This is a genomic window from Pandoraea sp. 64-18 (assembly GCF_001899225.1).
GTDB classification, from domain to species: Bacteria; Pseudomonadota; Gammaproteobacteria; order Burkholderiales; family Burkholderiaceae; genus Pandoraea; species Pandoraea cepalis.
This window is the reverse complement of the sequence record NZ_MKVU01000007.1, coordinates 309,683-361,687: the sequence shown is the minus strand read 5'-3', so window position 1 is coordinate 361,687 and position 52,005 is coordinate 309,683. Positions and strand designations below refer to the sequence as shown.

Here is a 52,005-nt window from a genome sequence, read left to right as displayed (position 1 = left end):
TCAGGCTCCCCCTAAAAACCCCTTGCTAACTCGTGTAGCAAGGGGTTTTTGCTTTTCCCCGGCGATAACGCCCAGCCCAGCTTGTCGCGACTGACATCTGTCTGGCTATTGGGACGGAATTCGGTCAGGGTTCCATACTGCAAACTTAAATGCGGGCGTGACGGCGACGGGGCCGAGGGTGCCCCGCAGACGGCGCATTAAGGCGGCCGTTGCCGACCGCCCGCGCTACTGAGCGTCGAACGGCAGCCGATATTGCGCAGGGTCTTCGGGGCGTGGTCGACGGCGACGCAACAGCGCCGCGCTGGGCTTGTCGGGTGCGGGGGCCGGTGGATCTAGCGAGCTGAGGCGAAACGCCGGGCGGCTTAGCGGCAGAACGGCCAGGAGTGCCGCCTTGCCGCGTACCGACGTCGGGATGTCGTCTTCCACTTCGGCCGACTGAGCGCCAGTGACGTCGTATACGACGGTATCGCTCGCCTGATGCAAGGCGGCAAGGCGTCGGCCCAGTAGTCGGTAAATGTCAGGATCAAAGCCGGTCACGGCAGGCAAGGTGTCGACGAAGGCGTCCAACGCGTCACGCGACGTCACAGTGCCCAGATACTGCCAGCGGTCGATCACGTGGTAGTCGACCTCCGAGGTATCGGCGCTGCGTTCTTCAACCGCGATAGGGCCTTCGTACGGCCACGTTTCCAACCGTAGCGTGGCGAGCGCTTGGCGAACGCGCTCGGTGTGCGCGGCGAGCGGCATATCGCCGACGCATACACCATCACAACGCTTGACCTGGTATCCGAAGCACGGCCGGCCGGCGCCCACAGTTTCCAACCCGAGCTGCGCGCAGCACAGACGATGTTCGTCCGCCAGCGTGCGCAGCGCGCTCTGCGCACGCTGGCGCGACGAGAAGGTGCCGTACAAGGCCTCGGCGCCGGCAAAATCGACCGCCTTCGCGCTGACGAGCTCGGGCATGTCGGCATCCGGCGTGAGTTGCCAGCTATAGAGTTGCGAAGCACGGCGCAGTTGACGGTTATGTACCGGCTGCAACTGCTTGACCAGTTGCGACTCCAGCAGCAATGCGCCAAGCTCGCCCGCCGTGCGGCGCGCTTCCACACGCCGGATTTCCTGCGAGATACGCAGATCCTTGGCAACCTGATGATCGCTGGAGAAATGCGAACGCACGCGTGCGCGGATGTCGACGCTCTTGCCTACATACAGCAGCGTGTCGCCTTCGCCATAGAAGAGGTAGACGCCAGGGCGGTTCGGCAGGGCATCGATGGCGTCGTCCGGCAACTGCGGCGGCTGGCTCGAACGTTTGGTTACGCGTTGCACCGCCTGCTCGATCAGATCGGGCGTGTAAATCGTGTGAAGCTTTTGCCAGAACTGCCAGAGCAGATCGGCGTCGGCGAGCGCGCGGTGACGGCCCAGCGGGGCGAGGCCGAAGCGGGCGATCAGCGCATCCAGACCATGCCGCGCCGCCGAGGGAAACAGCAGACGCGATAGACGCACCGTGCACAAAACATCGGCTTGGAACGCGATGCCGGCACGCCGGAATTCGTTTTTGAGAAAGCCATAATCGAAGCGCGCATTGTGGGCAACAAACAACTTGCCTTGCAGACGTTCCGCCAATCCGTGCGCCAGCGACTCGAACGACGGCTGACCGCGCACCATCTCATTGGTGATTCCGGTCAGCTGCTGGATGAACGGGGGGATCGGTTCGGCCGGGTCGAGCAGGGTGCTCCACTGTTCCACGCCATGCGGGCCGACTTCGACCACGCCGATCTCGGTGATGCGGTCGCCGAGCGCATTGCCACCCGTCGTCTCCAGATCGACGAAGACCATCGGTGCCGGCAGCGAGCGGGCGAGCGCGTCGGGATCCATCACATCGCGGATCGCGGCGTCTTCGGCGTGCTCGATTGCGATGTCCCGCATGTCATCGGTCGCGTTGCGCTTGCGCACTTCGGCCGCGCTCAGGCCGGGCATGCCGGCGCATTGGCGTGCGACGCGATCGGGCGGACGGATCGGTCGGACGGGAACGGCGCCGCGTCGTCGCCAGGCAGGTCGTCACCGGCGAATGCTGCGGCGATGGCACGGAATACCGCCGGTGCCGGGGCGTCGGGCCAGTGCAGATCGACGAGTGCATCGAGCTGCGGTAACGCGCCGTCGCGACGCAGCGCCTCGTCGCCGGGCAGGCGCAGCAGCCGCGCCAGCGCCCATGCTTCATGCCGTGCATGCAGGCCAATATCCGCCTCTGCCTCGTCGGCAATGGCGAGGAGCGTGCGCCAGTCAAGCGTCAATGCCGCTGCCGCTTCGCTCGAATTATTCGCTTCGTTCGATTCCTCAGGGGCTGTGGCAACGGCGGCAGTGCGTGCCGATATGGCTTTCGCGGTCCCCGCACGCTGTTGCGCGTAGCGCGCGGCAATCGCTCTCACGATGCCAGCAAGGTCGCGTTCGGCAGCGCTCAGTGCCAGTTGATCCCAGTCGATGGTTTCCATAAGACATTCCTCGATTGGAGGACATGATACTGTATAAAATCACAGTGCGCGAGTGACGTGACCCGACCGACCCGACGGGGTCGCCGCCGTCGTCGCCGCATGTAATACTTTGCGCCATGCCCACCCTGCGGGAACCCGACCTCGATGTTGACCCTGTATACCTTTGGCCCGTCGTTCGGGCTGCCCGACGCCAGCCCGTTTGTCGTCAAGGCGGAGATGCTGCTCAAGCTCGCCGGACTGCCCTATCGGACGGATCGCAGTGGATTTCGGCATGCCCCCAAGGGCAAGCTCCCCTATATCGATGACGAAGGTGAGATCGTCGCGGACTCCACGTTGATCCGGCTGCACATCGAGCGTAAGTACGGGTTCGATTTCGATGCCGGTCTCACGCCCGAGCGACGGGGCGCCGCGTGGATGTTCGAGAAGGCGCTGGAAGATCATTTCTATTGGCACGTCGTGCAGGCGCGCTGGTGCGACGACGACAACTTCGCCAAGGGGCCGGCCTCGTTCTTCAAGGCGATTCCCTGGCCGGTGCGCCCACTTGCGCAAGCGTTCATCCGTCGCAAGATTCGCGGCACGCTGCACGCGCAGGGCACCGGGCGCTATACGCCTCAGGAGCAAACGCAACTGCTCAAACGCGGCGCACAGGCGGCGGCCGAATTGCTCGGCGACAAACCCTATTTTTTCGGTGATGCGCCGTGCGGCGCCGATGCCACGGCTTTCGGTTTCATCGGTAGCGCCGCGTCGCCGCATTTCCGCATGGCGCTGCGCGACGAAATCGCAAGCCATCCGAATCTGATGGCCTATGTCGCGCGCATGCGGCGCGAGTTCTTTCGCGACGCGGGCGAAGGCTCGAGCGTTTGAGGCGTAACGTCCGATAGGCAGATCGGCAAATCCGCGATTTCACGACGTCACATCGCCGCGAATTGACATCGACTCTGGAGGCCGACGCCGGGCTGGATCAGCCCGCCTCGGAGGCCGTTTCGTCGCTCGGCAGCACGTCGGAGAGCACCAGATTGCGCCCGGAAATCTTCGCGGCGTACAGCGCGCGGTCGGCGCGCATGCAGAGCGCCTCGAGACTTTCATTCTCGTGCCACGTCGCCACGCCGCCACTGAGCGTGTATTGACACACGCCGAACGGACCGGCCACCAGATGTCGGCTCGCCTGACTGCGCAGGCGCTCGGCAATGCGGATTGCACCGGGTGTGTCCGTGCCCGGCAGCAGCACGGCAAATTCTTCTCCGCCCAGTCGCCCGAAGACATCGCCTTCGCGCAGGATATCGCGCACGAGCTTCACGAATTCGCGAAGCACCGTGTCGCCGCCCGCATGGCCGTGGGTATCGTTGATCTGCTTGAAATGATCGAGATCGATGACCACGATCGAGAGAGGCCAACCGCGGGCCACCGCCCGTGCCATCTCCTGACGCGCGAGGAGGTCGAAGTGTTTGCGCGAGAGCGCGCCGGTCAGATAGTCGCGGTTCGCGGCCTCTTCGGCGGTGGCGAGCATGGCGTCGTGAATCATCATGACCGCGCCCATCGTCATGGCGGGCATGACAATCGTGCCGATGGTGAGCATCACGGCGTTGAACATCGTGGGCGCGAACACATCAGGGCCGGGGGCCGGCGTCCAGCCGAAGACCACGCCGCGCACGGCATGCCCGATGGCGAACGCCGCAGCGAGGCCCGTGGTCAGCCAATAGTTGTAAGGATGCCGGCGCGGGGGAATATGTCGGGCAATGAGCACGGCCGTGGCCAGTAGCCACGCCGCGTGAAATGCCGAGACGATGACCACGCGTGCCTGTGGGTCGTCGGTGCCGTAACGCCAGAACACGATGGCGGCAGCGAGCACGCCGAGCGATGCGCCCAATGCCGGCCAATGCGGCGAGCGGCCGAGAAAGCGAGCACAGCCCGCGAAGTAAAGCAGCAGACCGCCCGCGAGGGTGACGTTGGCGACAGCAATCGACAGGAAGTCGGGGACGACGCTGCGCAGCGCAAACAGCGGCAGGGCAATGAGCACCGCAACGTTGGCGAAGCACCACTCGCGAACGCCCGCCACGCGTGAGCGCAGAAGAGACCCCATGATCAGCAACATCATGAAGCTGAGCAGTGAGGTGATCGCGAGCAAAGACGTCGTCAACATGGCGATGACCAGCGGGGGGAAGCGGACATGTGTTGTGCATTGTAATGTACGCCGCTACGCGCGTTACATGCCCAGCACGCCAGTAGAATAGTCGGATCCGTCTTTTTTGTATCAAGGAGTTTGCGTCAATGCCGACGACCCGATCCTATCCGTCAAATCGCGCCCCCCGCTTTCGCCGGCTTCCCATGTTGGCGTTGACCGTCGTGGCCGTTGCCGGTCTTGCCGCGCGCCCGGCGCAGGCGCAGCAAGAGCCGCTGCAGCGCCGCGCAGCCCAGCCGCCACTTTTCTCCAGCCCAGCCAGCAGAGCAAGCGCACCGGCGGCCGATGTCAATCGCGACGTGCGTCCCGCGCTCGAGGCCGCCAATCTTTGGCTGGGACTCACGGACATCAACCGTGGAAAGCAGAGTTGGGAGCAGGCTGCCCCGGTGTTCCAGCGCGCGATCACGGCCGGCGACTGGGCGCAGCGCCTGCAAGCCGCGCGCGAGCCGCTGGGCCGGGTGAAGTCGCGCAAAACCGCGGATGCGGTGTTTACGCGCACCCTGCCCGGGCAGCCGGACGGCGAGTATGTGGTGATTCAGTACAACACAGTCTTTGAGCACAAGGCCGAGGCCCATGAGATGGTGACGATGGTCTTCGGCATCGACAGCCGTTGGCGGGTCGCGGGCTATCTGGTGCGCTGAGGCTGCGCTGGCGGGGCCGGCGGCGGCTGGCCGACGATATCGGCAGATTTACGTCGGTCAGCCCCCCACACGGTGAGCCCTCCCTTAGACGGCGGTGGTGTCGCAGCGCTTTTGCGACGGCGCGGGTCAGAGGTGCTTGTAGTAGAACGTCGTGGCACAGAAGGCCCCGTCGGGCATCAGTGCGAATTTCGGCACGTCGCCCGCGCGTTGCCAGCCGCAGCGCAGATATAGCCGTTCGGCATCGCCGCCAGTCACGGTATCGAGTACGAGCACCTGACGCCCCTCGGCGCTGGCGACCTCGTCAACGGCAGCCATCAATTGCCGAGCCACCCCCAGCCGCCTGGCCGAACGATGAACCAGCATCTTGGCGACGTCCGCTCGATGCGGCTGGTTTTCCGGCAAATCGAGCAACAACTGCACAGTACCGACGATTTCACCATTTTGAGCCGCGTCGGGTTCATGCCGACGGGCGACGAGCAACGCACGCTCGCCACGCGCGACGCCTTCAGCCACGTTGCGCCAGAATGCGGTGGCGCGCTCACGTGTAAGCGGTAGCATGAAGCTCACCGATGCACCGCCCTCCACGCAGTCGATGAGTATGTCGGCAAGCACATCGATCGCCGCCAAGGCTTGGGCCCCGTCGAGTCGTTGCACGGCGACGGGCGAGGCGACTGAAGATAAATCAAGCGACATCACTGTACTCTCCTTGCAGCAACGAACGGTAACGTGACGAGCCCGACCAGATAGCGTGCAGTGGCCGACGTGGGGTTGTGGAAGCCGATCGGTTGATCGAGCCGCATGGCCAGACAATCGCCTGTGTCGAGCCGCCACGCGACGTTGCCCAGCGTGACTTCGATGGCGCCATCGATGACCCAGATCTGCTGCCAGACCTCATTCTCGCGCGCTCCGGTATCGTAGGCGACGCGCTCACCCGCGAGAAACTGCACTTCGACAAGCTGCAACGGCGACGGCTGCGCCGGCGAAAGGTTGCGTCGCACGTAGCCCGAGTCCGGATCCGTCCAGACCGGCTGGTCGGCACGGCGTGCGAGCGGCGACGGCGGCGTGTCTTCCCGTGCCCGGTCGTCGAACAACGACGCGAGCGTTACGTCGAGCGCGGTGGCAAGCTTATCGAGCACGTTGGCCGTCGGACTGGTCTGCGCCCGCTCGATGAGCGAGATGCTCGAGCGGCTCACGCCGCTGCGTTCCGCCAGCGTATCCAGCGAATAGCCGCGCTCGCTGCGCAGATCGCGCACACGGCGGGCGATACGTTCGTTAATGTCCATGGTTTCCAGTGTACTGGAAATTAATATCCAGTAAAATGGACGTCATTGTTCACGCCGTCATCCACGGCTTCTTGTTTGCGGGACCCCTCACATGACTTCCTCGCTCATCGTGCGCGACGCCACCGACGCCGACCTCCCGGCTATTCGCGACATCTATAACGACGCTGTCGAGCACACGACCGCTATCTGGAACGAGGTGCTCGTCGACGTGGACAACCGGCGCGAGTGGCTGGCGGCACGCGTGGCGCGCGGGTATCCCGTGATCGTCGCCGAGCGCGACGGCAAGGTCGCGGGATACGCATCGTTTGGCGACTGGCGCGCGTTCGACGGCTATCGTCACACGGTCGAGCACTCCATTTACGTGGACAAGAACGCGCGTGGCGGCGGCGTCGGCGAGACGCTCATGCGCGCGCTGATCGAACGCGCGCGCGCCATCGGCATTCACGTGATGATCGCGAGTATCGAAGCGCAGAACGCACCGTCGATTCGGCTGCACGAAAAGCTCGGCTTCCTTACGGTCGGCACGTTCAGCGAAGTCGGCACGAAGTTCGGTCGCTGGCTCGATCTCACGTGCATGGAATTGCGTATCGACGCCACGCGTTGAAACACGCGCCGCCGGCCTCGTTCGATGCCGCCATGTCTGAAATGATATAGCGGCATTTCTCATTGGGCATAGGCAACATCACCCTCTTCGAATAACGACTGCCCGCGCCCGCTGCACGGCGTGCATTGGGCGACAGCACATGCGCATGCTCTCGCGGTGCGCCATGGCCAACCTTGTCATTCCTGGACTCGGCGTGTAGCCTTGCTACGTCCGGTGTCACTCATGAAGCGTCTTCTCACCGAATTTCACGAGCGCATCACGGCAGGTGAATGTCACGCATCGTGACCATGCCTCGTGGGTCGAGTCGGCAAGTGTCCGATGTCTCGCCCCGGTTCTCGTCGCGGTGCCGTTTTGTGCGCATTGGTGTCCGCGCGAGCTTGGTGATCGTGATACATCCCCCCAAAACAAGACGGACGGAACGCTTATGCCGCGCCTGCCAAGAAAGCCCGCTCCTCCCGCGGTTGTGTCGAGCGACGACGCTCGTCACGATGCCGCCGCCGAATCTCCCGCGTCTTCCCGAAGCTCCCAGCGTCCCGATGGCGCCCCCGGAGTCGCGGTGACGCGTCGCGGGTTTCTCAAGGCGTCGGTGATTGCGGGTATCTCCGTGTATATCGCTCCGCTGGGCAGCCGGGCGTTCGCCGCGCTGTTCGAAGACAAGAACCTCACGCCGGTCGCGTGGGACGCCGTCAAGGGACAAGCGAAGTTCCGTATCGACGGCACGGCCAAGGTGACGGGTGAAAAGATCTTCGCGCGCGACGTGCGCTCGCGCGACATGCCGGGCTGGCCCGTGCAGCAAGCCCATGCCTTCGTGCTGCGCGCGACGCATGCCGACCGCGCATATCTAGGCTTCGACCTCTCGCGTCTGACCGATGGTCTGCAACCCGATCGTGTTGTGACGGCCGACGATCTGGCGCGCGACGGGATCGCGTTCCCCGGATTCTATGGCGACGACATGTTGCTGCCGGCCGGCAAGACGCCGGCTTATCTCGGCCACGCCGTCGCGATCCTGATCTATCGCGACTTCACGCGCTTTCGCTTCGCCAAGGACAAGCTCAAGTTCCATGACGAGATCATTCGCTACGGCGGCGTGACGGGCCCGCTCGAGCGCGATCCGTGGGGCAGCTTCCGCTTCGTGCGCGTGGGCGGCAAGACGGCGTATGACGATGACGTCTACTCGAGTCTGAAGGACGCGCCGATCTTCCCGAGCATGATGCGCAAGCATCTGCCCGTGTGGCCGGATGGCAACGACCACGGCAAGCTCGACGAGCAAGGCATGGCGTACGCGGCCAAGATCGGCGAATCGCTCTCGCACCCGCCGGAGAACTGGCTTGTGATGTCGCGCGAGTACCGCACGCAGTCGATCGACACGGCAGCGCTCGAACCCGATAACGCCAACGGCTGGTACGACGCCGCCACGCAGACGCTGCACATGGTGGTGCCCACCCAATCGCCGTCGGAAGTCGCGGAGAACGCGGCAGCGATGGCGGCCAAGGGCCACTTCCCGGTCAAGCGCCTGATCGTCTATCCGTGCTACACGGTGGGCTACGGATCGAAGGATCACTACAACATGCCGTTCTACGGTCTGGCCGCCGCGATGTACGGCGACGGTCTGCCCGTGCGCCTGGCCAACGACCGCTACGAGCAGTTCCAAACCTCGCTCAAGCGTCACGCGTTCACGCTGCGTTATCGTCTCGGCGTCGACAAGGAGAGCGGACTGCTCCAGGCGTTCGCGGCCGACATGGAATGCAACGGCGGCGGGCGGATGAATTTCTCGCCATCGGTGGCGATGGTCGGGGCGACGGCAGCGCAGTCGATCTACTACATCCCGCAAAGCGATCTGGCGAGCGTGGCAATTGCGTCGCGGGCCATCGATGCCGGTTCGGCGCGCGGTTACGGCACGCTGCAGTCGATGGCCGCCACGGAAATGATGATCGACGAGATGGCGGCGCAGCTTGGCGTCGATGCCATCGAGTTCCGTCTCAAGAACGCGCTGCGCTCGGGCATGAAGAACACGCAAGGGGCGATTCCGGCGGGCGCGGTGCGAGTGGATGAGGTGCTCGCTCGCGCGAAACGGCATCCGTTGTGGACGCAGCGCGAAAAGAAAAAAGCGGAGTTCGAGGCGGCGCATCCGGGACGCCGTTACGGGGTCGGATTCGCCTGCGTGCAAAAGGACTTCGGCACCGGTGCCGAGACCTCGTTCGCGCGTGTCGAGATCGACGAGACGGGCAAGATCGCGTTACACCACACGGCCGTGGAGATCGGTACGGGCACGTCGACGTCGCAGGCGGTTGCCGTGGCGAAATGGCTTGGCATGCCGGCCACGGAGGTGCATGTCGCGATCACCGACTGGCCGGAGTTGCCGGTCGTGACGAGCGGCGATCCGTATCTGATGTCGCAGGCCGATCAGGACAGGCTCGCCGCCAATCCGCGTTGGTCGCCGGGATACGCCTCGCCGTCGAGCGCGACGAACTCTGCCTACTACTTCACGCACAGTACGCGAGAAGCGGCGCGGTTGCTCTTCATGCAGGGATTGTGGCCGGCGGCGCTGTCGATCTGGCGTCGCGGCCTCGGCGGCGGACAGGCCGCACCGCTCGTGGTGCGCGCGGAAGACGCACGCTGGGTCGACGGCAAACTCACGGCCGCCGGGCTCGAAGCGCTGCCGTTACCCATGCTCGCGAAGGCGGCGCACGAACTGGGCCTGGTGACCGGAGCGACGGTGCATGTCTTCAATCGTTGGCAGTGGGCCGAAGCGGACTGGGATCTGGGCAACGGCGCGATGCAGCGACTGCCCGTCGATGGCATTGCGTTGCGCTTCGGACAGGGCGGGGCCACGCCGTCGACCGCCACTGCGTCGTCGTCGGCCACCGGCTATCGCAGCCTCGATCGCAAGCGCGTGTACTACCCGCCGGTGCAGCGTAACAACGCAGCGGTGACTTACTACAGTGCCGTCGGCACGCTCGTGGCGCTGTCGGTGCACGAGGCAACCGGCAAGGTCGAACTGCTCACCCATCATTCCATTGTCGAATGCGGCAACCAGATCTCGCCGCAACTCGTCTCGGGCCAATTGCAGGGCGGTCTCGCGATGGGGATCGGCCATGCGCTGCACGAGTATCTGCCGCTTTATGAAGACGGCCCGGGCAATGGCACATGGAACTTCAATCGGTATCACCTGCCGCGTGCGGTCGACGTCGCCGTGTGGACGCAAACCGGAGAGGTGTTACCACCGATCTCCGAAACCGACGTTCCGAAAGGCATTGCGGAAGTGGTGATGATTCCCGTGGTTGGCGCGATTGTGAACGGCCTCGCGCATGCGATCGGCCATCGATTTACGACGTTGCCGGTGACACCGGAGAAGATCCAGGAGGTACTGGCATGACAAACGCTTCGAGCACACCGCAGGCCGCGTCGGACGCCACGGCGTCGACGGGCGGGGGACAACCCATGAGCGCGGCGAGTGCGGCAGCGGCACCGCTTACGGCGAATGCGGCGGCAGGCACGGCAGCCCCGGCAAACGGCAAAGCACCGTGGGAGACGTTGCCCGTCACCGTGAAGGTGAACGGTGTGTCGCATGGCCCGATGGACGTGCCGGCCGGTTTGATGATGATCGACTGGCTGCACGAGACCCTGGGCCTGACCGGCTCGCGTCTGGGCTGCGGGCAGGGCATCTGCCACGCCTGCGTGGTGATCGTCGATCACGCCGACGGCAGCAGCGAAACCGTACGCACGTGCATCACCGGGACAAACTATTTCGACGGCAAGACGGTGCGCACGGTGGAAGGCCACGCGGTGCGCGATGCCGACGGCAAGCTCACGCTCGCACCGATCCAGCAGGCGTTTCTCGATCACTTCAGTTTCCAGTGCGGCTACTGCACACCGGGCTTTGTGAATGCTGCAACGGTGTTGATCGAACGTCTGAAGCGCCACCCGGTCGCGCGTGCCGATCTCGAAGCGGCGATCACCGAAGGACTCAACGACCATATCTGTCGGTGCACGGGGTATGTGCGCTATTACACGGCCGTGCGCGATGTCGTGCTCAAGACGCCCGGTTGTATCAGGGATGCGAAATGAGGGGGGACGCCATGCGCCTGAATCGCGCCTCCCGCTGGAGCGCGCGCGCGGCTTGTCTTGTCGCGCTGCTGCTCGTCGCCGCCTGCAACGACTCGACGGTGCCCAAACCACCCAAGCCCGCCCAGCCGCCAATGCCCAAGACGACGGCGGCGCCCGCGCTCGTGACGAGCGGGATGGCTGCGGATGCACCGAGTCCCTCGGCATCGACGGCCAGCGGTGGGGCGGCGGCATCGCCTTCGCCGTCGCCGGTGGCGAAGGCATCGCCCGACCTGATCGCTCGCGGCCAATATCTGGCGCGAGCGGCCGATTGCGCCGCCTGCCACACGAGCGCGAACGGCGCGCCGTTTGCGGGCGGCGTGCCGCTCAAATCGCCCTATGGCACGTTCTACGGCACCAACATCACCCCGGACAGGACAAACGGCATCGGCGGCTGGACCGCCGACGACTTCTACCGCGCGCTGCATGACGGAATGGCCCCGGACAAGGCCCTGTATCCGGCCATGCCGTACACGTCCTATCGGCAGATGACCCGCGCCGACAGCGACGCCATCTACGCCTACCTGATGTCGGTGAAGCCGGCGGCCGTGCCCAATCGAAAGCACGATCTCTCGTTCCCCTACAACGTGCGCCCGGGCATGCGCGTGTGGGACTGGATGTTCCTGAAGGACACATTGCCCGATGCCTCGAAGGGACAGTCCGCCGACTGGCTGCGTGGACGCTATCTCGCGAACGCCTTGGGACACTGTGCCGAATGCCACACGCCGCGCGGCACGTTCGGCCAGCTCGACAGCGCGAAGCCGCTCGGTGGGGCGGCGCTCGCCCGGATTGCCGCGCCCGATCTGACGCCCGACGCCCTGGCAGCACGCGGCTGGACGGTGAAGGATCTGCAGTCGTTCTTCGGCACGGGAATCGCCCCGCAAGGGTCGGCATTCGGCGAGATGTATCCGGTGGTGCATCTGAGCACGCAATACCTCACGCCCGACGATCTGCGCTCGGTTTCGACGTATCTGCTGGGCGACGCGCCTCCCGCGCCGGCCCCACTCCCGGAGCGTCCTGACGCGAGCCAGTTGAAGGCGGGACGCAACCTCTATCTCGCCGTGTGTGCGGGCTGCCATGCGGCGGACGGCACCGGCAAGCCGCATGTGGCGGTGGCGATGCTGGGCAATTCGACGGTGCGTCAGAAGGATCCACGCAATCTGATCGTCGCGATTCTCGACGGCATTGAGCCGCAGCGGTTCCCGGGGCTGGAGGCGATGCAGGACATGCCGGGCTTCGCCCGCCAGTTCACCGACGCGCAGATTGCCGAGCTGAGCAATTACCTGCGTGTGGCCTACGGTGCTCAGCCGGGCGACGTGAATTCCGAGATCGTCAGACAGCTGCGCCAGAAGTGATCCGACGCACTGTCACGCGCAACGGCTTGGCGCATAATGTCGCGCCATGTCCCGCACACAACGTCTCTTCTCATTGATGCAGCTGCTGCGCCGCCACCGCTACCCGGTGGCGGGCGCGGCGCTGGCCGACTCGCTCGGCGTGAGCCTGCGCACGCTCTACCGCGACATCGCCATGCTTCAGGCGCAGGGCGCGCACATCGAGGGCGCGCCAGGGCTGGGCTACGTGCTGAAGCCGGGCTTTCTGCTCCCGCCGCTGATGTTCTCCGAGGAGGAGATCGAGGCCATCGTGCTGGGCTCGCGGTGGGTCGCCAAGCGCACCGACGGCGCCTTGGCCGAAGCCGGCGCGAACGCGCTGGCCAAGATCGCGGCGGTGTTGCCGCCGGACCTGCGCTCGTCGCTCGAGGCCTCGACCCTGCTCATTGCGCCGGGCGAACCGTTACCGCCGACGATCGTCGACATGACGGTCATTCGCGAAGCGATTCGCGCCGAGCGAAAACTCCAACTGTCCTATCGCGACGAAGCGGGTCGCCTGTCCGAGCGTGTCATCTGGCCGTTTGCGCTCGGCTTCTTCGACCATATGCGCATGATCGTCGCGTGGTGCGAGCTGCGCGACGACTTCCGCCATTTTCGCGCCGATCGGATCGAGGCGCTGGCGGTGAGCGCGACGCGCTACCCGCGCGGGCGGCGCGCGCTGCTCAAGGCGTGGCGCGAAACGACGGGCAATCGGTGAGCTCCGCCGGTCTTCGCGATGCTTCGCAGGTGCCGATCGACTGCTGACAAAAATTGACAGTATCGGTTCGTACGATGTGATGCATGACAGTGCATGACGGCACCGCGGATGCGGGGACCGGCCGGGCAAAACGTCATCCATCCCTATCGACAGGAGCGAGTCATGCTGCATCCGAACTTGGTCATTTTGTATGTTTCGAGTCCCCCCGAAAGCGCGGCGTTCTATGCCGAATTGTTCGATCTCGAGCCGGTTGAAGCATCGCCCGGATTCGCGATGTTCGTGTTCCCTTCGGGGATGAAGTTGGGACTGTGGGCGCGCTATGGCGTGGCACCGACGGCCATCGCGCCGCCCGGCGGCAGCGAAATCGTGCTGCCGGTGGCGTCGAACGCCCACGTGGACGCCACGTGGGAGGACTGGAGCGCGCGAGGCATCACGATCCTGCAGGCGCCGACGACGATGGACTTTGGTCGCACGTTCGTGGCGTCCGATCCCGATGGTCACCGGGTGCGCGTGTACAAGCTCGCCGACACGCCGCGATAAGCCGAGCGTGCGGCGGGGGTAGGGGCGAGGGGGGGCGCCAGCGTCGCGGGCCGCCCGCGCCCATCGCCCATCGCCGCGGCGACGCCTTACATCGCGGTGGCGGACTTCACGAGCACGGGCGTGTCGCGATACTGTGCAGGGAACAGACGCTTGAGGTCTTTCACCTTCGGCAGGTCGTTGATGACGATGTACGGATACGTCGGGTGCTCGGTCAGGAAATCCTGATGATAGGTCTCGGCCGGATAGAAGCCCGAGTACTTTTCCAGGCGGGTGACGATGGGCTTGCTGTAGACATGCGAGGCGTTGAGCTGCGCGATATACGCGTCAGCGACACGGCGTTGCGCATCGCTCATCGGGAACACGGCCGAGCGATATTGCGTGCCGGTATCCGGTCCCTGGCGATTGAGTTCGGTCGGATTGTGTGCGACGGAGAAATAGATCTGCAGCAGCGTTCCGTAGGACACTTGCTGCGGGTCGAACGTCACTTCCACCGATTCGGCGTGGCCCGTCGCACCGCTGCTGACGGTTTCGTAATCGGCCGTCTTCGCGGTGCCGCCCGCGTAGCCGGACACGGCTTTCGTCACGCCCTTCACATGCTGGAATACCCCTTGCACCCCCCAGAAGCACCCGCCGGCGAACACGGCCGTCTCGGTGTGAGCCCCCGTGGCGGGCTCGTCGAGCTTGGGGGCGGCGATGACGACGGCCGCCTCGGCACCGCCGAAGGCGTACGCGCCAACTTGCCAAACGAGTACCCCGACGGCGGCGGTGCCAAGCAGCAGGCGTCGCACTCGCGAAGCGGGCGTCGTGCGGCGGGGCGATTGGTCTGGCATCTCGTCGCGGGCCTGCGACGGGTGAATCGGATCGAACGGGTTCATCTGAAAACTCCCGGCGTCGGAGGACGCCTCGATGGCAGCGGTCTTGCGAAGTCGCTGCCGGGTCATTGGGTTTGAGGACGGGGCGCGGCGCTGTCTACCGAACGCCTTCGACCTCAGCCGAAGGTGAACGCGTAGGCCGACACGCCCGGATCGAGAAACTCGATGCTGAACGTACGGTCGCGCACGTCGCCTGACTGGCGCACCAACTGGTACAGGCGCTGGGAGGCGACGGTGCCGGTACCGTCGGCGCCCACGTCGGTGCCATGCGCGTCGCCCGGCGGCTTGCCGTCGACCGTTACGCGAAAGCGCACCGGTTCGCCGCCGGCCTTCGGGCCGAGCACGAGATGCAGGTCACGCGCGTGGAAGCGATAGACGATACGCGCCCCGGCCTGCATGGCGGTGGCCTGTTCCGGCCCCACGCGCCAGTCGCCGGCCAGTGCCCATTGGTTGAGAGACGGCGTTGATGGCGCGCGGTAGTCGCTGGCCTGATCGCGCACGGCCCCGCCGGGGGAGGCGAAGTGCTCCGCGCGTGTGTAGCCAACATAGGTCTCCGGCGAGCGCACGTCGCCCATGTCGGCCGCTTGCTGAATGCCACCGGCCTGCACGTCGGCAATGCCGCTCGCGACCTGCTTCGCTCCGGCCTCGCGCAACAGCTGCTGGATCACGCGTTCCGACTCGGCGTAATTGCCTTCGCCGAAGTGGTGGTAGCGCACGCGCCCCTGGGCGTCGACGAAATAGTGTGCCGGCCAGTATTGATTGTGGAAGCCGCGCCAGATGGCGAAGTCGTTGTCGATGGCCACCGGGTAGTCAACGCCCAGATCGTGAACGGCCTTTTTCACGTTGCCGATGTCGCGCTCGAACGCGAATTCGGGCGCGTGCACGCCGATGACGACGAGCCCCTGGTCGCGATACTTCTGCGCCCAGGCTTTGACGTATGGCAACGTGCGCAGGCAGTTGATGCAGGAATACGTCCAGAAGTCGACGAGCACGACCTTGCCACGAAGGGCCTGCGCCGTGAGTGGCGGCGAATTCAGCCATTGCACGGCGCCGTCCAGCGAGGGCAACTGGCCTTCGACCGGCAACGGTGCCGGGGCATCGGCGGTGCCGCGCATCGTCGTATCGCGCACGGGCATCATGGTCGGGCCGGCGGTGTGGCTATCGACGCTCGCGTCGACCTGAGCGGCGGCGCGGCGTGTACCAAGCGCGTCGACGAGCCGCTGCTCGATACCCCCTGTCGACGCCGTCGAGAGTTGAGCCAGCGCGCCGGTGTCGAGCCCGAGGGCGATGGCGGCGACACCCGCGAGCATCAGCCCGCCGAGCCCGCGACGAATCCATTCGCCCGCGCCGAGCGAGCGTTTCATGGTGGCGAAGACGCGTCCGCCGACCAGGAGGGCCAGCCCAAGCGACGTGGCGGCGCCGGCCGCATAGGCGGCGAGGAGCAACGTGGTGCCGACGCTGGCGCCTTGCAGCGCCGCGCCAGTGAGCACCAGCCCGAGGATCGGACCGGCGCAGGGCGCCCAGAGCAGGCCGGTGGCGATGCCAAGCAGGAACGACGCGCCGGGACGGGCCCCCGTGTTCGCATTGCCCGTGGCGGCGCTGCGCCCTTGCGCGGACTGCGACAGACGATCACCCAACGACACGAGCGGATGCGTGAGCCGTTCGGCGAGTTTCGGGAAGAGGAGCGTCGCACCGAACAGGGCAACGAGGGCGAGCGCCAGCCAGCGGCCATACTGGTTCGCCTGCACGACCCAGCTTCCGCCAACGGCGGCGAGCGTTGCCACCAGCGCGAACATCAGCACCATGCCCGCAAGCATTGGCAACACGCTGCGCGAGAACGATTGGCCAGCCCGCGAGAAAACAAACGGCAGTACCGGCAGGATGCACGGACTGACGATCGTCAGAATCCCGCCGAGGTAGGCGAGGATGAGCAAAGTCATGAAGCGCTCCTTGAGCCGCACCCGGTGGCGGGGTGAAGCGGAGGTGGGTAACTTGACGACGGCAGACGCATGGCGCTCAGGCGGGTTGCGGCTGGAACGTCATCGCAAGGCCGTTCATGCAATAGCGCAGGCCGGTCGGCTTCGGGCCGTCGTCGAACACATGGCCGAGGTGGCCGCCGCAACGTCGGCAATGGACTTCGGTGCGAACCATGCCGAAGGTCGAGTCGGTGTGCGTGCCCACGGCATGGTCCAGAGGCTTCCAGAAGCTCGGCCAACCCGTGTGACTGTCGAATTTCGTGCGCGACGAGAAAAGCGGCAGCGCACAGCCGGCGCAGGCGAACGTTCCGGCGCGGTGTTCGTCATTGAGCGGGCTGGAATAGGGACGCTCGGTGCCCGCCTGACGCAAGATCTCGTACTGGGCGGGCGTCAGACGCTTGCGCCATTCGGCATCGCTGTAGGCGACCTCGAAGTGCTCGGGATCCGTGGCGCGACGGGCATCGTCGGCGTGCGCGGGGCGCATGAGACGCGGCACCAGCCCGGCGGCGACGGCGGCGGCTGCCGCAGTGGCGCTCAGCAGGAACGCGCGGCGCGACGGCGCCGGGGCAGCCTTCGCGGCGTGCGTGCGCGACGGCTTGCGCGGTGGGTTATCGGACAAACGCATGACATCCTCCGGTCAGTAGGGCGATCCGGCGCGGGGCTGGCCCGCCGCCGCGTGTTCAGGGGAGCGCGACGGCCGTGGTTCGGCGCAGCAGACACAGCAGGCGTTCGCGCCGGATCGATAATTGAAGGGTAGTGCGCCGGCGATGGCAAAGTCCTCACGTAAAATTAAACAATTCGTGATACCTCGCGGTGCGGGAACTGCGCACAATGGGGCCTTCAAGACCCACTTTTCCGGGAGCCGTGCCTGCGATGGAATCGCCGCGCCGTGTTCTGCTCGTCGAAGACGACGTGCATATCGCCGACCTGCTTGCGCTGCATCTGCGCGACGAGCGGTTCGAGGTCGTGCATTGCGCCGACGGCGACGAAGGTCTTCGGCGATTGTCCGAGGGGGGCTGGGACGCGCTGGTCCTCGACCTGATGCTGCCCGGCGTCGACGGACTGGAAATCTGCCGTCGCGCGCGGGCGATGACCCGCTATACGCCGATTATCATCATCAGTGCGCGCGCGAGCGAAGTGCATCGTATTCTCGGGCTGGAATTGGGCGCCGACGACTATCTGGCCAAGCCGTTTTCAGTGCTGGAGCTGGTGGCGCGGGTCAAGGCGCTCATGCGGCGGGTCGATGCGCTGGCGCGCAACGCGCGCATGGACGCCGGCAGCCTGGCGATGGCGGGGTTGTTCATCGACCCGATTGCGCGGGAGGCATCGCTTGGCGGCAAGCGGCTCGATCTCACGCCGCGCGAATTCGATCTGCTGTACTTCTTCGCTCGCCAGCCCGGCAAGGTGTTCTCGCGCATGGACCTGCTCAACGCGGTGTGGGGCTATCAGCACGAGGGTTACGAGCACACCGTCAACACACACATCAATCGCCTGCGTGCCAAGATCGAGGCGGATCCGGCGCAGCCCGCGCGTATCCTCACGGTCTGGGGACGCGGCTACAAGTTCGCCAATGACGGTGGGCCCGACACCACGGGTGCCGAGGCGGGAGGCGCATGATGCGTCGCTGGAATCTCACCCTCACGCAGCGCCTGTCGCTGGTATTCGCGGGACTGCTGCTGGTGTGCTGCGGCACGTCGGCGTGGATGCAGGTGCGCGCCAATCGCATGCACGAAGCCGAAGTGATTCAGGGGCTCTCGCGCGGACTGGCGGAGCATATCGCCGCGAATGCCCAGCTCATGGACGCGAACGGCATGAAGCCCGACGCCGTGAGGCGTCTGTTCGGGCAACTCATGGTGGTGAATCCGAGCGTCGAAGTGTATCTGCTCGACATGCAGGGGCGTATTACCGGTCACGCGGCGCCTGAAGGCCATCTGCGGCGCACGCAGGTCGATCTGGCGCCCGTGCATCGGCTGATCGATGGCGAGGCGTTGCCGATCTATGGCGACGATCCCCGTAACGCCGATGTCCGCAAGGTATTCAGCGCCGCGCCGCTGCGGGTGGACGGTCGCGAGGTCGGCTACGTCTACGTCGTGCTGGTCGGCGAGGCGCACGACCGCTTCGCGGCGCGCGGGGCGACGAGCGCGGCGCTCGATATCGCGCTATGGTCGATCGGCCTGGTGGCGGCGCTGTGCCTGATTGCCGGTCTGGCGGCGTTCGCGCTGATTACGCGTCCGTTGCGCCGCTTGACGGATTCGGTGCGCGAGTTCGATATCGACGCGGCCCCGGTGCCGCTGCCCGCCGTCTCCGCGGATGAACTGGCGTCGCAGCAGGCGCGGCCGAACGACGAGATCGTGGTGCTCGAACGTGCCTTCCGACAGATGGTCGAGCGACTGGGCACGCAGTGGCGCACGCTCACGCGCCAGGATCAGGAGCGGCGCGAACTCATCGCCAACATCTCGCACGATCTGCGCACGCCGCTCTCGTCGCTGCACGGCTATCTCGAGACGCTCTCGCTCAAGGACGCCACGCTCACGCCCGCCGAGCGGCGGCGCTATCTGGGCATCGCCCTCGATCAGAGCCGCAAGGTCGGCGCGCTGGCGCAGTCGCTGTTCGAACTGGCTCGCCTGGAACATGGCTTCGTGCAGCCCGAGGCCGAGCCGTTCTCCGTGACGGATCTGATCCAGGACGTCTTTCAGAAATTCGAACTGAGTGCGGAGTCGCGCGGGGTCGCATTGCGCGCGCAACTCGCACCGCAAATTCCCGTGGCGCGGGCCGACCTCGGCCTGATCGAGCGCGTGTTCACGAACCTGCTCGACAACGCGCTGCGCTACACGCCGTCGGGCGGTGAGATCACGGTGGCGGTGGCGCCGGTGGGCGCCGACATCGAAGTGTTGGTGAGCGACACCGGTCCCGGCATTCCCGAGACCGCGCGCGAAGGCCTGTTCGAGCGGCCATTCACGGTCGGCGGCGCCCGCCGCGAGGGCGGGCTGGGTTTGCGCATCGTGCATCGCATTCTGCAACTGCACGGACGGCGCATCACGTTGGTCGACACGCCCGGGCAGGCCGGGCGGGGGGCGACGTTCCGCTTTACTTTGCCGACGTGAGTTGGTTGGGCGCCGGGGCAGCCGGCGCCGCGTCGAAGTAGGTCAGCTTGCGCACGAAGACATTGGCGAACGGGTCGACCTTCTCGCCATGCGCGGCGGGCGAGGTGATCACGACGCGCACGATATTGCCTTGCGCGTCGTACTTGTAGTGGTACTCCGACACATGACGCTCGCCCGTGGCGGCGTCGGTGCGGGTCACGCGCGTGAGTTCGTGACGCGGTGAGTATTGCGCGACCTCGTTGTCCCACGCCAGCGCGAGCCATTGACCGTCGATGAGGGCGGCGGCGCCGTTGTCGCGAACGATGCGCTCGCCATCCGGCTTGCGCTCCACGCTGGCGAACGTCCGGTAGGAGACCCGCTTCGGCGCTGGACGCACCTTGCCGTCGGCCGTGACGACCTGACGTGCTGCGTTGGGCGCCGACCATTGACGCGAGAGCGCGAAACACTCGTCGTCGAACCGTCGCGCCTGCAGGCTGCCCGCACGGTGAGGATGCGCGCCGTTGGCGGCGGCGATGAGGCTGCGGGTCCATTCCCACTGCCCGTTGTTCTCCTGGCGCACTTGCTCCTTCCACGCGGCGCGACGTCCCGGGCCGTGCACAATCCAGGCGTCGGCGTTCTGCCACTCGACGGGGGCGCCATCAATGCTCTCCAACCGGCCGCTGGCGTCATACGAATAGTGGCCGCGGTCGGTGTTCGCGAGCAGGTGACCTTGTGCGTCGAAATCCATCACGAAGCGATTGCCGTTGTCGAGCGGCCCGACCTTGCCAGTGGCGCGATCGTAGCTGGCGATGAAGCGGGTTTCTTCGATCCGGCGAACGCCGGCGGGAATGCCGCCGAAGTTGCGCATCAAGTCATCCTCCTCGCGTAGCGAGGTCTGCACGCACCACGGCAGCGGAGCGGCCACCTGCGGCGCGTCGGCGGCGGGCGGCGGACTCGTTGGGGCGGGGGGCGACGTGCTGGCGGTTGGCGGGGTCTCCGGTGTGGCCTGCGGCCGGGGACCCGCGCAGCCGGCCAGGGCGGCGGCCAGTGCTGCCAGGGCAAGCGCTGCCCGGACAGGACGGGCGGAAGGGGCTGAAGGGATGAGGCGGATGGATGAAACTGACATCATCGGAAGGGTTTGCCGAAGGTATTTTGTCCCGATTGTACCGGCTCCGGGCGACGCACCCGCCGGCATCGCTCGGAACAGTACCTGACGTCGTCCCACACCCTCGCCCATTTCTTGCGCCAGGTGAAGGGCCGGCCGCACGCTTGACACACCTTGCTGGGCAGAAACGCCTTGCCATGCTGGGTCATTTGGCGGGATCGACACGATCATGAGACACCCAGACAAGCGACGCCGTATCGACACCCAGCGCTTGCGCACGCGCCACAATGCGCTTCATCTCGCTCGCGTCGAGATGCTTCTCCCTTGCGAGAATCCAGCAGTAACCGGTATTCGGCCCCACCACCAGCGCCCAGCGATAGTCGGGGTCGATGGCGGCCACGTGGTAACCGCCGTAGAACGGCCCGAAGAACGATACCTTCAGCGATGCGACAGACGGCGACCCGGTAAACAGCGCCTTGCCGGTCACCGCTTGCCACCGACCGTTCGACGTATCGAAGCCTCGGTTGAGCACGCGAATACTGCCATCTGACTGCGGCGTGTAGGTGGCGGACACGTCCGTCATGCCGCGCTCGAACGCATGGTCGAGGCGAGCCAGTTCGTACCAGCGGCCCTGATAGCGACTCACATCGAAGGGCGACACGGGGGAGACCCCAGGCGGCGGACGCGTGTTGGCGCACCCGGAGAGCAGGAGGAACGCGAACGAGAACGAGAGCGCGCTCAGCCACTGCAGCGCGACGGATCGTTTGGCGGGAACAGCGTTGGTCATGGAAGTCCCTGTGTCGGTGAATGGAAAGCCTGTGTTTGCGTCCGTCGTCCATCAAGCACGTTGGCATCGACTATCGGTATGCGCAAGCGTGACCGCCGGCGCGAATTTTCAGGACTCGAGCACATCCCGGAGCTTGGCGAGGCCTCGACGAATCCAGCTTTTGGCAGTGCCCTCCGGTACACCCAGCGTTCGTGCAAGTTCCGTGTAGGTGAAACCGCCGAAGTAGGCGATCGTAATGGCCTGCCGCTGTTGCGCAGAGAGGGTGGTCATTGCCATCGAGAGTCGTTGCTTTTCGCGATCGCTTTCGGTCAGTTCCGGCGGCGGGGCGGAATCCGCAGCGATGGACGACATGAGGGTCTCGTCCAGCGGAATCGGTTGTCGTTTGCGTAGATAGCTGATGGCTCGGTTCCGGGCGATGGTCGATATCCACGGAAGCACGTCACCGCGTTGCGCATCGAACACCAGACGACGCTGCCACAACGCCATATAGACGTCCTGAAGAATATCTTCGGCTTCGGCGCGGTGATGAATCACGCGGAGGATGACGCCGAACAGCACGGACGAGGTATGCCGGTACAGCTGCGCGAACGCATCCTCGTCGCCGAGCTGGGCAAGCCTCAGCAGACCCGTCAGGTCGGTGCAATCGCCGAGGGAAGGACGAGCCGACACGCGGGCGGCACCCGCGCAGTCACCGGCCGCGCTCGAGCACGCACTCGCGCTCGCGGGCGCGTGCTTCGACGCGCCACCCGCGACGCCCGAGCCCGTTGGACAAGCGTATTGACTGACGTCGATGGTTGTCATCGCGGCGTCTCCAGGGAGGATGCTGCGGGATCGATGCCTTTGCCTTTACTGCGAGCGGTCTGGCATCAATGCCAGAAACTCGCGGCGCAACGCGGGATCTTCGAGGAAACGTCCCCGCATGACACTGCTTACCATGCGCGCCCCGTCGTCTTTGGTCCCCCGCCAATGCATGCAGAAGTGGTCCGCCTCCAACACCACGGCGAGTCCGTCGGGGGCGATTTTTTCTTCGAGCAAGTCGGCGATCTGCTTGACGGCTTCTTCCTGAATCTGTGGTCGTGCCATGACCCAGTTGAGCAATCGGGCGTATTTGGACAGACCGGGCAGGTTCGAATTCGCCGCAGGCAAAACGCCAATCCACGCGCGACCCATGATCGGGCAGAGATGATGCGAGCATGCGCTCCGCACGCGAAGTGGCCCGATCAGCGTGAGTTCGTTCAGTTGCCCGATGTTCGGGAATTCCGTGACTGCGGGCGGCGGTTCGTAACGGCCCGAGAACACTTCGCGGACGAACATCTTCGCCACGCGCTTCGCGGTTTCACGCGTGTTGTGATCGTTGTCGACGTCGATGACGAGCGCGCGAAGCGCGTTCTCGATATGCGTCGCGACTTCGCCCTGCAATGTGTCGACGTCGCCTTCGCGCAGGTAGGGGGCGATGTTGTCGTTGGCGTGAAACCGGACACCGGCGTTGCGCAAGCGCTGCCGGACGACTTGCGACAACGGGATGCCCTCTGCGGCACCCTTCGTGATGGCCGGTTGCGAATCGATAATCGCGCCCATGAGGTTCTCCGGAAAAGGAATGCGCCGATGCGTCTCGCCGTTCAGCGGTCTCCGGGCGTGGTCGCCGGAATGGGCCAGCCTTCGTGCTCAGCCACGGCGGCGAGGGCGGCTTCGAACATGGCAACGGCCTTGTTGGCCGCGTCGCCGAGGTGTCGATGGAGCAGCGCGTCGGCCGGTGAGCGCGACTCGCATTCATCGCTATAACGCTCGAACGCGGCAATCTGCAGCACCAGTTCGGCGAGATGCTTGGGACACTCGCAAGCGATGGTCGTGGAGCGGGAGACCACGCTCGTCAGCGTGTCGTTGTCGAACCGGCGTGGCGTCCTGCGCCAGATCCGCTCACGGCCTGCGTTGCCGGAATCTCGGTGGTGCAACGACTGCAGGTACTCGGAGAGGAGTTCGTTCGCGTGCAGCGGGGCGTTGGGGGCGCGTTTGAGGTTGATGCCCTCCAATCGCGCGAGTTCGGCCGCCCGCGTCGTGCCGAAGGTGTATACGACGAGGACGTCATCGCATAGCAGCCGCTGCGCGGCCGAGACGATCGCCAGGACCACGTCTTCGTGAAGCGCCTCGACACGGATGACGGCGCAGGTCTCGGCGGAATCATCGCCGTTAGCGCAAGGGATATCCTGAATGGTTTCGAGCCGGACGGCATTGACGACCTTCGGCATCTCAAGCGACACGCTTTCGCCAAATCCGACGATGAACAGGTTCGTGTCTCGCATGGGGGCGTCTGACACCGCAGGGTTGCGGTCTGCGCTGGCCAAGTGCCTCAACTGATCGCCATCCAAGTGGGCAATCGAGCTGATGGCGTGTCCCCGGTTCACCAGCGCCTTGATCGTTCTCAGGCGGTGGACATCAACATCGGAATACAGGCGCTGGCCCGAGGCGCTGGTGGGGGGCGACACCACACCATAGCGCTGCTCCCAGATGCGCAACGTCGCCGCAGGCATGTCCGCGAGTTTCGCCGCCTCGCCGCTTCGATACCGTCGAACTGTATCCACCCTATCCTCCACCGTCGGGACGCTGTTATTGAAAGACCGTCACGTAGTTCAAAATTAACTCATGAAACCTATTGAGTCAATAAAATTGACTCAATATGAGAATTCTATGATTTATAGAGTCAATAATTGGACTCGTATCGATGAAATTCTGCAGCGTTTTGACACGTGATCGGGGGTGACTGTCGGCCTGCCATGGCCCGGCGCGCCGCGAGGCGGCGAGATCCGTGCGGCATGCGACCGCTCAACGGGAGTCCATAAGCGCTCGTCGCTGCACCATTGTTGGGATTGACGCACCACGATCTGCATCGGCAGTGCTGCTGGCGGTTCAGGGTGGGCTACACGGAAGGCATGCCACGGACATGGCAAACCGCCCGCCGCATAAGACTCCGTAAGCGGTTCCTGGGGATTTCATGACCCGATGGCACGGTTCATGCTTTGTTGTTCAAACTTGTATTCAAGATTGAACTCATGAACGATTCCACAAATATTCGCGCCGCGCTGTCGGTTCGCCTGCTGGCCGATCGATATGCTCACGGTAGCCTCACACCGACGCGTTGCGTCGACGAAACGCTGCAACGAATCGAGGCGATCGATCGCCCTGAGATCTGGACGCGGCGCGTGAGTGCGGATGCGCTGCATGCGCGCGCCGCACAACTCGAAGCGCTACATCGCGCCGAGGGTTCGGCGGTGTTCGAGCGGATGCCGTTGTACGGGGTGCCGTTCGCGGTCAAAGATAACATCGACGTGGCGGGCATGCCGACCACTGCGGCATGTGTTGAGTTTGCCTATACACCGCAAGCCACGGCATTTGCAGTGCAGCGCCTGCTCAACGCCGGCGCGATCCTCATTGGCAAAACCAATCTCGATCAGTTTGCAACGGGGCTGGTCGGCGTGCGCTCGCCCTATGGCGCGGTGCGGCAGGTCACGTTCCCCGATTACGTTTCAGGCGGCTCCAGTTCTGGGTCGGCGGTCGCGGTGGCGGCCGGTTGCGTCGCATTTTCGCTCGGCACTGATACTGCCGGCTCAGGCCGCGTGCCGGCCGGCTTCAACGAACTTGTTGGACTGAAGCCCTCGCTCGGGCTCGTCAGCAAGCGCGGCGTCGTTCCAGCATGCAAAAGTCTCGACTGCGTGTCGATCTTCGCGAACGACGTTGCCGATGCCTGGGAAGTCATGACGCAACTTGCGCACTTCGACGCGCTCGATAGCTTCTCGCGCCGCGTACCTGCGTTGGGATTGGCGCACCACGGGGCATTGCGTATCGGCACGCCCGCGTATGCCGAGTTTTACGGCGACACGCAGGCCGAGGAGGCGTTTCGCGCAACGCTTGATACGTTGCTTTCCCGTCTGCCTTATGAGTCGGTCGGTATAGATATGGAACCGCTCACGCAAGTCTCGGCGCTGCTTTACGACGGCCCGTGGGTCGCCGAACGGCGGGCGGCGATCGGCGCGTTCTTCGATACGCAGCGCGCGGCTATCGACCCTGTCGTGGCGGCGGTGATCGGCAAGGCAGACGGCTTCAGCGCTGTCGATGCCTTCAACGCGCAATACCGGCTTGCCGAGTTGAAGCGGCAAGCACAGGCGATCTTTGATGACATCGACGTGCTGATCGTGCCGACGACGCCGACACATCCCACCATTGCGGCGGTGCAGGCCAATCCGATCGAGCTCAACAGCCAACTGGGCTATTACACGAATTTCGTCAACCTGCTCGATCTATGTGCGCTGTCGGTGCCGTGCCTGAGGCGCGGCGATGGCCTGCCCGCAGGGGTGACGCTGATCGCGCCGGCGGGCGCCGATCACCGGCTTGCCGTGCTGGGCGCCAAGATTCAGTCGCTTTTCTTCGGGCAACACCGTCCAGACGGCATCGAATTCCGGCCGCTGCCGACCGATGAGCCGTCGGTCACGCTGGCGGTCGTCGGCGCGCATCTGCGCGGGCAACCGTTGAACTGGCAACTGCTCGAAGCCGGCGCGCGCCTGATCGAGGCCACGCACACGACGCCCGACTACCAGCTCTTCGCGCTCGCGGACACAACGCCGCGCAAGCCCGCGCTCGTTCAGATGCCGGCTGCGGCGGCGAACACGCGCGCCATCGCGATCGAACTGTGGCAAGTGCCGCTGCGCCATTTCGGACGGTTCGTCGCGCAAGTGCCTGCGCCACTCGGGATTGGCACGGTGCAGGTCGCCGATGGCCGCCGCGTGAAGGGTTTCATCTGTGAGTCATCGGCGCTCACGTCGGGCGCGGGCGCTCGCGACATTACCGAATTCGGCGGCTGGCTCGCCTATCTCGACAGCCTTGCCGCACAAGCGCAGTAACTATTTCAACCCCACGCAAACGGATTACGTCATGAACCATCGTCGTCACTTCCTCAAGCAGGCTGGCCTGCTCTCGCTCGGCAGCGTGCTGCCCTTCGAATCGGTATTCGCTGCGAACCCACTGACCGTCGGTGTGATTTATGTCGGCGCGCGTGGCGACTACGGCTACAACCAGGCACAGGCGACCGCTGCCGCCGTGATCAAGACGCTGCCGAACGTCAAGGTGGTCGAAGAAGAAAACGTTCCCGAAACCGTCGCAGTGCAGAAGTCCATGGAGGCGATGATCGAGCAGGACGGGGCAACGCTGATCTTCGCGACGTCGTTCGGTTACTTCGACCCGCATGTGCTGAAAATGGCGGCGAAATATCCGCGCGTTCACTTTGCGCATTGCGGCGGACTGTGGAAGCCGGGAAATCCGTCGAACATCACGAGCTACTTCGGCTATATCGACGAGTGCGAGTACCTGGACGGCGTCGTGGCGGGGCATATGAGCAAGAGCAAGAAGCTCGGCTTCGTCGCGGCCAAACCTATTCCGCAGGTGCTGCGCAATATCAATGCATTCACGCTTGGCGCGCAATCGGTCGACCCGTCGATCACGACGCACGTGATTTTTACCGGCGACTGGTCCATGCCGGTCAAGGAAGCGGAGGCGGCCAACAGTCTGGTCGATCAGGGGTGCGACGTCCTGACCTGCCATGTCGATGGTCCGAAGGTGGTGATCGAGACGGCGGAGAAGCGCGGCGCAATGAGCTGCGGTTATCACGCAAGCCAGGCGGCGCTGGCGCCAAAGGGCTATCTGAGCGGCGCGGAATGGGCCTGGGCGACGCCATACAAGGCCCTGGTCGCCGGTGCACAAAGCGGCAAACCGCAACCGAACGTGTTGCGCGGTGGCCTCAAGGAAGGCTTCGTCAAGACCTCGCCGTATGGTCCGAAGGTCAGCGCCGATGCGAAGCGGAACGCGGACTCGGTGAAAGCGAAAATGATGGCCGGCGGATTCGTGATCTTCAGAGGGCCGATCAAGGACAACAAAGGTAGCGTGGTGGTCGCAAACGGCACGCAACATCCGCAGACCGATTACACGCTCGAGAGTATGAACTACCTGGTCGCGGGTGTGGTGGGGCAGATCTGATGCACGCGGGGTTCGACCATTTATCGAGGTGTGGTCATGCGTCCTAATGCGAGTTCTGCCCGGCTGATGCTAGGGGTGCTCCCGGTCTTGCCCACGCTATTCGCGCTGGCGAGCACGCTGTCGCTGTTCTGGCTGTTCCTGCTGGTGCAGGGCGCACCGGCGCTCGACGCGATCGGGCTGATTTTTCAAGGCGCGTTCGGTTCGTCGTTTGCATGGCAAAGCACGTTGCTGCGCGCATCGCCGCTGATGTTGACGGCGCTGTGCGTTGCGCTGCCGGCGCAGGTCGGGCTGATCGTGATCGGCGGCGAGGGCGCGCTCGCGCTCGGTGGGTTGGCCGCCGCCGTGGTGCCGCAATGCCTGCCTGCGGGGACGCCGTGGCTCGTCGCCGCGCCGTTGATGGCGCTTGCAGGCATGCTCGCGGGGGGCGTTTGGATCGGTGCGGTCGGCGCGCTGCAGCAATGGCGAGGCGTCAACGAGACCATCGGCAGCCTGCTGATGTCGTACATCGCGATCGCACTCTTCAAGTTTCTCGTCGAAGGGCCGTTGCGTGATCCGGCAAGTCTGAACAAGCCGTCGACGCTGCCGGTGCCCGACGCGCTGATGATCGGCTCACTGCCGGGCCTGGAAGTGCATTGGGGCCTGTTGTGGGGCGTGCTGGCATGTGTCGTGGCGTGGGTGTTCGTCAGGCACAGCACGAAGGGTTTTGCGATGCGTGTGGTTGGCGGCAACCTCCGGGCGGCGCGTCTGGTCGGGCTACCCGTCGGCATGCTTGCGCTTGGTGCCTGTGTCCTTGGCGGCGCTGGCGCCGGTTTGGCGGGGATGTTCGAAGTGGCCGCGGTGCAAGGCAGCGCGAACGCCTCGTTGCTGGCGGGCTATGGTTATAGCGGCATTCTCGTCGCTTTTGCCGCCCGCCAGAATCCCCTGGCGATCATTGCGTGCGCGGTGGTCATCGGTGGTATCGAGGCGAGTGGCAGCCTCTTGCAGCGGCGGCTCGGTTTGCCCGATGCGACGACACTGGTATTGCAAGGTTTGCTGTTCGCGAATCTGCTCGCGTGGGAGGCGATCGGCGGGCGCATGGCGGCATGGCGCGTGACGTTGCAATCGCTCGCCGTGTCCGACGCGTCGGCACAACTGGAGAAGACCCATGCCTGACATGCATTCCCCCGTCGTGGTGTTGTTGCTGTCGCTGTTTGCGGGGGCGATTCGTGTGAGTACACCGTATCTTTTCGTGAGCCTCGGCGAGTGTTTGACCGAGAAGGGCGGACGCGTGAACCTCGGCCTGGAGGGCATTCTCGTGTGCGGCGCGATGAGCGGCTATGCGGCGTCCTGGTGGGCCGGGTCGGCGTGGATCGGTGTGCTCGCCGCCGGTCTCGTGGGCCTGCTCCTCGGTTGCTTGCACGGACTGATTTGCTCGTTGCCACGTGTGTCCGATATCGCATTCGGGATCGCCTTGATGTTGCTCGGCACAGGCGTTGCCTTCTTTCTTGGCAAGCCGTTTATCGAGCCGCAGGCGCCGATGCTCGCGTCGATCGATCTGGGCAAGTGGGCTGTCTCGCCGCAACTCCACAACGCGCTGCACATCAATCCGTTGTTCGTGATTGGTCTGGCGCTCGCGTGCGTCCTGCAATGGGGCTTGCGCAGCACGCGCTGGGGCATGGCGCTGCGTCTCGTCGGCGATCACGCCGAGAGCGCGCGTGCGATGGGCTATCCGCTGACACGCATTCGTGTCGCCGCGACAGCGGCGGGCGGCTTTTTGGCCGGTGTCGGCGGCGCGTATTTGTCACTCGTCTATCCGGGTAGTTGGAACGAAGGACTCTCGAGCGGGCAGGGCCTCATGGCGGTCGCGCTCGTGATCTTCGCGCGCTGGCAGCCGTTGCGCTGTCTTTACGCAGCGCTTCTGTTCGGGGCCGCCGGTGCGCTGGGTCCCGCGCTGCAGGCGATCGGCGTGACGAGCGGCTATTACCTATACAACGCCGCGCCTTACGCGCTGACGCTACTGATCATGATTGTCAACTGCCGTCCAGACCGCACGCTTGCCGGGGCGCCGGGCGAACTCAGCCTGACGCGCTGATACCGAATAAAGGAGTGTGAACCATGAACCGATTCATCGACGCGAGGCCCTATCCGTGGCCGTACAACGGCGATCTGCGACCGGAAAATACGGCGCTGGTCATCATCGACATGCAGACGGATTTTTGCGGCTACGGCGGCTATGTCGACAAGATGGGCTACGACCTGTCGCTCACTCGTGCGCCGATCGAGCCGATCAAGGCCGTACTCGCGCGGATGCGCGAGCAGGGCTTCACGATCATTCACACCCGCGAGGGCCATCGCCCAGACCTGTCGGACCTGCCTGCCAACAAGCGCTGGCGCAGCCGCCGTGTGGGAATGAACGGCGTGGGCATCGGTGACGTCGGCCCGTGCGGAAAAATTCTGGTGCGCGGCGAGCTGGGCTGGCAGATCATCGAAGAACTCGCACCCTTGCCGGGTGAGATCGTCATCGATAAGCCGGGCAAAGGCTCATTTTGCGCAACCGATCTCGAGCTGATCCTTCGGACACGGGGCATCGAGAATCTCGTGCTGACGGGCATCACGACCGACGTCTGCGTCCATACGACGATGCGTGAAGCGAACGACCGCGGCTTCGAATGTACGGTGCTCGCCGATTGCTGCGGTGCCACGGATGCGCGCAATCACGATGCCGCGCTGCACATGATCACGATGCAAGGCGGCGTGTTCGGTGCGGTATCGGATTCGCGCGCGCTGCTCGCCGCGCTCGGGCGCTGATCATGGCTGAGGTCGCTCAATCGAAGTCCCGATCGCATGCGCTTGGCATCGAAGTCGTGGGGGCATCCAAGTCGTTCGGCGCGTTCCGGGCGCTCGACCGGGTGTCGATCAAGGTCGCGCCGGGCACGATTCACGCGCTGCTGGGCGAGAACGGGGCGGGCAAGAGTACCTTGGTGAAGGGCCTTGTCGGATACGGCTTGCTCGACGAAGGACAGATCGTGGCGAACGGCCGTGAAGTGCGCATCGCGTCGCCGCGAGATGCGCAGACGCTCGGCATCGGCATGGTTTATCAGCATTTCACGCTCGCGTCGGGCCTGTCGGTCGAAGAGAACCTGCTGCTGGCGCGCGGCGGGCTGCCGTGGAAGATCGACTGGCGCGCTGAGCGCGCGGCGCTTACGGCCTTCATGGCGCAAATGCCCTTCCGCCTGCCGCTCGATGCGCCGGTGGCGGGACTCGCTGCGGGCGAGAAGCAGAAGCTCGAGATTCTCAAGCAGCTCTATCTGCGCCAGCGCTTCCTGATTCTCGACGAACCGACTTCGGTGCTAACGCCGCAGGAAGCGGATGAGGTTCTTGGCCTGATGCGCGACCTCGCGGCGCATGGGGAGCTTACCGTGCTGATGATCACGCACAAGTTCCGCGAGGTGATGGCGTATGCCGACGACGTGACGGTCTTGCGCAAGGGGCGCCAGGTCGGCACGGCGGCGGTGCGCGATACCGACCGCGATCAGCTTGCGCGTTGGATGATGGGAACTGCGTCCGCGGTCAAGACCGATCTATCGGCCGACGCGGCGCCGGCGCGGGCGGAGGTTGTGGTGCAGCGCGCGGCACGCCGGCCGCTTGACGCGCAGGCAGCCGTGCGGCTCGAACTGCGCGGCGTCTCGATCGAAGACGATCGCGGCCACATGGCGGTGCGCCACGCCACGCTCGCCGTGCGCGCGGGTGAAATTCTCGGCCTCGCCGGGGTATCGGGCAACGGCCAGAAGGAACTGGTGGAGGCACTGGTTGGGCAGCGGCGTCTAGCGGCGGGGCAGATGTGGATTGCTGGCGTGCCGTATCGGGCGACGCGCGGCGAGATGAGTGCACGCCGGGTGTTCGCGATTCCTGAGGAGCCATTGAAGAACGCGTGCGTGGCGGGCATGAGCATCGCCGAGAATCTGGCCTTTCGCGACTTCGATCGCGCGCCGCTTTGCCATGGAGGCTGGCGGCTCGACCGTCGTGCAATGCACGCTCGCGCGGCGCGTTTGATACGTGAATTCAACGTGCGACCGCCGATGCCGGAGCGTGCGATTGGCACGCTCTCCGGTGGCAACGTGCAGCGTGCAGTGCTTGCGCGCGAATTGGGCCAGACAGTGGACGTGCTGATCGTTGCGAACCCCGTGTTCGGTCTCGACTTCGCGTCGGTTGCCGATATCCATGCGCGGCTGATCGCGGCGCGCGATGCGGGCGCGGCGGTGCTACTCGTCAGCGAGGATCTCGATGAACTCCTCGAGCTGGCCGACCGGATTGCCGTGATGGCGGAGGGCCGGCCGGTGTTCGAAACGCCAGCGGAGGGTGCAGAGCGCGCTGTGCTTGGTCGTCACATGGCGGGCCATGCCGACGACGCGGCATCCGGTGCGCATCGACGCGACGCCGGGCGCGTGCCTGTTTGAACGACAACCGTGTTGGCGCAGCGGTCATGCGTGCCGACCCATTGAAGGATTGAAGCATGGCAATCGAAGTGAACGCGTTACCGGGGCCGTTCGTGTTCGAGCCGTCGCGCACGGCACTGGTCATCATCGACATGCAGCGCGACTTCATCGAGCCTGGCGGCTTTGGGGATTCGCTGGGCAATGACGTGTCGCTGCTGGCGGAAATCGTGCCGGTCGTCGCCGAACTGCTGGCGCTCGCTCGGGCGTCGGGCTGGTGCGTGGTGCATACGCGCGAGTCGCATGCGCCGGATCTCTCCGATTGCCCGCCTGCGAAGCGGATGCGGGGCGTGCCGCGGATGCGCATCGGCGATCCGGGGCCGATGGGCCGCATTCTGATTCGCGGCGAGCCGGGCAATGCAATTGTGGACGCGCTTGCGCCGGTCGATGGCGAACTGTTGATCGACAAGCCGGGTAAAGGCGCGTTTCATGCCACGACACTCGCTGACGAATTGCAGCGACGCGGCATCACGCATCTGGTGTTCGCTGGCGTGACGACGGAAGTTTGCGTGCAGACCACCATGCGCGAAGCCAATGACCGGGGCTACGAATGCCTGTTGATCGAAGACGCAACGGCGAGTTACTTTCCTGCCTTCAAGCAGGTGAGTCTCGAGATGATTCGTTCGCAGGGCGGCATTGTCGGGTGGACCGCGCCACTTGCAGCGTTGAAAATGGGCCTATGAGCATGGACGTCAACCAACCGAACATCGTCGCGGAAGTCGCCGCGGCCTTTGCCGATTATGAAAGGGCGCTGGTCGAAAATGACGTTGAGGCTATGAATGGGCTGTTCTGGCATGCACCGCAAACGGTGCGTTACGGGATCGCGGAAGTGCAGCACGGTGGCGACGCGATCCGCGTGTGGCGCACTGTCTGTGAACCGGTGCCGGTGTCGCGGCGCCTGCATCGCACGATCGTGACGACCTTCGGGACCGACTACGCCACGGTCGGTACCGAGTTCACAAGCGACGCTACGCCGCTGCTAGGTCGACAGATGCAAACGTGGGTGCGGCTGGGTTCGTCGACCGATGCAGGCTGCGGCTGGAAGATCGTTGCCGCGCATGTGAGTCTTATCCCGACCCCGTGAAAGCCTGATAATGGATGGAACAACTCAGCTAGGAGATGCGGCGAGATGCCTGAATTAGAGACAAGCGACAAGAAGCCGGAAGGCGCCATGCCGGCGGCGAACTCACCCAATGCGCTTGCCGAACAGGTGTACCAGCAACTGAAGGACGATATCTTCAGCTTCCGGCTCTTTCCTGGCGATCGGTTCTCCGAGAGCGACATCGCGCAGCATTATGGGGTGTCTCGCACGCCAATGCGGGACGGGCTGTTCCGACTCCAGCGCGAGGGGTATCTCGAAGTGGGTTTCCGGCGCGGCTGGAAGGTCTCGCAGATCAACTTCGAACAACTGGATCAAATCTACGATCTGCGCATTGTGCTGGAATTGGCGTCGATCGAGCGGTTGGGCGCGGGCAATGTGTCACATGCGGCGATCGATGCGCTCAAGGCAGTATGGTGCATCGCGCCCGAGCAGCAGGAGAGCGACCCCGTCACGATGTTCACGATGGACGAGGATTTTCATCGACAACTGGTGGCCTCGACGGGCAATGGCGAGATGGTTCGCGTGCACAACGAGGTGACGGAGCGCATTCGCATCGTGCGCCGGCTGGATTTTCTGAAATCGCATCGCACCAGCGCAACCTACAACGAGCACGGCAAGATACTGCAACTCGTTGAACGTAACAGGCTGTCCGAGGCGGCCATTCTTCTGCGCGCGCACATTACGCAAAGCAAGCTCGAAGTCCGCAAGATCACCTTGTCGATGCTCGCCGCCGCTCGGGATCAGAGACTGCCGTTCGTTTCGTAGCGATTCGCGGGAGAGAGTGCCGTGGAGACACCCAGTTGGCGACCGGCTCAGGGGCGCGCGCGCCCCGTGAGCATACGGATCAATCAGAACGTCGTGCGAATGCCGGCGCCATAGGTTTCGCCGGTCGACTCGCCGCTGATGTGATCGTTCATGAAGGCCGCATAGATGTCGGTGTGCTTGGAGAGGGGATAGTCGTAGCCGAACGACCAGGTCTGACGTGTCTGGTCCAGGCCGCCGCCGTCGCGAGAGTAAGCGTACGATGCCAGGATCGAGCCCGGACCGGCAGGGACGCTGATGCCGCCTTGCACGGTGTTGACGTGCCAACTGGCTTCCTGCCGGTCGTTGTACGTGTACATGTACTGACCGAAGACCTTGACGTATTTCAGATCGTAGGACAGGCCAAGCTGGCCGACGCTCTGACTTGTGAATGGGACCGGGTTGAATGGGTTCGAGCTGCCGAGATCGCCGGGGGCGCTGTTGAAATTCACGTACTGGTAGACGCCGGTTGCGGCAAACGGGCCGTGGAAATACAGAAACTGTGCGCTCCATTTCTTGGCGCCGTTTTGGCTGGCTGAGTTACCCAGCGCATACATCACGTTGCCGCTCATACCGTTGAAGTCCGGTGTCGAATACTGGACCGCGTTGTTCCAGCCCGAGTCGCCGGTGACGCCCTGATCGGTCAGGTAGCTTGGCCCAGTACCGAGACCGAGGTATACGTGGGCAATCATCGGCGAGAACACATACGAGCCGACGAACGGATTGAACAGGATCGTGGAGATGAAGAGCGGGGGCGTCAGACGGCCGGCCGTCACAGTACCGTAAGGAGATTCGACCCCGACATAGGCGTTGCGCGCAAAGAAGGTGTCGCCCTGAAAGCGGCCGTACTGACCGCTCTCGGCACGCAAGAAGCTCTCCAGCTTGAAGACAGCCTTGTAACCGCCGCCCATGTCTTCCGTACCCTTCATGCCCCAGTACGAGGTATCCATTCCGCCGCCGGACACCTGCCAGGAACGCTGGCTGCTCGGGAATTGCTGCGCACCGAGCCATTCGTCGACTTCACCATACAGTTGCACATTCGACTGTGCGAATGCCGACGACGCTGCGGCCAGCAGACCTGCGGCGATGCTCGCCTTGAGGACGATTTTCGGCGCTGGGCCAATCGCTGCTTGTTTCAGTTTCTCTCTCTTCTGCATCTGTGTTCCTGTCTCTACCAAAGGGCATAGGATGGGTTGGCGCCACGCAAGTGGCCTCATCAGGACCGGTGAGAATCCCAGGAGGTTTGCGCTGGGAAATTCATGCGTCCAATCTTGAATACAAGATCGATTTGGTAGAAGCACAGTTCGTGCCACCGTTGAGGCCGCCGTTCGGCGGGCGCTTGTAACGGCTCATGCAAAGCGGGTGGTGCGTGTTCGAAGGGAGCTTGGCGGTGGCGCAACGACGACGCACAGGCGTGTTGGGGGCACCATTAGTGGGGCAAATTTCCCCGCAGCGGGGCAATGATGAGCGGTTATGGACGCGATCTGCGTCGGATGGGGCATCGTCTTATACACAAGTCTGTCCTCCGCAACCGTAGGCCGGAACAAACGGTCGTCGAGCAATGAGATGGCCCGGGGGCTTGTAAACTTTCGGCGCGTCGCGTTTACTCTCGCTTGTTGCGTGAACGCCTTGGCCCTGGAAGCACCGTGCTGGACGGAAACCGAATTTGCTGACCTCGACCTTGGCGACGCGCGCCTGAACAAGCGAGCGAGGACATTGATGGAGCGATTGGCAGCCAAGCCGACGGCTGGCGTGGCACAGGCGTGTCTGGGCTGGGGCGAGACGATGGCGGCGTACCGCTTCTTCGACAACGGCGAGGTCGAGTGGAGTGCGATTCTGGAGCCGCACTGGCGGCAGACCGAACAACGAATGGCCGCTCGGTCGGTCGTGTTGTGCCTGCAAGACACCACGGAAGTGGATTTCAACGGCCGGCAGGCCGGGTGCCTTGGCCACTGTCTTACGAGATGCAGCGCGGGATGTATTTGCATCCGACCAATGCGGTGACGCCTGAGCGGGTGCCGCTGGGTGTACTCGACGCGTGGATGTGGGCGCGTGAGCCCAAGGACGCGCAGGGCAAGCGCGGCGGCCTCAAGGAAAGCCTGCGCTGGATCGAGGGTTACGAGCGGGTGGCGGAAACGGCATCGAGCCTGCCGCACACGCGACTTGTGTACGTCGCTGATTCGCTCGGCGCACGACCGCGCGCTGCCCGAGGGAGCGAGGCTGTGGGCGGCGGCGACAGAAGGTGCACCGCTCGGCGAGATTGCCTTCACGATGGGCTCGCGTCACGGCTTGAAGGCGCGCCAAGTGCGCCAGCACATATGGTTGCGGCGCATCGAACTGCCAGCAGGCGTTGGCCAAAGCGTAGCGGCCACGTGCCTGGTGGCGCGTGAGTTTGATGCACCAGGCGGCGTCAAGCCGATCGAATGGCGCTTGCTGACCAACCGCGAAGCCACGACGCGGCAGGAAGCGATTGAACTGATCGACTGGCATCGGGCGCGCTGGGAAATCGAGATCTTGTTCAACGTGCTGAAGAACGGTTGCCGTGTCGAGGCGCTGCAGTTGGGTGCAATCGAACGGCAAGAACGCGCGCTGGCGCTGTTTCTGGTCGTGGCTTGGCGAATCGTCCATCTGATGCCTATGGGCCGCAGTTGCCCCGATCTGGATGCCGAACTGTTCTTCGATGTCGATGAAATTTGCGGCGCCTATTTGCTGACCGACGTCAAGCAGCCGGCCAAGCCCAAACTCAATGAGGTGTTGGGCTTGATCGCGCGCTTGGGCGGATTTTTCGGCCGCAAGGGTGATGGCGAACCCGGCGCGAAAGCTATTTGGCTTGGACTCAAAGAGGTTCATGTCGCTGCCAAGACATTGCAGAAGTTACGTGCCGGCGGTCACGCTGGAAATTGTGTATAAGCCGATGGACCAAACCATGACAGCGTCGATGCAACGTGGATGGAACCAGGCGCCGGCTAACGGGCGGCTTTCGTCCGCCTGATTTTCGGTTCGGTGCTCGGCTTTGCCCGACTTTCCCGGGGCGCGCCGCGAGATCCATGGGATTCCTCTTCGCCGGACCCTGCGAGGGGGGGGAGGCATTGCGCGGTTTCACGAAACAGTGACCGAAGCCACGTGATAGCCGGATCGCGCTCTTGGAACTTGTGCCATTGAAGGTTTTCGGTGAAGGCTGGAATGCCGACCGGGCATTCCAGCACGCGAAGCGGGAAACGTTGTGCCATTTGATGCGCCAGTCGGGAGGGGAGCGTGGCGATCCGAGACGTTCCCACGAGCAATGCCGGGACGAGTGTGAAGGTTGGCGCGATCACCGTCTGGCGCCGTGTCCGCTTGCTCGTGGAGAGTAAGCGGGCGTCAAAGGTAATGCGACGACCGCCCCCCCATTCCACACCAACATGAGCGGCGTCGAAGTACTCGTCTTCCGTCAGCCGGTCACCCGCCATTCGGTACTCGGCGCACACGAGACACGAAAACGTGTCGTCGAACAGAGGCTCCGCCGGATGGCCGGCAACCTTGGCGAACTCTGGTGCGATCAGCAGTTCTGCCTCGCCGTTCTCCAGATGCTCGGGCGTCTGCGGACTGATCGCGCGCAAATCGAACTGCATCAGGGGCGCCAGCGTTGTCGCCCGCTTGACCACTTCCGACAGGAACACACTGATCACGTAGTCGGACGCCTCTATCGTGAAGCGACGTGTCGATGTCGCAGGATCGAACGTGGGACGTGCGCGCGTGATCGTCTGGATTTGGAGCAGGACGTCCCTCACGGGTTTTGCCAACTCCTCGGCTAGCGGTGTGAGTACCTGCGTTTTTCCCACCGGCACGAGCAACTCGTCCTCGAAATACTCGCGCAGGCGGGACAGCGAACAACTGGTCGCGGGCTGGCTCAAGAACAAACGCTCGGCGGCTTTGCCGACGCTGCGAGTGGATAGAAGGGCATCGAGTACCACGAGTTGGTTGAGATCGAGCTTATTGAATCGCATGACCTTTTTGATATTTACGGTGTGGATGCACCGTATTTAAACAATAAATTATATAAATGTCATGCGATACCTATAATCGGCTCAACAGGCAGCCATAGCCTGGAAACCAACAAGCATCACGGAGACATGAACCTATGCAGGCGTATCGTAAGGCGGGCTCGCGGCTTGCCCAGTGGGGGCTGGTCGGCACCTTGACACTGATGACCATGCTGGCCCAGATCGACAAGAACATCCTGGTACTCATGGTCGCGCCGATCCAGCGTGATTTCGGTGTGAGCGACGTGCAAATCAGCTTTTTGATTGGGGCGGCATTTGCTGTGGCCAATATCGTGGTGGGATTGCCGGCGGGCTGGCTGGCCGATCGATTCGACCGTCGTCTGATCATTGCCGCCGGGGTGTTGGTGTGGTCACTGGCAGTCGCGGCCAACGCTGCAGCGACCACCTTTGCCGTCCTGGTGGCCGCGCGCGTCATTGTGGGTGGGGCCGAGGCGTTGATTCCCCCGTCCTCGTATTCACTGATTCGCGACGGTGTGGACGAAAGTCGCCGCGCCCGGGCGCTCTCCGTCTATACGATGGCATTGATGCTTGGCACCGGATTGTCGCTGGTCCTTGGCGGTCCGTTGATGAGCGCCATCCACTCGTCCGGTATGAACACCATCCCGTTCCTTGGGAACGTGACGGCCTGGCAGATGACGCTGTTCCTGATTGGGTTGGTCGGCGTGCCGATGAGCGTGATGATTTTCCTGAGCAAGGATCCGGGGCGTCAACGCGACGGCGCGACGAACCTGCCGCGGCGCACGCACCACCTCGCCACGTATCTCTGGGCGAATCGTGCCATCTTCGGACCGCTGTTCCTCTTTGTCGTGGCGAACGCCATCATCACGTTCGGCCTTGCGGCGTGGCTGCCAACCGTGATCGTTCGACGCTTTCATCTCGGCATGAGGGAGATTGGGCTGATTCAGGGGGCCGTGCTGCTGACCATGGGGCCGCTCGGGCTCTGGTTGGCAGGAATGGCGATGGAGCGCAGAGCGGCGGCGCTGACCAGCGTGGCTCGGGTGGGCATGGTGACGAGTATTGCCGTTGCGGTACTCACGGTGGCGCTGGTGCTGACGGGAACGCTGCAGACGTTCTGGATCGTCGATGCGCTGGTTGTTCTTTTCTCCTGGACCTTCATGTCCGTCACCTCGACGATCGTGGCGCGCGTCGTGCCCACGCAGTCGATCGGCATCGTCATGGCGATCGTGCTCGTGTTGAATGGGTTGCTGGGTCAGGGCCTTTCGCCCACGCTTATCGCCCTCGTCGGGCGACTCCTGTTCGCCGGTAGTGCCGATGCCTTGCCCAATGCAATGGCAGTTGTATTCGCCGTGGCAGGAGGGATCGCACTGGTGGCGTCTGCAGCGCTGTATCGGAGTGTGTCGCGTACCGAAAGCGTCATGTCGGACGTTGCGCCGCAAGTGGGTGCGCCTTGATTCGGTCTTGATCTTGCTTAACAACGCACCCGCGTGCGACTGCGCATTGCGACATGCGTGAGGTGGGAAACACAAAACAATAGCCAGGAGACGCTTCAATGAAGCTCGTAAAAATAAAATTTATTAGTACTGCGATATTATTATCGGCAAGCGCATCCATTCATGCTCAATCGAGCGTGACGCTCTCTGGGCTGCTTGGTATGGGTGTTTCGTACACCAGTAACGCCAGCCGAATCGGTGGCGGAGCACTGTGGCAAGCCACCAATACCCACGCCGTGCCGTTCTTTGCGATCTCGGGTAAGGAAGTGATCGACAGCGACACCTCCGCGGTATTCCGCCTGAGCCGCTACGCTTTTCTCAATAACGGAACCGACGCGCCATTCGAGAGCTTCGTCGGGTTGAGTTCCGCGAGCAAAGGTACGTTGACCATGGGTTCGATGTACGACTTGCTGGCCGACCTGGTGCCCTTCACCTCCGAGCGGTTTACGTCACTTCTCGCGACGCATCCGGGAAACCTTGACAGAACGGTCGGCAACGCCCTGAACAACTCGTTCAAATACAAGTCACCCCTCTATGGCGGATTTCAGTTCGGTCTGATGTACGGGATTGGGCAGGCGGGCTCGACCACCAACACGGGCCGCGTCGTCGGTGCCGAAGTGGCTTACACGGCGGGGCCGTGGCAATCCGTTGCCGTTTGGGAGTCCGTCAATGGCGTTCCGTATGCGCCGGGGCTCAAATTGGGTGTGTCGCACCTGTACGGTCTGGATTTCACGAAGACGCCTGCGGTATCGGTATTCCAGAACCAGAACACCAGCACGGTGGGCGTCGCGTACGTGAACGACGGCTGGCGCGTGATGGGTAACTACAGCTACACGCGACTATCGGCTGCTGGCGCATCGGCCACGGCGCAATCGATTGATGTAGGCGCCTACAAATACGTGACGCCGCAGACGCGAATTGGCGGTGGCTACTCGTACACAAAACTCGAGTCTTACAAGTGGAATCAGTTTCACGGGCATATCGACTATGCCCTTTCGAAACGCACCAGTCTTTATCTTCTCGGCGTGTTTCAGTTCGCAGGGTCAGGCCAGTTTGCTGTGCTTCGAAATCAACCGCCGGCGTCGGCATCGCACCAGGCGGTACTTGAGGCCGGTGTCACACACTTCTTTTAACCGGCAACGTGAACTTGTCGGCCGGTTCAGTCTCGGGTTCTGATGGAGAAAATGCAATGCAGTGGGATGTGATTGTTGTCGGCGGTGGCCCGTCGGGTTTGACGATGGCTGCCGAGTTGGCTGGCGCCGGCGTAAAGACGCTTGTCATTGAGCGACGCACCGAAGGTGTGCAGTCGCGCGCAGGCACGATTTTGCCGCGGGTTCTGGAGCTGTTCGATACCCGAGGCATCGCTGATCGACTGATCCGAAAGACGAGTGAAATTGCGGACTATCCGTATCGACCATCGCACATTTGGGCGGGATTCCATCCGATCGAATGGAAGTACCTCGAGACGCGTTTCGGCTTCACGCTGGGTTTGCCGCAGAACAAGACCGAGGAAGTCCTGTGGGAGTGGGCCGCTGAATCGGGAGCGGTGATCCGGCGAGGCGAGGAAGTCCGTGACGTGCGCGAGTTGCATGACGGCGTGGAGCTTGCGCTATCCGATTCCACCGGAAATCTCTCGACGCTGCGCGCCCAGTACGTTGTCGGCGCGGATGGCGGGCGTAGCGTCGTGCGTTCCAAGCTGGGTCTTCCGTTCGACGGGCATTCGGGGACGTTTCGCGGCATTGTTGTCGACGCTGAGCTTGAGGCGCCGTGGCCGGGGGGACGTATCAATGTGGACAACGAGATGGGGTGGGTGCGCGGCTACGGATTTGGCGAAGGCATTACGCGATTCAATATCGTGCATCGTGATCGCCGGCACGCACCGAAGGACGAGCCGGTAACGCTCGATGAGGTGTTGCAGTGCATTCGTGACGTGCATGGCACCGATTACGGCATCAAGGGGTACCGCTGGGCTTCGCGTTTCGATGACCAGATGCGCGCGGTGCCAACCCTTCGGCAGGGGCGTGTGTTTCTGGTAGGGGAATCCGCCCGTATTCACTATCCGGCCAGTGGCGTAGGCATGAACTTCTGCTTGCAGGACGCGTTCAACCTTGGCTGGAAGCTGGCCAACGTCATCAACGGCGTGGCGGACGCCAAGACGCTCGACACCTACGATGCGGAACGCCTTCCGGTCATGCGCCGGCTGCTCGAGAGCGTAAAGGCGCAGTGCGCGTTGCAATTCAACTTCGGCCCCGAGGCCGTCGCGCTCAAGCGGCGGATGCAGGAGCACCTGATTCCGCTGCCGGAGGTGCAACGCAAATTGGTGCTCGAACTCAATGGTCTGGAGATGGCCTATCCGTGCGATCCAGGCAGCCATCCGTTGACCGGGCAGCGTTGCCCAGATATCGATCTGGTCTTGCTTGACGGCCGATCGGTGGCGATCACGCAGGCGTTGCGCGAGCGGAAATTCTTGCTGATCGATCTGGACGGCTTTGCACGTCAGTTCGAATCGATCGACGTTACCGGTCGGCCGGTGAGTATGCTCAGGGCTCGTGTCGCACGCATTCCTGCGGCGCTCGAAGGCGTCAAGGGATTGCTGGTGCGTCCCGATGGCTATGTCGCGTGGGCAAGCGAGACGTTGGCTCGCGAAGAAGACGTCGACGTGCAACTTGGCAAATGGCTGAAGCGGTGACCCCATGAGCGAACATCGACGATTACTGACGGGCGGCTGGGTGCTGAGCATGGACCCGGCGATCGGCGATCTGCGCGTGGGTGACGTGCTGATCGAGGGGGAGCGCATTCTGGCGGTGGCGCCACGCATTGACGCAGCGGATGCCGAACGCGTCGACGCAAGCGGCATGATCGTCCTGCCGGGGTTTGTCGATACCCACCGCCATACCTGGCAGAGCTGCGTGCGGCATCGCTACGCGGATATCGATCCGCAAATCTACTTCGCCGAAATGCTGGGTGCGAAGGGGGCCGCGTTTCGGCCGGAAGACGTTCACGTTGCCACGATGCTTGGTGCAGTGTCCGCGCTTGACGGTGGCATCACCACGATGCTCGATTGGTCTCATGTCCAGAACAGCCCAGACCACGCGGATGCCGCGATCCTTGGGCTGCGCGAGGCCAACATTCGGGGCGTGTTTGCACATGGCTGGCCGCTAGTGGACGGTGCGTCGTGGATGTTCGACAGTCAGCGGGGGCATCCGGAAGATATTCGCCGGTTGCGAACGCGGTATTTTTCGTCGGACGATCAACTGCTCACGCTTGCCATGGCGGCACGGGGCCCAGAGATGACGCGGCGCGATGTCTGGCTGGAAGATCTGCGCCTTGCGCGCGACCTAGGAATTCGATCGAGCATTCACATGGGGGCGTATGCGCGAAACGCCTCGGTACGTGCGATCGCGCAGATGCATGACGCCGGCGTGTTGGGCGACGACTTGACGTTCGTGCACTGCTGTTTTTCCGGCGCCGACGAGATCGCGATGATGGCGGATGCCGGCGTAAGCGCTTCGCTCGGCGTGCACTGCGAGTTGAACGCACAAGGCATTGGCGATATCCCGTTTGATCGCTTGCTTGCGGTGGGCATCCGGCCTAGCTTGAGCGGCGATACCGAGACCAAATGCTCGGGCGATATGTTCACGCAGATGCGTCATGCCTTCGCGTACTACCGTTCGTGGATGGGCGGGCAACACTCGCGGGTTCAGAACGCGCCCGCAACGCTCTCGATGCGCGAGGTGCTGGAGTTTGCCACGGTGGCAGGGGCGCGCGCCAACGGGCTGGATCACAAAGTCGGCTCGCTGACGCCTGGTAAACAGGCCGACATCATCATGATTCGTGGAGAGGACCTCAATCTCACCCCGGTGTCGGACGCCGTGGGCGCTGTCGTGCTTGCCGCGCATCCGGGCAATGTGGACTCGGTATTCGTCGCCGGGCGCGCAGTGAAGCGACAGGGTCGAATGATCGGTGTCGACCTGAACGTTTTGCGACAGCGTGCTGTTGCGTCCCAGCAATACATTCTTGAATTGAAATGAGTGACGCTAAATTGCCTCTGCCGTTGGACCGCGAGCTGGCGGATCTCGTGTCAGCGATGCGCGCAGCGCAAACGCTCCCGCCATTTTCCGGAACGCCGCAGCAAGCCCGTGAACGTATGCGCCGCGGCATTATGGCAGCGCGTGAACGAAATCCATTGCCGAAGGTCGGCGCGATGGAAGATACGATCGCCGAGTCTGCGGGGGCGCATGTCCCAGTACGCGTCTACCGTCCCTTGGATACGAGCGCGGTGATGCCTACGGTGGTGTTTTTTCATGGCGGCGGATTTGTTCTCGGCAGTGTTGAGCTGATGGATGACATCGCGCGCAAGCTCTGCCGCGACATGCGGGCGGTGGTGGTGTCGGTTGACTATCGACTGGCCCCGGAGCACCCGTTTCCCGCCGCACATAACGACGCGTTGACCGCGACGCGCTGGGCGATCCGCCATGTCGCGGTACTTGGCGGGGATCCCTCGCGGGTCGTGCTGGCGGGTGAGAGTGCCGGCGCCAATCTGGCAACGTCGGCGGCACTGACGTTGCGCGATTGCGGCGTCGGTATCTCCGCGCAACTGCTCGTTGTGCCCGGCGTCGACATGGCTCGCGACGTCGCGCGCATTGAGGCAAAGGGCATCGACTTCCCGATGCTTTCGCCATCCGACCTGCGAGACATCTCGCGGCTTTATATGGGCTCGGCGTTGGCGCGTGCGCGGGAGTTCCCCCCGTCGCCACTGCGCGCTGCCGATCTGCGCGGCATGCCTGCCGCGTTGATCGCGATCGCTGGCCATGACCCGCTACGCGACGAAGGTATTGCCTACGCGCGGCGTCTTGAGGCGGCTGGTGTGCCGGTGCAACTCCTATGCTTCGAAGACATGTTTCATCCGTTCTTCGGCTTCTTCGAAGCCTCACGTTCGGCGCGTCGCGCCAACGACACCATCTGCCGCGCTTTTTCAGCGTGGCTCGAACAACATGCGCGGCCCCGCGATCTGTGAGCGGGCGCGCCAACCCTAAAGTCTCTGGAGAACACCCATGCGTTATGTATCGTTCGTAAAAAATGGAAAGGCGACGCTGGGCGTTCGCGATGGCGACGCCATTCGCGTGCTCGGCGAGGACACCCTGGAATCGTTGTTGGCGAGCGGGGTCGATCTCGTCGCTCATGGCCGCGCGCACGCCCGGCAGGAAAAGGTGAGCGCCGAAGGTCTCGTGTACCTGCCGCCGCTTGCCCGTCCCCCCAAGCTCATCTGTGTCGGTCTCAACTACGCTGACCACACGGAGGAAAGCCCGTACGAGCAACCGGATTACCCGACGATTTTTTTTCGCGTTGCAACCAGCCTGGTGGCGCATGAGCAACCGTTGGTGCGCCCGGCAGTATCCGATAGCCTGGGCCTCGACTTCGAGGGCGAAATCGCGGCCGTGCTGGGCAAGGGCGGTCGCCACATCCGCAAGGAGGATGCGCTCGAATGCGTTGCGGGCTACGCGCTCTTCAACGACGGGTCGGTTCGGGAGTATCAGTTCAAGTCGCCGCAATGGACGGTCGGGAAGAATTTCGACGGCACAGGCGCATTCGGTCCCGACCTCGTGACGGCCGACGAGTTGCCACCCGGCGCCAAGGGGCTGCTGCTGGAGACACGTCTGAATGGCGAGGTCGTGCAGTCCGCCAGTACCGACGACATGATCTTCGACGTCGCTCAACTGATCAGCATCGTCAGCCAGGCCATTACGCTCGAACCGGGCGACGTGATCGTGACCGGTACGCCTTCAGGTATCGGCTGGGCACGCACACCAAAACTTCTGATGAAGCATGGCGACCTCTGTGAGGTCAGCGTTGAGGGCATCGGCGTGCTGCGCAATCCCGTCGTTGACGAGGCCATCCGCTAAGGTGTTTCATGAACGATCGACCAACGAGTTGTCGCCGATGATTTCCGAGGAGCGAGTCATGACCGAATTCTCATCGACGCATCCGCGGGCAGCGGTGCATTCCATCGACCATTTCGCGCTGAATGTCCCGTCCATCGACGAAGCCCATCGCTTCTTCGAGGCTTTCGGTCTGACGGTCAACCGCGCCGGACTGCAGGGTGACGAACTCGAGATCAGGGCGACTGACGGCCATCGTTGGGGACGCGTGCTCGCGGGGGAGCGAAAGGAGATGGCATACCTTAGCTTCAACTGCTACGAGGACGATCTCGCGGACCTCCGTGCCCAGACGGTCGCGGCGGGCGCGAGCGTCGTCTCTTCGATGGCTGGAGGGGGCGGTGCCGGTTTTGAGTTCCGAGATCCCGACGGTAATCTGATTCAAGTGCGGGTGGGGCCGAAGACCAGCCCGAATAGCAAGACGGCGAGTCAGGCTGTCGTTGTCCCGGCGGACGCCCGCGGCGCTTGTACTCGGGCGGAGGTGGTGCGGGTGAAGCCGCGACGGCTATCGCATGTCTTGCTTTTTTCGCCAGATGTCCTGCGAGCGGTCTCGTTCTACGAACGCGCGCTGGGTCTTCGTTTGTCCGATAAATCGCTGGATCTGATCGCGTTCACGCACGCGCCGCATGGCTGCGACCATCATTTGGTGGCGTTTGCCAAAAGTCGCGCGCGTGGCTGGCATCATTCGTCGTGGGATGTCGAAGGCGTCGATCTGGTTGGGGAGGGGGCCGCTCAGATGCTGGCCGCCGGCTACGCGAAGGGGTGGGGGACAGGGCGGCATGTGTTGGGGTCGAATTACTTTCATTATGTTGAGGATCCATGGGGATCCTTTTGCGAGTACTCGGCCGACATTGATTTTGTTTCGGCGGGACGAGATTGGCCCGCCGGGGATTTCGCGCCGGAGGATTCGTTGTACCTATGGGGGCCGAACGTCCCGGAGAATTTTATTTGCAACACCGAGGCCCAGGATTGAAGAGACCCATGCCGCCGCAGCCTTGGTGCAGCACATGCCAGCCCTGATGTCGAGATCCATTGAACGTTGAACCGGACGTGTCCTAAAATCAGTGGGTTCCGACTGAGCCTGTCTGCCAATATTGAACTCAAAATTCTCCCAGGTTTGAACTATCCGATATTCGAATCTCGTCGCGTTGAACTTTCGAACCCCTATCCTTGCCCCTTCATCGGTTCCGAGCTTCCCGCAGCCTCCGGATCATTCGGTTGCCACCCCCCACCGAGTGCCTTGAATGCCGCGACCGCTGCGCGCGCCGATTCCGTTTGCGCCTGCACCCGGGCATCCGAGGCGCGCAAGAGGTTGTCGTCTGCCTGCAGCACTTCGACCAGGCTGACGACACCCTTTTGATATGCAGCGAATGAGGCTGCTCGCGCGCGTCCGAACGCGCTCACACCCTGCGCGAGAGTGGCAGCCTGCGCTTCGCGCTTGACGAGCGCCGAGAAAGAATTCTCAACGTCCTCCGTTGCGTGCAATACGGTAAGCCGGTAAGCGGCAAGCATTTCGGCTTCCTGTCCTTTCGCCGCATTGATCTGCGCGTTGATTCGGCCAAAATCGAATAGACGCCAGCGCAGCCCCAGCACACCGGCCGCTTGACTGGCGCCGCTACTGAACAGGTTGCCGCTAGCCACTGAGGTGGCGCTCCCAATCAGTCCGCTGAGCGACACCTTGGGGTAATACTCTGCGATGGCCATGCCGATACGCGCGTTCGATGCAGCCAGGCGACGTTCTGCCACGATCAGGTCGGGCCGACGCCTGAGCAACTCGCCAGGCGATCCCGTGCCAGTGATTCGAGGGGCGACCGGGATATCGCCACCCTCGAGCAGTTCCGCCCGGTGCGTGCCGGGCTGTGAACCCAACATGACGTCCAGCGCGTTCATCGCTGCATCGAGCGCTGCCTCAAGGACCGGAATGGATGCCTGAACCTGAGCCAGCGCGCCTTCAGCCTGACTCACCTGGAGGTCGGCCGCCAGCCCTTTTCCATAGAGGAGGTTAATGGTCGAGAGCAGATCCTGCTGCGTCTGCAACTGCTTGCGGGCCACCGCTAAACGAGCCTGCAATCCACGAATGGTGATGTAGATGTCCGCAGTCTGTGCTGCCACTGCCAGACGCGTCGCTACCTCGCCGGCCTCTGAAGCCTGATAGTCGGCAAGCGCCGCTTCCCGACCGCGACGCAGGCCACCGAAAACATCCAGCTCCCAGCTCGCGCTGAAATTGGCCTCGTATTCGTTGCCATAGCGGTCGAAGCCGGGCGTCGAATTCAGGACGCGTCCCAGGGGTGTCTCGACCGACTGGTAGACCCGCGCACCCTGGCCACTGACATTGCCGGACGGTAGCAGCGCTGCATCCGCCGCGCCGAGTCCTGATCGGGCCTGCAGGACGCGCGCGGCAGCCTGCGCGAGGTCCAGATTCTGTTCCAGCGCGAGCGTGACGAATCGTGTCAGTTGCGGATCACCAAAACCCGTCCACCACGCTTCAAGGTTGGCACCGGCCGCCGCGTGCCGCTGATCCACCGCGGCTTGACCCTGGAACTGCGCTGGCATGGCGACATTGGGTCGGACATAATCCGGACCGACAGCGCAGCCTGTCGAGAGGCTGGCGACGATGACCGCAGCAAGGAGGTGTTTAGGTAGCATGAGAAGCTTCGCGAGGTTTTATTGGTGACCATAATACCAAATAGTCACTGGTTGTCCATTCCTGTATGCTATCCGCATGAAAAACACCATGACTCCCTCCGTCCCCGCTCGCGGCCCAGCCGATCACGAGGTGCGCGACCAGATCGTTGCCGCCGCCACTGAGCACTTCAGCCGGTACGGCTACGAGAAAACGACGGTCTCCGATCTTGCGAAGGCGATCGGGTTTTCGAAGGCTTATATCTACAAGTTCTTCGAATCCAAGCAAGCCATTGGCGAGATGATCTGCGCCAACTGTCTGCAAGAAATCGAACGCGAGGTTCGGACAGCAGTCGCAGAGGCGGAGCTGCCGCCGGAGAAGCTGCGACGGGTGTTCAAGGTCTTTACCGAAGCCAGCCTCAAGCTGTTTTTCCGGGATCGCAAGCTTTACGACATCGCCGCATCGGCCGCCACGGAAAACTGGCAGGCCGTGCAAGCCTATGAAGCTCGTGTTCAAAAGCTACTTCGCGAAGTGCTGCAGGAAGGCCGGCAAAGCGGTGACTTCGAGCGCAAGACGCCGCTGGACGAAACCGCGGCGGCGATCTATCTGGTGCTACGCCCCTACCTCAACCCGCTGCTGCTTCAGTACAACCGCGATACCACCGATGTCGCGCCGACCCAGTTGTCCAGCCTGGTACTTCGTAGCCTGTCGCCCTGATCGAGATCGCGCCTGTGACTATTGACTATATTGGTCACTAGAATCACAATGGAAGCCATCGCCACTCACCGATGGGACTTCCATGTACTCGCGTCGCCTCGCCATCCCCACACTCGCCTGTGCACTGCCGTTTGCGCTAGCGGCCTGCGGCGAAAAACCACTTCCCGATCCGCGCACCCAGGCCCCATTGGTGCGCATGGCCGTCGTGCAACGCGCCATCCCGGCGTCCCGTTCGTTCACGGGGATCGTCGCGGCACGCGTGCAGAGCGATCTGGGTTTCCGTGTTTCCGGAAAAGTGCTGGAACGGCTGGTGGATGCCGGCCAAACCGTCAAACGCGGTCAGCCGCTGATGCGCCTCGACCCCATCGATCTCAAGCTTGCCGCGCGAGCCCGGCAGGAGGCGGTCACCGCCGCGCGAGCGCGCGCGCAGCAGACCGCGCAGGATGAGGAGCGCTATCGCGACCTGCGCGGCACGGGAGCGATCTCGGCTTCGGCCTACGACCAGGCCAAGGCGGCCGCTGATACCGCCAGGGCGCAGCTCAATGCGGCCGAGGCTGATGCCGACGTGGCGCGCAATGCGACGGGCTATGCTGAGTTGACGGCGGACGGGAATGGCGTGGTGATGGAAACGTTGGCCGAACCCGGTCAGGTCGTCAGCGCCGGACAACCTGTCGTGCGCCTCGCTCACGCTGGGCGTCGCGAGGCGGCCATCCAGCTACCCGAAACCCTGCGTCCCGCGATGGGTTCGGTCGCCCAGGCAACGCTCTTCGGCAGCAGCGGCAGCACCGTGCCGGCGACGCTACGTCAGCTCTCGGACAACGCGGATCCCCGCACCCGGACCTTTGAAGCGCGGTATGTCCTGCAGGGTGAACTCGCCGACGCCCCACTGGGCGCGACGGTGACGGTCCAGATTCCGGACGCACCTTCTGTGGCGCAAGACCGATTGCAGGTCCCGATTGGCGCGGTGCTCGACACGGGCAAAGGCCCGGGTGTGTGGCTGATAAGCGGCGAGCCGGCCAAGGTTGCGTGGCGGCCGGTGACGGTTCTTCACCTGGACGACGACAGCGCTCGCGTGTCAGGTACGTTGAAGCAAGGCGACAGGGTCGTCGCGCTTGGCGCCCAATTGCTGCGCGAAGGCGAGCCGGTCCGCGTGTCCGGCCGGGTCGTCGCGATGGCGAGTGAAGGAGCCCGTCCGTGAGCGAAGGCCGATTCAACTTGTCTGCGCTCGCCGTGCGCGAGCGCTCCATCACCCTGTTCCTGATCTGCCTGATCTCTCTGGCCGGACTGGTTTCGTTCTTCAAGCTGGGGCGCGCGGAAGACCCCGCTTTCACTGTCAAGGTGATGACCATCATCACCGCTTGGCCTGGCGCCACCGCGCAGGAAATGCACGATCAGGTCGCAGAGAAAATCGAAAAGCGTATGCAGGAGCTGCGCTGGTACGACCGGACCGAGACTTATACGCGCCCCGGCCTGGCCTTCACTACGCTGACATTGCTCGACAGCACACCGCCTTCGGAGGTGCAAGAGCAGTTCTACCAGGCCCGAAAAAAGATCAACGACGAAGCAGCCAACCTGCCAGCCGGCGTGATCGGGCCTATGGTCAACGACGAATATGCCGACGTCACCTTTGCGCTCTTCGCGCTGAAAGCGAAGGGCGAACCGCAACGCCTGCTCGTGCGCGATGCCGAGACGCTGCGACAACGGCTGCTGCACGTGCCCGGCGTGAAGAAGGTCAACATCATCGGCGAACAGGGTGAGCGCATCTACGTACAGTTCTCGCATGATCGGCTGGCAACGCTCGGTGTCAGCCCGCAGGACGTGTTCGCCGCGCTCAATGGCCAGAACGCCCTGACGCCCGCCGGCTCCGTGGAGACCAAGGGTCCGGAGGTGTTCATTCGCCTGGACGGTGCCTTTGACAACCTGCAGAAGATCCGGGACACGCCGGTCGTGGCCCAAGGTCGCACGCTGAAGCTGTCGGACATTGCCACCGTTACGCGAGGTTATGAAGATCCGGCGACGTTCATCATCCGCAACAACGGCGAACCCGCACTGCTGCTGGGCGTCGTGATGCGCGACGGCTGGAACGGACTTGACCTCGGCAAGGCGCTGGACAACGAGGTCGGTGTCATCAACGCCGGGCTGCCGCTGGGTATGGGCCTGACCAAGGTCACCGACCAGTCCGTGAACATCAGTTCGTCCGTCAACGAGTTCATGGTCAAGTTCTTCGCTGCGCTGCTCGTCGTCATGTTGGTGAGCTTCGTGAGCATGGGCTGGCGCGTGGGCCTTGTTGTTGCGGCGGCCGTGCCGCTGACGCTGGCCGTGGTGTTCGTCGTAATGGCCGCGACCGGCAAGAATTTCGACCGCATCACGCTCGGCTCGTTGATCCTGGCGCTCGGCCTGCTCGTCGACGACGCGATCATCGCGATCGAGATGATGGTCGTGAAGATGGAGGAAGGCTATGGGCGCGTGGCCGCGTCGGCCTACGCGTGGAGCCACACGGCCGCGCCGATGCTGGCCGGCACGCTGGTGACCGCGGTCGGCTTCATGCCGAACGGCTTCGCGCGATCCACCGCCGGCGAATATACCAGCAACATGTTCTGGATCGTGGGGATCGCACTGATTGCATCGTGGCTCGTAGCGGTGGTCTTCACGCCATATCTCGGCGTGAAGATGCTGCCGGAGTTCAGAAAGTTCGAAGGCGGTCACGACGCGATCTACAACACGGCCCGCTACAACCGTTTCCGCCAGTTGCTGACACGCGTGATCGCGCGCAAGTGGCTCGTCGCAAGTTCGGTCGTCGGCCTGTTCGTGCTCGCGATTCTCGGCATGGCGATCGTCAAGAAACAGTTCTTCCCGATCTCCGACCGTCCCGAAGTGCTGGTCGAGGTGCAGATGCCCTATGGCACGTCGATCTCCCAAACCAGCGCCGCCACGAAGAAAGTCGAAGCGTGGCTTGCAAAGCAAAAGGAAGCAAAAATCGTCACTGCTTACATCGGGCAGGGTGCGCCGCGCTTCTTTCTGGCGATGGGGCCCGAACTACCCGATCCGTCGTTCGCGAAGATCGTGATCCGCACGGACAGTCAGGAAGCGCGCGACG

46 protein-coding genes and 1 pseudogene (1 of these 47 running past the window's edge) are annotated in these 52,005 nt (G+C 63.7%); 30 read left to right on the top strand and 17 right to left on the bottom strand.

Annotated features, from left to right (window positions below; all coding sequences use genetic code 11):
* Positions 1-225 precede the first annotated feature (225 nt).
* Together BGP02_RS07075 and BGP02_RS07070 are read right to left on the bottom strand one after the other, a co-directional pair.
* Positions 226-1,971 (bottom strand): 3'-5' exonuclease family protein, encoded by a 1,746-nt coding sequence (locus BGP02_RS07075; protein WP_286798266.1) that lies wholly within the window; start codon positions 1,969-1,971, stop codon positions 226-228.
* Entirely contained in the window at positions 1,959-2,483 is a 525-nt protein-coding gene (locus BGP02_RS07070; RefSeq protein ID WP_286798265.1) for a DUF2471 family protein, read from the bottom strand. Before BGP02_RS07070 ends, BGP02_RS07075 begins: the two co-directional genes overlap by 13 nt.
* A 144-nt stretch (positions 2,484-2,627) precedes the next feature.
* Between BGP02_RS07070 and BGP02_RS07065 the strand changes: the two genes are divergently transcribed.
* Positions 2,628-3,347, top strand: a complete 720-nt coding sequence (locus tag BGP02_RS07065; protein WP_017235079.1) for a glutathione S-transferase C-terminal domain-containing protein — start codon at positions 2,628-2,630, stop codon at positions 3,345-3,347.
* A gap of 97 nt (positions 3,348-3,444) precedes the next feature.
* Here the strand turns inward: BGP02_RS07065 and BGP02_RS07060 are convergent, their stop codons facing one another.
* Positions 3,445-4,623, bottom strand: a complete 1,179-nt coding sequence (locus BGP02_RS07060) for a GGDEF domain-containing protein (RefSeq protein WP_286798264.1) — start codon at positions 4,621-4,623, stop codon at positions 3,445-3,447.
* Positions 4,624-4,751: 128 nt separating this feature from the next.
* Between BGP02_RS07060 and BGP02_RS07055 the strand changes: the two genes are divergently transcribed.
* Positions 4,752-5,303 (top strand): DUF4019 domain-containing protein, encoded by a 552-nt coding sequence (locus BGP02_RS07055; RefSeq protein ID WP_286798263.1) that lies wholly within the window; start codon positions 4,752-4,754, stop codon positions 5,301-5,303.
* Between the two features lie 126 nt (positions 5,304-5,429).
* On the opposite strand, the gene BGP02_RS07050 is transcribed toward BGP02_RS07055, so the two are convergent.
* Together BGP02_RS07050 and BGP02_RS07045 are read right to left on the bottom strand one after the other, a co-directional pair.
* Complete coding sequence (locus BGP02_RS07050) at positions 5,430-5,996, bottom strand: GNAT family N-acetyltransferase (RefSeq protein WP_286798262.1); 567 nt, start codon at positions 5,994-5,996, stop codon at positions 5,430-5,432.
* Positions 5,996-6,586 (bottom strand): helix-turn-helix domain-containing protein, encoded by a 591-nt coding sequence (locus tag BGP02_RS07045; RefSeq protein WP_286798261.1) that lies wholly within the window; start codon positions 6,584-6,586, stop codon positions 5,996-5,998. The genes BGP02_RS07050 and BGP02_RS07045 overlap by 1 nt, the downstream gene beginning before the upstream one ends.
* Before the next feature lie 91 nt (positions 6,587-6,677).
* Here BGP02_RS07045 and BGP02_RS07040 point away from each other — a divergent pair, with 91 nt between their 5' ends.
* From BGP02_RS07040 to BGP02_RS07015, 6 genes are all read left to right on the top strand, one after another.
* Entirely contained in the window at positions 6,678-7,190 is a 513-nt protein-coding gene (locus tag BGP02_RS07040; protein ID WP_017235074.1) for a GNAT family N-acetyltransferase, read from the top strand.
* 556 nt (positions 7,191-7,746) lie between these two features.
* Complete coding sequence (locus tag BGP02_RS07035; RefSeq protein WP_286798260.1) at positions 7,747-10,566, top strand: xanthine dehydrogenase family protein molybdopterin-binding subunit; 2,820 nt, start codon at positions 7,747-7,749, stop codon at positions 10,564-10,566.
* Positions 10,563-11,258 carry a (2Fe-2S)-binding protein gene (locus BGP02_RS07030; RefSeq protein ID WP_286798259.1) on the top strand — a complete coding sequence of 232 codons (696 nt, stop codon included), beginning with the start codon at positions 10,563-10,565 and terminating at the stop codon, positions 11,256-11,258. The genes BGP02_RS07035 and BGP02_RS07030 overlap by 4 nt, the downstream gene beginning before the upstream one ends.
* Positions 11,259-11,389: 131 nt before the next feature.
* Positions 11,390-12,649, top strand: a complete 1,260-nt coding sequence (locus BGP02_RS07025; RefSeq protein ID WP_268567899.1) for a c-type cytochrome — start codon at positions 11,390-11,392, stop codon at positions 12,647-12,649.
* Between the two features lie 46 nt (positions 12,650-12,695).
* Positions 12,696-13,379 (top strand): helix-turn-helix transcriptional regulator, encoded by a 684-nt coding sequence (locus tag BGP02_RS07020; RefSeq protein ID WP_150564874.1) that lies wholly within the window; start codon positions 12,696-12,698, stop codon positions 13,377-13,379.
* A gap of 162 nt (positions 13,380-13,541) precedes the next feature.
* Positions 13,542-13,919, top strand: a complete 378-nt coding sequence (locus BGP02_RS07015; RefSeq protein ID WP_017235070.1) for a VOC family protein — start codon at positions 13,542-13,544, stop codon at positions 13,917-13,919.
* Between the two features lie 86 nt (positions 13,920-14,005).
* On the opposite strand, the gene msrA is transcribed toward BGP02_RS07015, so the two are convergent.
* From msrA to msrB, 3 genes are all read right to left on the bottom strand, one after another.
* The gene (gene msrA / locus BGP02_RS07010; protein WP_150563517.1) at positions 14,006-14,749 is read right to left on the bottom strand and encodes a peptide-methionine (S)-S-oxide reductase MsrA; all 744 of its coding nucleotides are present in this window, start codon (positions 14,747-14,749) and stop codon (positions 14,006-14,008) included.
* A gap of 158 nt (positions 14,750-14,907) precedes the next feature.
* A complete protein-coding gene (locus BGP02_RS07005; RefSeq protein WP_286798258.1) occupies positions 14,908-16,731 on the bottom strand; it encodes a cytochrome c biogenesis protein DipZ in 1,824 nt (607 codons plus the stop codon).
* Positions 16,732-16,807: 76 nt separating this feature from the next.
* Positions 16,808-17,251, bottom strand: coding sequence for a peptide-methionine (R)-S-oxide reductase MsrB (gene msrB / locus BGP02_RS07000; RefSeq protein ID WP_369751535.1), 444 nt, complete (start codon positions 17,249-17,251; stop codon positions 16,808-16,810).
* Positions 17,252-17,640: 389 nt separating this feature from the next.
* On the opposite strand from msrB, the gene BGP02_RS06995 reads away from it, so the two are divergent.
* Entirely contained in the window at positions 17,641-18,384 is a 744-nt protein-coding gene (locus tag BGP02_RS06995; RefSeq protein ID WP_017231399.1) for a response regulator transcription factor, read from the top strand.
* Positions 18,381-19,871: a sensor histidine kinase gene (locus BGP02_RS06990; protein ID WP_286798257.1), complete on the top strand. Its 1,491-nt coding sequence runs from the start codon at positions 18,381-18,383 to the stop codon at positions 19,869-19,871. Before BGP02_RS06995 ends, BGP02_RS06990 begins: the two co-directional genes overlap by 4 nt.
* On the opposite strand, the gene BGP02_RS06985 is transcribed toward BGP02_RS06990, so the two are convergent.
* The 6 genes from BGP02_RS06985 to BGP02_RS06960 form a co-directional block, all read right to left on the bottom strand.
* Positions 19,855-20,775 (bottom strand): hypothetical protein, encoded by a 921-nt coding sequence (locus tag BGP02_RS06985; RefSeq protein ID WP_150563499.1) that lies wholly within the window; start codon positions 20,773-20,775, stop codon positions 19,855-19,857. The genes BGP02_RS06990 and BGP02_RS06985 overlap by 17 nt on opposite strands.
* 200 nt (positions 20,776-20,975) lie before the next feature.
* Positions 20,976-21,164 carry a DUF2256 domain-containing protein gene (locus tag BGP02_RS06980; RefSeq protein ID WP_150553297.1) on the bottom strand — a complete coding sequence of 63 codons (189 nt, stop codon included), beginning with the start codon at positions 21,162-21,164 and terminating at the stop codon, positions 20,976-20,978.
* Complete coding sequence (locus BGP02_RS06975) at positions 21,161-21,742, bottom strand: lipocalin family protein (RefSeq protein WP_286798256.1); 582 nt, start codon at positions 21,740-21,742, stop codon at positions 21,161-21,163. Before BGP02_RS06975 ends, BGP02_RS06980 begins: the two co-directional genes overlap by 4 nt.
* A 108-nt stretch (positions 21,743-21,850) precedes the next feature.
* Positions 21,851-22,543: a sigma-70 family RNA polymerase sigma factor gene (locus tag BGP02_RS06970; RefSeq protein WP_286798255.1), complete on the bottom strand. Its 693-nt coding sequence runs from the start codon at positions 22,541-22,543 to the stop codon at positions 21,851-21,853.
* 45 nt (positions 22,544-22,588) lie between these two features.
* Positions 22,589-23,320 carry a GTP cyclohydrolase I gene (gene folE / locus BGP02_RS06965; protein WP_150563496.1) on the bottom strand — a complete coding sequence of 244 codons (732 nt, stop codon included), beginning with the start codon at positions 23,318-23,320 and terminating at the stop codon, positions 22,589-22,591.
* A gap of 41 nt (positions 23,321-23,361) precedes the next feature.
* Positions 23,362-24,321: a MerR family transcriptional regulator gene (locus BGP02_RS06960; RefSeq protein ID WP_286798254.1), complete on the bottom strand. Its 960-nt coding sequence runs from the start codon at positions 24,319-24,321 to the stop codon at positions 23,362-23,364.
* A gap of 468 nt (positions 24,322-24,789) precedes the next feature.
* Between BGP02_RS06960 and atzF the strand changes: the two genes are divergently transcribed.
* Genes atzF through BGP02_RS06915 form a run of 9 tightly spaced genes read left to right on the top strand, consistent with a single transcriptional unit; the run spans position 24,790 to position 34,102 of the window.
* On the top strand, positions 24,790-26,634 hold the full coding sequence (gene atzF, locus BGP02_RS06955) for an allophanate hydrolase (RefSeq protein WP_261938115.1): 1,845 nt from the start codon (positions 24,790-24,792) through the stop codon (positions 26,632-26,634).
* A 31-nt stretch (positions 26,635-26,665) separates the two neighbouring features.
* Positions 26,666-27,763, top strand: a complete 1,098-nt coding sequence (locus BGP02_RS06950; RefSeq protein WP_261938116.1) for a BMP family ABC transporter substrate-binding protein — start codon at positions 26,666-26,668, stop codon at positions 27,761-27,763.
* Positions 27,764-27,799: 36 nt separating this feature from the next.
* On the top strand, positions 27,800-28,915 hold the full coding sequence (locus BGP02_RS06945) for an ABC transporter permease (protein ID WP_261938117.1): 1,116 nt from the start codon (positions 27,800-27,802) through the stop codon (positions 28,913-28,915).
* On the top strand, positions 28,908-29,834 hold the full coding sequence (locus BGP02_RS06940) for an ABC transporter permease (RefSeq protein ID WP_261938118.1): 927 nt from the start codon (positions 28,908-28,910) through the stop codon (positions 29,832-29,834). Before BGP02_RS06945 ends, BGP02_RS06940 begins: the two co-directional genes overlap by 8 nt.
* Positions 29,835-29,857: 23 nt before the next feature.
* Positions 29,858-30,550, top strand: coding sequence for a biuret amidohydrolase (gene biuH, locus BGP02_RS06935; protein ID WP_261938119.1), 693 nt, complete (start codon positions 29,858-29,860; stop codon positions 30,548-30,550).
* 2 nt (positions 30,551-30,552) lie between these two features.
* On the top strand, positions 30,553-32,199 hold the full coding sequence (locus tag BGP02_RS06930) for an ABC transporter ATP-binding protein (protein ID WP_261938120.1): 1,647 nt from the start codon (positions 30,553-30,555) through the stop codon (positions 32,197-32,199).
* A gap of 56 nt (positions 32,200-32,255) precedes the next feature.
* Positions 32,256-32,918 (top strand): cysteine hydrolase family protein, encoded by a 663-nt coding sequence (locus BGP02_RS06925; protein ID WP_261938121.1) that lies wholly within the window; start codon positions 32,256-32,258, stop codon positions 32,916-32,918.
* A 2-nt stretch (positions 32,919-32,920) separates the two neighbouring features.
* Positions 32,921-33,319 carry an oxalurate catabolism protein HpxZ gene (gene hpxZ / locus BGP02_RS06920; RefSeq protein WP_261939845.1) on the top strand — a complete coding sequence of 133 codons (399 nt, stop codon included), beginning with the start codon at positions 32,921-32,923 and terminating at the stop codon, positions 33,317-33,319.
* Between the two features lie 45 nt (positions 33,320-33,364).
* Positions 33,365-34,102: a GntR family transcriptional regulator gene (locus BGP02_RS06915; protein ID WP_410007529.1), complete on the top strand. Its 738-nt coding sequence runs from the start codon at positions 33,365-33,367 to the stop codon at positions 34,100-34,102.
* An 83-nt stretch (positions 34,103-34,185) separates the two neighbouring features.
* Here BGP02_RS06915 and BGP02_RS06910 read toward each other — a convergent pair whose 3' ends face one another.
* Positions 34,186-35,295 (bottom strand): porin, encoded by a 1,110-nt coding sequence (locus BGP02_RS06910; RefSeq protein ID WP_286798253.1) that lies wholly within the window; start codon positions 35,293-35,295, stop codon positions 34,186-34,188.
* A 472-nt stretch (positions 35,296-35,767) separates the two neighbouring features.
* Between BGP02_RS06910 and BGP02_RS06905 the strand changes: the two are divergent.
* Positions 35,768-37,048 (top strand): annotated as a pseudogene (locus BGP02_RS06905) (IS4 family transposase).
* Between the two features lie 56 nt (positions 37,049-37,104).
* On the opposite strand, the gene BGP02_RS06900 reads toward BGP02_RS06905, so the two are convergent.
* Positions 37,105-38,124: a LysR family transcriptional regulator gene (locus tag BGP02_RS06900; protein WP_261938123.1), complete on the bottom strand. Its 1,020-nt coding sequence runs from the start codon at positions 38,122-38,124 to the stop codon at positions 37,105-37,107.
* A 134-nt stretch (positions 38,125-38,258) separates the two neighbouring features.
* On the opposite strand from BGP02_RS06900, the gene BGP02_RS06895 reads away from it, so the two are divergent.
* The 7 genes from BGP02_RS06895 to BGP02_RS06865 all read left to right on the top strand — a co-directional run bounded on the left by BGP02_RS06895 (position 38,259) and on the right by BGP02_RS06865 (position 46,541).
* Entirely contained in the window at positions 38,259-39,593 is a 1,335-nt protein-coding gene (locus BGP02_RS06895) for an MFS transporter (RefSeq protein WP_286798252.1), read from the top strand.
* A 98-nt stretch (positions 39,594-39,691) separates the two neighbouring features.
* Positions 39,692-40,765 (top strand): porin, encoded by a 1,074-nt coding sequence (locus BGP02_RS06890; protein WP_261938125.1) that lies wholly within the window; start codon positions 39,692-39,694, stop codon positions 40,763-40,765.
* Between the two features lie 56 nt (positions 40,766-40,821).
* Positions 40,822-42,321, top strand: a complete 1,500-nt coding sequence (locus BGP02_RS06885) for an FAD-dependent monooxygenase (protein WP_286798251.1) — start codon at positions 40,822-40,824, stop codon at positions 42,319-42,321.
* A 4-nt stretch (positions 42,322-42,325) separates the two neighbouring features.
* Positions 42,326-43,663, top strand: a complete 1,338-nt coding sequence (locus tag BGP02_RS06880) for an amidohydrolase family protein (protein WP_017231617.1) — start codon at positions 42,326-42,328, stop codon at positions 43,661-43,663.
* 173 nt (positions 43,664-43,836) lie between these two features.
* A complete protein-coding gene (locus BGP02_RS06875) occupies positions 43,837-44,649 on the top strand; it encodes an alpha/beta hydrolase (protein ID WP_286798250.1) in 813 nt (270 codons plus the stop codon).
* A 37-nt stretch (positions 44,650-44,686) separates the two neighbouring features.
* The gene (locus tag BGP02_RS06870) at positions 44,687-45,535 is read left to right on the top strand and encodes a fumarylacetoacetate hydrolase family protein (RefSeq protein ID WP_286798249.1); all 849 of its coding nucleotides are present in this window, start codon (positions 44,687-44,689) and stop codon (positions 45,533-45,535) included.
* Positions 45,536-45,593: 58 nt separating this feature from the next.
* A complete protein-coding gene (locus tag BGP02_RS06865; protein ID WP_286798248.1) occupies positions 45,594-46,541 on the top strand; it encodes a VOC family protein in 948 nt (315 codons plus the stop codon).
* 191 nt (positions 46,542-46,732) lie between these two features.
* Here the strand turns inward: BGP02_RS06865 and BGP02_RS06860 are convergent, their stop codons facing one another.
* Positions 46,733-48,214 (bottom strand): efflux transporter outer membrane subunit, encoded by a 1,482-nt coding sequence (locus BGP02_RS06860; RefSeq protein ID WP_286798247.1) that lies wholly within the window; start codon positions 48,212-48,214, stop codon positions 46,733-46,735.
* 76 nt (positions 48,215-48,290) lie between these two features.
* On the opposite strand from BGP02_RS06860, the gene BGP02_RS06855 reads away from it, so the two are divergent.
* The 3 genes from BGP02_RS06855 to BGP02_RS06845 all read left to right on the top strand — a co-directional run.
* Positions 48,291-48,908: a TetR/AcrR family transcriptional regulator gene (locus BGP02_RS06855; RefSeq protein WP_286798246.1), complete on the top strand. Its 618-nt coding sequence runs from the start codon at positions 48,291-48,293 to the stop codon at positions 48,906-48,908.
* 82 nt (positions 48,909-48,990) lie between these two features.
* The gene (locus BGP02_RS06850; RefSeq protein WP_286798245.1) at positions 48,991-50,106 is read left to right on the top strand and encodes an efflux RND transporter periplasmic adaptor subunit; all 1,116 of its coding nucleotides are present in this window, start codon (positions 48,991-48,993) and stop codon (positions 50,104-50,106) included.
* Positions 50,103-52,005, top strand: the 5' portion of a protein-coding gene (locus tag BGP02_RS06845; RefSeq protein ID WP_286798244.1) for an efflux RND transporter permease subunit. It continues 1,229 nt past the right edge of the window; the window shows 1,903 of its 3,132 coding nt (coding positions 1-1,903); the start codon lies at positions 50,103-50,105; the stop codon falls past the right edge of the window. The genes BGP02_RS06850 and BGP02_RS06845 overlap by 4 nt, the downstream gene beginning before the upstream one ends.

Coding starts and splice junctions, on each gene's coding strand:
- BGP02_RS07005 (WP_286798258.1), bottom strand. CDS start 16,731: ATGACTTTGCTCATCCTCGCCTACCTCGGCGGGATTCTGACGATCGTC.
- BGP02_RS07015 (WP_017235070.1), top strand. CDS start 13,542: ATGCTGCATCCGAACTTGGTCATTTTGTATGTTTCGAGTCCCCCCGAA.
- BGP02_RS06940 (WP_261938118.1), top strand. CDS start 28,908: ATGCCTGACATGCATTCCCCCGTCGTGGTGTTGTTGCTGTCGCTGTTT.
- hpxZ (WP_261939845.1), top strand. CDS start 32,921: ATGGACGTCAACCAACCGAACATCGTCGCGGAAGTCGCCGCGGCCTTT.
- BGP02_RS06910 (WP_286798253.1), bottom strand. CDS start 35,295: ATGCAGAAGAGAGAGAAACTGAAACAAGCAGCGATTGGCCCAGCGCCG.
- BGP02_RS07020 (WP_150564874.1), top strand. CDS start 12,696: ATGTCCCGCACACAACGTCTCTTCTCATTGATGCAGCTGCTGCGCCGC.
- BGP02_RS07055 (WP_286798263.1), top strand. CDS start 4,752: ATGCCGACGACCCGATCCTATCCGTCAAATCGCGCCCCCCGCTTTCGC.
- BGP02_RS06915 (WP_410007529.1), top strand. CDS start 33,365: ATGCCTGAATTAGAGACAAGCGACAAGAAGCCGGAAGGCGCCATGCCG.
- msrA (WP_150563517.1), bottom strand. CDS start 14,749: ATGCCAGACCAATCGCCCCGCCGCACGACGCCCGCTTCGCGAGTGCGA.
- BGP02_RS06895 (WP_286798252.1), top strand. CDS start 38,259: ATGCAGGCGTATCGTAAGGCGGGCTCGCGGCTTGCCCAGTGGGGGCTG.
- BGP02_RS07070 (WP_286798265.1), bottom strand. CDS start 2,483: ATGGAAACCATCGACTGGGATCAACTGGCACTGAGCGCTGCCGAACGC.
- atzF (WP_261938115.1), top strand. CDS start 24,790: ATGAACGATTCCACAAATATTCGCGCCGCGCTGTCGGTTCGCCTGCTG.
- BGP02_RS07040 (WP_017235074.1), top strand. CDS start 6,678: ATGACTTCCTCGCTCATCGTGCGCGACGCCACCGACGCCGACCTCCCG.
- BGP02_RS06890 (WP_261938125.1), top strand. CDS start 39,692: ATGAAGCTCGTAAAAATAAAATTTATTAGTACTGCGATATTATTATCG.
- BGP02_RS06995 (WP_017231399.1), top strand. CDS start 17,641: ATGGAATCGCCGCGCCGTGTTCTGCTCGTCGAAGACGACGTGCATATC.
- BGP02_RS06900 (WP_261938123.1), bottom strand. CDS start 38,124: ATGCGATTCAATAAGCTCGATCTCAACCAACTCGTGGTACTCGATGCC.
- BGP02_RS07075 (WP_286798266.1), bottom strand. CDS start 1,971: ATGCCCGGCCTGAGCGCGGCCGAAGTGCGCAAGCGCAACGCGACCGAT.
- BGP02_RS06860 (WP_286798247.1), bottom strand. CDS start 48,214: ATGCTACCTAAACACCTCCTTGCTGCGGTCATCGTCGCCAGCCTCTCG.
- BGP02_RS07050 (WP_286798262.1), bottom strand. CDS start 5,996: ATGTCGCTTGATTTATCTTCAGTCGCCTCGCCCGTCGCCGTGCAACGA.
- BGP02_RS06880 (WP_017231617.1), top strand. CDS start 42,326: ATGAGCGAACATCGACGATTACTGACGGGCGGCTGGGTGCTGAGCATG.
- msrB (WP_369751535.1), bottom strand. CDS start 17,251: ATGCGCCCCGCGCACGCCGACGATGCCCGTCGCGCCACGGATCCCGAG.
- BGP02_RS06990 (WP_286798257.1), top strand. CDS start 18,381: ATGATGCGTCGCTGGAATCTCACCCTCACGCAGCGCCTGTCGCTGGTA.
- BGP02_RS06885 (WP_286798251.1), top strand. CDS start 40,822: ATGCAGTGGGATGTGATTGTTGTCGGCGGTGGCCCGTCGGGTTTGACG.
- BGP02_RS06945 (WP_261938117.1), top strand. CDS start 27,800: ATGCGTCCTAATGCGAGTTCTGCCCGGCTGATGCTAGGGGTGCTCCCG.
- BGP02_RS06950 (WP_261938116.1), top strand. CDS start 26,666: ATGAACCATCGTCGTCACTTCCTCAAGCAGGCTGGCCTGCTCTCGCTC.
- BGP02_RS07025 (WP_268567899.1), top strand. CDS start 11,390: ATGCCCAAGACGACGGCGGCGCCCGCGCTCGTGACGAGCGGGATGGCT.
- BGP02_RS06865 (WP_286798248.1), top strand. CDS start 45,594: ATGACCGAATTCTCATCGACGCATCCGCGGGCAGCGGTGCATTCCATC.
- BGP02_RS06970 (WP_286798255.1), bottom strand. CDS start 22,543: ATGACAACCATCGACGTCAGTCAATACGCTTGTCCAACGGGCTCGGGC.
- BGP02_RS06850 (WP_286798245.1), top strand. CDS start 48,991: ATGTACTCGCGTCGCCTCGCCATCCCCACACTCGCCTGTGCACTGCCG.
- BGP02_RS07045 (WP_286798261.1), bottom strand. CDS start 6,586: ATGGACATTAACGAACGTATCGCCCGCCGTGTGCGCGATCTGCGCAGC.
- BGP02_RS06875 (WP_286798250.1), top strand. CDS start 43,837: ATGGAAGATACGATCGCCGAGTCTGCGGGGGCGCATGTCCCAGTACGC.
- BGP02_RS06980 (WP_150553297.1), bottom strand. CDS start 21,164: ATGACCCAGCATGGCAAGGCGTTTCTGCCCAGCAAGGTGTGTCAAGCG.
- BGP02_RS07065 (WP_017235079.1), top strand. CDS start 2,628: ATGTTGACCCTGTATACCTTTGGCCCGTCGTTCGGGCTGCCCGACGCC.
- BGP02_RS07060 (WP_286798264.1), bottom strand. CDS start 4,623: ATGTTGACGACGTCTTTGCTCGCGATCACCTCACTGCTCAGCTTCATG.
- BGP02_RS06975 (WP_286798256.1), bottom strand. CDS start 21,742: ATGACCAACGCTGTTCCCGCCAAACGATCCGTCGCGCTGCAGTGGCTG.
- BGP02_RS06855 (WP_286798246.1), top strand. CDS start 48,291: ATGAAAAACACCATGACTCCCTCCGTCCCCGCTCGCGGCCCAGCCGAT.
- folE (WP_150563496.1), bottom strand. CDS start 23,320: ATGGGCGCGATTATCGATTCGCAACCGGCCATCACGAAGGGTGCCGCA.
- BGP02_RS07030 (WP_286798259.1), top strand. CDS start 10,563: ATGACAAACGCTTCGAGCACACCGCAGGCCGCGTCGGACGCCACGGCG.
- BGP02_RS06870 (WP_286798249.1), top strand. CDS start 44,687: ATGCGTTATGTATCGTTCGTAAAAAATGGAAAGGCGACGCTGGGCGTT.
- biuH (WP_261938119.1), top strand. CDS start 29,858: ATGAACCGATTCATCGACGCGAGGCCCTATCCGTGGCCGTACAACGGC.
- BGP02_RS06925 (WP_261938121.1), top strand. CDS start 32,256: ATGGCAATCGAAGTGAACGCGTTACCGGGGCCGTTCGTGTTCGAGCCG.
- BGP02_RS06930 (WP_261938120.1), top strand. CDS start 30,553: ATGGCTGAGGTCGCTCAATCGAAGTCCCGATCGCATGCGCTTGGCATC.